Source organism: Thalassospira australica, assembly GCF_044790785.1.
Classification (GTDB): Bacteria; Pseudomonadota; Alphaproteobacteria; order Rhodospirillales; family Thalassospiraceae; genus Thalassospira; species Thalassospira australica_A.
Genome location: NZ_CP085258.1, coordinates 736022 through 793692 on the forward strand (window position 1 = coordinate 736022; position 57671 = coordinate 793692).

53 protein-coding genes and 1 riboswitch (2 of these 54 running past the window's edge) are annotated in these 57671 nt (G+C 55.2%); of the genes, 18 read left to right on the plus strand and 35 right to left on the minus strand.

What is annotated here, in order from left to right:
* On the plus strand, positions 1-162 hold the 3' portion of the coding sequence (locus tag LG297_RS03425) for a LysE family translocator (RefSeq protein ID WP_404425156.1). Its footprint begins 486 nt before the window's first position; only the last 162 of its 648 coding nucleotides appear in the window; the start codon falls outside the window, past its left edge; it ends in the stop codon at positions 160-162.
* A 105-nt stretch (positions 163-267) separates the two neighbouring features.
* On the opposite strand, the gene LG297_RS03430 is transcribed toward LG297_RS03425, so the two are convergent.
* The 8 genes from LG297_RS03430 to tldD form a co-directional block, all read right to left on the minus strand.
* The gene (locus tag LG297_RS03430) at positions 268-1263 is read right to left on the minus strand and encodes a peptide ABC transporter ATP-binding protein (protein ID WP_404425158.1); all 996 of its coding nucleotides are present in this window, start codon (positions 1261-1263) and stop codon (positions 268-270) included.
* The gene (dppD, locus tag LG297_RS03435) at positions 1263-2276 is read right to left on the minus strand and encodes a dipeptide ABC transporter ATP-binding protein (RefSeq protein WP_404425160.1); all 1014 of its coding nucleotides are present in this window, start codon (positions 2274-2276) and stop codon (positions 1263-1265) included. Before dppD ends, LG297_RS03430 begins: the two co-directional genes overlap by 1 nt.
* A gap of 3 nt (positions 2277-2279) precedes the next feature.
* Positions 2280-3221: an ABC transporter permease subunit gene (locus tag LG297_RS03440; protein WP_404425162.1), complete on the minus strand. Its 942-nt coding sequence runs from the start codon at positions 3219-3221 to the stop codon at positions 2280-2282.
* Positions 3222-3234: 13 nt separating this feature from the next.
* The gene (locus LG297_RS03445) at positions 3235-4245 is read right to left on the minus strand and encodes an ABC transporter permease subunit (protein ID WP_404425164.1); all 1011 of its coding nucleotides are present in this window, start codon (positions 4243-4245) and stop codon (positions 3235-3237) included.
* Positions 4246-4362: 117 nt separating this feature from the next.
* Positions 4363-5970 (minus strand): ABC transporter substrate-binding protein, encoded by a 1608-nt coding sequence (locus tag LG297_RS03450; RefSeq protein WP_404425166.1) that lies wholly within the window; start codon positions 5968-5970, stop codon positions 4363-4365.
* A 400-nt stretch (positions 5971-6370) separates the two neighbouring features.
* A complete protein-coding gene (locus LG297_RS03455) occupies positions 6371-7396 on the minus strand; it encodes a threonine aldolase family protein (protein ID WP_404425168.1) in 1026 nt (341 codons plus the stop codon).
* Positions 7397-7508: 112 nt separating this feature from the next.
* Positions 7509-8522: a threonine aldolase family protein gene (locus LG297_RS03460; protein WP_404425170.1), complete on the minus strand. Its 1014-nt coding sequence runs from the start codon at positions 8520-8522 to the stop codon at positions 7509-7511.
* Positions 8523-8616: 94 nt separating this feature from the next.
* A complete protein-coding gene (tldD, locus tag LG297_RS03465) occupies positions 8617-10050 on the minus strand; it encodes a metalloprotease TldD (RefSeq protein ID WP_114095566.1) in 1434 nt (477 codons plus the stop codon).
* Between the two features lie 215 nt (positions 10051-10265).
* Between tldD and LG297_RS03470 the strand changes: the two genes are divergently transcribed.
* Entirely contained in the window at positions 10266-11534 is a 1269-nt protein-coding gene (locus LG297_RS03470; RefSeq protein WP_404426927.1) for a DUF3422 family protein, read from the plus strand.
* Positions 11535-11748: 214 nt separating this feature from the next.
* On the opposite strand, the gene LG297_RS03475 is transcribed toward LG297_RS03470, so the two are convergent.
* From LG297_RS03475 to LG297_RS03485, 3 genes are all read right to left on the minus strand, one after another.
* Positions 11749-13641 (minus strand): ATP-dependent helicase, encoded by a 1893-nt coding sequence (locus tag LG297_RS03475; protein ID WP_404425172.1) that lies wholly within the window; start codon positions 13639-13641, stop codon positions 11749-11751.
* On the minus strand, positions 13638-15548 hold the full coding sequence (locus LG297_RS03480; RefSeq protein WP_404425174.1) for an ATP-dependent nuclease: 1911 nt from the start codon (positions 15546-15548) through the stop codon (positions 13638-13640). Before LG297_RS03480 ends, LG297_RS03475 begins: the two co-directional genes overlap by 4 nt.
* Before the next feature lie 201 nt (positions 15549-15749).
* Positions 15750-16835 (minus strand): COX15/CtaA family protein, encoded by a 1086-nt coding sequence (locus tag LG297_RS03485; RefSeq protein WP_404425176.1) that lies wholly within the window; start codon positions 16833-16835, stop codon positions 15750-15752.
* 246 nt (positions 16836-17081) lie between these two features.
* Here LG297_RS03485 and LG297_RS03490 point away from each other — a divergent pair, with 246 nt between their 5' ends.
* Together LG297_RS03490 and LG297_RS03495 are read left to right on the plus strand one after the other, a co-directional pair.
* Positions 17082-17639 carry a bifunctional precorrin-2 dehydrogenase/sirohydrochlorin ferrochelatase gene (locus tag LG297_RS03490; RefSeq protein WP_404425178.1) on the plus strand — a complete coding sequence of 186 codons (558 nt, stop codon included), beginning with the start codon at positions 17082-17084 and terminating at the stop codon, positions 17637-17639.
* Positions 17639-18382 carry a phosphoadenylyl-sulfate reductase gene (locus tag LG297_RS03495; RefSeq protein WP_404425180.1) on the plus strand — a complete coding sequence of 248 codons (744 nt, stop codon included), beginning with the start codon at positions 17639-17641 and terminating at the stop codon, positions 18380-18382. The genes LG297_RS03490 and LG297_RS03495 overlap by 1 nt, the downstream gene beginning before the upstream one ends.
* A gap of 894 nt (positions 18383-19276) precedes the next feature.
* On the opposite strand, the gene LG297_RS03500 is transcribed toward LG297_RS03495, so the two are convergent.
* Positions 19277-20716: a deoxyguanosinetriphosphate triphosphohydrolase gene (locus tag LG297_RS03500; protein ID WP_404425182.1), complete on the minus strand. Its 1440-nt coding sequence runs from the start codon at positions 20714-20716 to the stop codon at positions 19277-19279.
* Positions 20717-20826: 110 nt separating this feature from the next.
* Positions 20827-21246 carry a hypothetical protein gene (locus LG297_RS03505; protein ID WP_071239413.1) on the minus strand — a complete coding sequence of 140 codons (420 nt, stop codon included), beginning with the start codon at positions 21244-21246 and terminating at the stop codon, positions 20827-20829.
* A gap of 231 nt (positions 21247-21477) precedes the next feature.
* On the opposite strand from LG297_RS03505, the gene gor reads away from it, so the two are divergent.
* Together gor and LG297_RS03515 are read left to right on the plus strand one after the other, a co-directional pair.
* Positions 21478-22839 (plus strand): glutathione-disulfide reductase, encoded by a 1362-nt coding sequence (gene gor, locus LG297_RS03510; RefSeq protein WP_404425184.1) that lies wholly within the window; start codon positions 21478-21480, stop codon positions 22837-22839.
* Positions 22840-23002: 163 nt separating this feature from the next.
* Positions 23003-23821: a tetratricopeptide repeat protein gene (locus LG297_RS03515; RefSeq protein ID WP_404425186.1), complete on the plus strand. Its 819-nt coding sequence runs from the start codon at positions 23003-23005 to the stop codon at positions 23819-23821.
* A gap of 19 nt (positions 23822-23840) precedes the next feature.
* On the opposite strand, the gene LG297_RS03520 is transcribed toward LG297_RS03515, so the two are convergent.
* Positions 23841-24329, minus strand: a complete 489-nt coding sequence (locus LG297_RS03520; RefSeq protein ID WP_404425188.1) for an Lrp/AsnC family transcriptional regulator — start codon at positions 24327-24329, stop codon at positions 23841-23843.
* Positions 24330-24507: 178 nt separating this feature from the next.
* Between LG297_RS03520 and LG297_RS03525 the strand changes: the two genes are divergently transcribed.
* Positions 24508-25524, plus strand: coding sequence for a 1-aminocyclopropane-1-carboxylate deaminase (locus tag LG297_RS03525; RefSeq protein WP_404425190.1), 1017 nt, complete (start codon positions 24508-24510; stop codon positions 25522-25524).
* A gap of 51 nt (positions 25525-25575) precedes the next feature.
* Here the strand turns inward: LG297_RS03525 and LG297_RS03530 are convergent, their stop codons facing one another.
* The 4 genes from LG297_RS03530 to LG297_RS03545 form a co-directional block, all read right to left on the minus strand.
* A complete protein-coding gene (locus tag LG297_RS03530) occupies positions 25576-26883 on the minus strand; it encodes a TRAP transporter large permease subunit (RefSeq protein ID WP_404425192.1) in 1308 nt (435 codons plus the stop codon).
* Positions 26876-27493 carry a TRAP transporter small permease subunit gene (locus LG297_RS03535; protein ID WP_404425194.1) on the minus strand — a complete coding sequence of 206 codons (618 nt, stop codon included), beginning with the start codon at positions 27491-27493 and terminating at the stop codon, positions 26876-26878. The genes LG297_RS03530 and LG297_RS03535 overlap by 8 nt, the downstream gene beginning before the upstream one ends.
* Positions 27494-27685: 192 nt before the next feature.
* Positions 27686-28714, minus strand: coding sequence for a TRAP transporter substrate-binding protein (locus tag LG297_RS03540; RefSeq protein ID WP_404425196.1), 1029 nt, complete (start codon positions 28712-28714; stop codon positions 27686-27688).
* Positions 28711-29322, minus strand: a complete 612-nt coding sequence (locus tag LG297_RS03545) for a gluconokinase (protein WP_404425198.1) — start codon at positions 29320-29322, stop codon at positions 28711-28713. The genes LG297_RS03540 and LG297_RS03545 overlap by 4 nt, the downstream gene beginning before the upstream one ends.
* A 140-nt stretch (positions 29323-29462) precedes the next feature.
* Between LG297_RS03545 and LG297_RS03550 the strand changes: the two genes are divergently transcribed.
* Positions 29463-30488 (plus strand): LacI family DNA-binding transcriptional regulator, encoded by a 1026-nt coding sequence (locus LG297_RS03550; RefSeq protein ID WP_404425200.1) that lies wholly within the window; start codon positions 29463-29465, stop codon positions 30486-30488.
* A gap of 9 nt (positions 30489-30497) precedes the next feature.
* Here LG297_RS03550 and LG297_RS03555 read toward each other — a convergent pair whose 3' ends face one another.
* Positions 30498-31067, minus strand: coding sequence for an IMPACT family protein (locus LG297_RS03555; protein WP_404425202.1), 570 nt, complete (start codon positions 31065-31067; stop codon positions 30498-30500).
* Positions 31068-31115: 48 nt separating this feature from the next.
* Positions 31116-31865, minus strand: a complete 750-nt coding sequence (locus tag LG297_RS03560) for a sulfite exporter TauE/SafE family protein (RefSeq protein WP_404425204.1) — start codon at positions 31863-31865, stop codon at positions 31116-31118.
* A 445-nt stretch (positions 31866-32310) separates the two neighbouring features.
* Here LG297_RS03560 and LG297_RS03565 point away from each other — a divergent pair, with 445 nt between their 5' ends.
* From LG297_RS03565 to cysS, 5 genes are all read left to right on the plus strand, one after another.
* Entirely contained in the window at positions 32311-33696 is a 1386-nt protein-coding gene (locus LG297_RS03565; protein ID WP_404425206.1) for a class II 3-deoxy-7-phosphoheptulonate synthase, read from the plus strand.
* 261 nt (positions 33697-33957) lie between these two features.
* On the plus strand, positions 33958-34443 hold the full coding sequence (locus tag LG297_RS03570) for a hypothetical protein (protein ID WP_114122316.1): 486 nt from the start codon (positions 33958-33960) through the stop codon (positions 34441-34443).
* Between the two features lie 103 nt (positions 34444-34546).
* A complete protein-coding gene (locus tag LG297_RS03575) occupies positions 34547-36223 on the plus strand; it encodes an NAD+ synthase (RefSeq protein ID WP_404425208.1) in 1677 nt (558 codons plus the stop codon).
* A gap of 12 nt (positions 36224-36235) precedes the next feature.
* Entirely contained in the window at positions 36236-37588 is a 1353-nt protein-coding gene (locus LG297_RS03580) for a glutamate--tRNA ligase (protein WP_404425210.1), read from the plus strand.
* A gap of 67 nt (positions 37589-37655) precedes the next feature.
* Positions 37656-39035, plus strand: a complete 1380-nt coding sequence (gene cysS / locus LG297_RS03585) for a cysteine--tRNA ligase (RefSeq protein ID WP_404425212.1) — start codon at positions 37656-37658, stop codon at positions 39033-39035.
* A 57-nt stretch (positions 39036-39092) separates the two neighbouring features.
* On the opposite strand, the gene LG297_RS03590 is transcribed toward cysS, so the two are convergent.
* A complete protein-coding gene (locus LG297_RS03590) occupies positions 39093-39488 on the minus strand; it encodes a carboxymuconolactone decarboxylase family protein (RefSeq protein WP_404425214.1) in 396 nt (131 codons plus the stop codon).
* A 29-nt stretch (positions 39489-39517) separates the two neighbouring features.
* Positions 39518-39883, minus strand: coding sequence for a MerR family transcriptional regulator (locus LG297_RS03595; RefSeq protein ID WP_062952946.1), 366 nt, complete (start codon positions 39881-39883; stop codon positions 39518-39520).
* 172 nt (positions 39884-40055) lie between these two features.
* On the opposite strand from LG297_RS03595, the gene LG297_RS03600 reads away from it, so the two are divergent.
* Together LG297_RS03600 and LG297_RS03605 are read left to right on the plus strand one after the other, a co-directional pair.
* A complete protein-coding gene (locus tag LG297_RS03600) occupies positions 40056-40994 on the plus strand; it encodes an aldo/keto reductase (protein ID WP_404425216.1) in 939 nt (312 codons plus the stop codon).
* On the plus strand, positions 40994-41701 hold the full coding sequence (locus LG297_RS03605; RefSeq protein ID WP_404425218.1) for a DUF6064 family protein: 708 nt from the start codon (positions 40994-40996) through the stop codon (positions 41699-41701). Before LG297_RS03600 ends, LG297_RS03605 begins: the two co-directional genes overlap by 1 nt.
* Here the strand turns inward: LG297_RS03605 and LG297_RS03610 are convergent.
* From LG297_RS03610 to LG297_RS03620, 3 genes are all read right to left on the minus strand, one after another.
* On the minus strand, positions 41698-42351 hold the full coding sequence (locus tag LG297_RS03610) for a LysE family translocator (RefSeq protein ID WP_404425220.1): 654 nt from the start codon (positions 42349-42351) through the stop codon (positions 41698-41700). The genes LG297_RS03605 and LG297_RS03610 overlap by 4 nt on opposite strands.
* Before the next feature lie 146 nt (positions 42352-42497).
* Positions 42498-43184, minus strand: coding sequence for a DsbA family oxidoreductase (locus tag LG297_RS03615; RefSeq protein WP_404425222.1), 687 nt, complete (start codon positions 43182-43184; stop codon positions 42498-42500).
* Positions 43185-43410: 226 nt separating this feature from the next.
* Positions 43411-43671 (minus strand): hypothetical protein, encoded by a 261-nt coding sequence (locus LG297_RS03620; RefSeq protein WP_404425224.1) that lies wholly within the window; start codon positions 43669-43671, stop codon positions 43411-43413.
* A 280-nt stretch (positions 43672-43951) separates the two neighbouring features.
* Between LG297_RS03620 and cimA the strand changes: the two genes are divergently transcribed.
* On the plus strand, positions 43952-45565 hold the full coding sequence (gene cimA / locus LG297_RS03625; protein WP_404425226.1) for a citramalate synthase: 1614 nt from the start codon (positions 43952-43954) through the stop codon (positions 45563-45565).
* A 58-nt stretch (positions 45566-45623) separates the two neighbouring features.
* Here cimA and LG297_RS03630 read toward each other — a convergent pair whose 3' ends face one another.
* The 5 genes from LG297_RS03630 to LG297_RS03650 all read right to left on the minus strand — a co-directional run bounded on the left by LG297_RS03630 (position 45624) and on the right by LG297_RS03650 (position 50349).
* Positions 45624-46163 (minus strand): hypothetical protein, encoded by a 540-nt coding sequence (locus LG297_RS03630; protein ID WP_404425228.1) that lies wholly within the window; start codon positions 46161-46163, stop codon positions 45624-45626.
* A 4-nt stretch (positions 46164-46167) separates the two neighbouring features.
* Positions 46168-47406 (minus strand): agmatinase family protein, encoded by a 1239-nt coding sequence (locus LG297_RS03635; protein WP_404425230.1) that lies wholly within the window; start codon positions 47404-47406, stop codon positions 46168-46170.
* 55 nt (positions 47407-47461) lie between these two features.
* Positions 47462-48280, minus strand: a complete 819-nt coding sequence (locus tag LG297_RS03640) for an ABC transporter ATP-binding protein (protein WP_404425232.1) — start codon at positions 48278-48280, stop codon at positions 47462-47464.
* Complete coding sequence (locus LG297_RS03645; protein ID WP_404425234.1) at positions 48280-49101, minus strand: ABC transporter permease; 822 nt, start codon at positions 49099-49101, stop codon at positions 48280-48282. The genes LG297_RS03640 and LG297_RS03645 overlap by 1 nt, the downstream gene beginning before the upstream one ends.
* Before the next feature lie 177 nt (positions 49102-49278).
* Positions 49279-50349 (minus strand): putative urea ABC transporter substrate-binding protein, encoded by a 1071-nt coding sequence (locus LG297_RS03650; protein WP_404425236.1) that lies wholly within the window; start codon positions 50347-50349, stop codon positions 49279-49281.
* 106 nt (positions 50350-50455) lie between these two features.
* A riboswitch (guanidine-I (ykkC/yxkD leader) is annotated at positions 50456-50563 on the minus strand.
* 298 nt (positions 50564-50861) lie between these two features.
* Here LG297_RS03650 and LG297_RS03655 point away from each other — a divergent pair.
* Positions 50862-51653, plus strand: a complete 792-nt coding sequence (locus tag LG297_RS03655) for an RNA methyltransferase (RefSeq protein WP_404425238.1) — start codon at positions 50862-50864, stop codon at positions 51651-51653.
* Positions 51654-51848: 195 nt separating this feature from the next.
* Positions 51849-52466, plus strand: coding sequence for a 30S ribosomal protein S4 (gene rpsD, locus LG297_RS03660; RefSeq protein WP_062952936.1), 618 nt, complete (start codon positions 51849-51851; stop codon positions 52464-52466).
* A gap of 88 nt (positions 52467-52554) precedes the next feature.
* Here rpsD and LG297_RS03665 read toward each other — a convergent pair whose 3' ends face one another.
* From LG297_RS03665 to LG297_RS03685, 5 genes are all read right to left on the minus strand, one after another.
* Positions 52555-54759: a mechanosensitive ion channel family protein gene (locus tag LG297_RS03665; RefSeq protein ID WP_404425241.1), complete on the minus strand. Its 2205-nt coding sequence runs from the start codon at positions 54757-54759 to the stop codon at positions 52555-52557.
* A gap of 227 nt (positions 54760-54986) precedes the next feature.
* Positions 54987-55322 (minus strand): Grx4 family monothiol glutaredoxin, encoded by a 336-nt coding sequence (gene grxD / locus LG297_RS03670; protein ID WP_404425243.1) that lies wholly within the window; start codon positions 55320-55322, stop codon positions 54987-54989.
* Positions 55323-55419: 97 nt separating this feature from the next.
* On the minus strand, positions 55420-56328 hold the full coding sequence (gene rarD / locus LG297_RS03675) for an EamA family transporter RarD (RefSeq protein WP_404425245.1): 909 nt from the start codon (positions 56326-56328) through the stop codon (positions 55420-55422).
* Positions 56329-56530: 202 nt separating this feature from the next.
* On the minus strand, positions 56531-56764 hold the full coding sequence (locus tag LG297_RS03680; RefSeq protein WP_062952934.1) for a BolA family protein: 234 nt from the start codon (positions 56762-56764) through the stop codon (positions 56531-56533).
* 151 nt (positions 56765-56915) lie between these two features.
* On the minus strand, positions 56916-57671 hold the 3' portion of the coding sequence (locus tag LG297_RS03685; RefSeq protein WP_404425247.1) for an FAD-dependent monooxygenase. Its footprint extends 381 nt past the window's final position; the window shows 756 of its 1137 coding nt (coding positions 382-1137); its start codon lies beyond the right edge, outside the window; its stop codon occupies positions 56916-56918.

The window sequence follows — 57671 nt, forward strand, 5'->3', positions numbered from 1 at the left end:
GAGGCCTGTGTTCTGATGGGCTACGGGCTTGTTGGCGGGCAGGTAAAGGGGCTGATCCGTTCCGCACGTCACATGCGCTGGCTTAACCGCATCAGCAGCAGCCTTCTGATCGCCGCAGGGGTTCTGCTGGCGCTGACGGATCGCACACGCAGTACTGCCTGATCGAAAATCTCGAAAAAGTTATCTCCCGAATGCTCAGGGGCGCGCTGGTTAAAGCGCGCCCCCTTGCTCCCTTGTCTACCCGGATATCCGGGTGATCGCCTGTTGTCAGGCGATTTCTTCGACCCGATGGCACGCCACCTCGCGACCTTCATACAGGCGCAATTCAGGGCGAACCTGTGCGCAATGGTCGGTCGCGAACGGGCAGCGTTTGTGAAACGCGCAGCCCGACGGCGGATTGATCGGTGAAGGCAATTCCCCTTTAAGCGGTTCTGCCTTGATACGCTGTGCCGGGTCGATCTTTGGTGCCGATGCCAGAAGCGCCCTTGTATAGGGATGCAGCGGCTTGGCAAAGATTTCTTCGGTCGGTCCCTTTTCCGCGACGCGCCCCAAATACATCACCATGACGTCATCCGCAATATGGCGAACGACAGAAAGATCGTGCGAGATGAAAACATAGGCGACATTCATCTCTTCCTGAAGGTCCATCATCAGGTTCAGAACCTGTGCCTGGACCGACACGTCAAGGGCGGAAACCGGTTCGTCGGCGACGATGACTTTCGGTTCAAGGATCAGCGCACGCGCAATCGCGATACGCTGACGCTGCCCGCCGGAAAACATATGCGGATAACGCCCGTAAAATTCGGGACGCAGGCCAACCTTGGCCATGATTTCGCGCACACGTTCCTCGCGCTCCTTGCGGCCCAGATTATCCATGTTAAGCAACACCGGCTCGCCAAGGATCTGGCCGACTTTCTTGCGCGGGTTCAGCGACCCGTAAGGGTTCTGGAAGATCATCTGAACCGTGCGACGGAACAGTTTGGCTTCCTTGTCACTCAGATGGCCGACGGCTTCGCCGTTGATTTTAAGCCCGCCTGCGCTGGGCTTTTCAATCAGCGTCAACTGACGGCCAAGTGTGGATTTGCCGCAACCGGACTCACCAACAACCGCCAGCGTCTTTTTGGCTTCCAGCGTAAAGGAAACACCGTCAAGCGCCTTGACCATCGCACTGGGTTTGCCAAGGCCACGGCTGACTTCGTAGTGACGGACAAGATCATCGGATTCCAGCAACGGAACACCGGGTTTTGCATCAAGAAAACTCATTACACGGTCTCCCCGGTGGTTTGGCCGGTTAACTGGCCTGTCGGCTGGCCGTGGTCGTCAAGCGGATAGAAGCAGCGCACACCGCGTCCGTGATAGTCGTCAACATCGGGGCACTCGATTGCGCAACGATCATTGGCATAACGGCAACGCGGCGCCAGAAGACAGCCTTTCGGCCGGTCATACTGGCCGGGAACCACACCGGGGATGGTGCGCAGGCGCTCATGCCCCTCGGAGCGTTCCGGCAATGCCTCAAGCAACGCCTGGGTATAGGGATGGCGCGGGGCGGCAAAGATGCTGTCGGCCTGGCCGCTTTCAAAAAGCTGACCGGCATACATCACCTGAATGCGGTCGGCGGCTTCTGATACCAGTGCCAGATCGTGCGTGATCAGGATCAGGGCCATGTCGCTGTCGTCCTGCAATTTCAGCAGCAGGTCGATGATCTGGGCCTGAATGGTCACGTCAAGGGCGGTGGTCGGTTCATCGGCAATCAGCAGGCGCGGATTGCACGCAATCGCCATCGCAATCACGATACGCTGGCTCATCCCGCCCGAAAGCTGATGGGGGTAGGCCGTCATACGTGATTTCGGATCGGGAATGCCGACCTGGTTAAGAAGGTCAAGCGTGCGTTCACGCCTCTGCCTTTTCGAACCGCCCTGATGGACTTTCAGGGCTTCCATGATCTGGGCCTCGACCGTAAAGCACGGGTTAAGGGCCGACATCGGGTCCTGAAAGATCATGCCGATATCCTTGCCCGTAATCGCACGGCGTTTGCCCGGCGACATCGTCAGCAGGTCCTGGCCGTCAAAGGTCAGGCTGTCGGCAGTGACACGACCGGGGAAGTCGATCAGGCCCATCACGGCAAGCGAGGATACGGATTTGCCCGACCCCGACTCGCCGACGATGCCAAGGACTTCGCCGCGATCAACGGAATAGCTTACATTATCGACAGCACGGAACGGCGCATCTTCGGAGCCGAACTCGACTGTCAGGTTTTTAACTTCGAGAAGAGCCATGACTTACCGCTTCATCTTGGGATCAAGGGCATCGCGCAGACCATCACCCATCAGGTTGAAGGCAAGCACGGTGACGAGGATGCAAAGGCCGGGGAAGGTGATTACCCACCATGCCGATCCCACGAATTCGCGGGCTTCGGCCAGCATGGTTCCCCATTCCGGCAGCGGCGGCTGTGCGCCAAGGCCAAGGAAGCCAAGGGCGGCAGCATCAAGGATGGCACTGGAAATGCCCAATGTGCCCTGAACGATCAATGGTGCCATGCAGTTCGGCAGGATATTGACGAACATCTGGCGGATATGACCGGCACCGGCAATCTGCGATGCGATGACATATTCCTTGTTCAGTTCCGACACCACCGATGCACGCGACAGGCGCACATAATGCGGCAACTGGACAATCGCAATCGCCAGCATGGCGTTTTCAAGCCCCGGGCCGAGGATCGCGACAATCGCCATCGCCATGATCAGGCTGGGCAGGGCCAGCATGGTATCCATCATGCGCATGATGCCGACTTCGATCCAGCCGCGGAAATATCCGGCAACCAGTCCAAGAATGATACCGGAAATCATCGAAATGATCACGACGAACACGCCGATGGTCACCGAAAGCTGCGCACCGTGGATCAGGCGCGACAGGATGTCACGACCAACCGCATCCGTGCCAAGGATATAGCGCGGATCGGCACCTTCCATCCAGATCGGCGGTTTCAGGAACGCGGTGCGGTCCTGTGCAATCGGATCAAATGGTGCAATCCATTGGGCGAATGCCGCCAGGAACAGGATAAAGCAGATAACGATCAGCCCGACATAAGCACCCCGGTTCTTGCGGAAATAATTCCACGTTTCCATAAACGGGCTGGGCGGATTGATCTTCTGGTCTCCTGCGGCCACCACTTCGGCTGCTGCCGTTTCGGGGGTGGTCGATTGGGTATTCTGGTTTGTCATTTCCCGTGCCCCCTTAACGCTTGTGCCGGATGCGGGGATTGATCACCCCATACATCAGATCGACGAACAGATTGACCCCCATAACCACGAAGGCAATCATCAGGATGCCGCCCTGGATGGTCGGGTAATCGCGGCGGTTCAACGCCTCGACAATCCATTTGCCAATACCGGGCCACGAGAAAATGGTTTCGGTCAGGATTGCACCGGCAAACAGCACACCGACCTGAAGGCCGATCACCGTAATCACCGGGATCAGGGCATTGCGCAGCGCATGGACCATGATCACCCGCATCGGGGCAAGGCCCTTGGCGCGCGCCACCCGGATATATTCCTCGCCCAGAACTTCAAGCATCGAGGAACGCGTCATACGCGCAATCACGGCCATCGGAATGGTGCCAAGCGCAATTGTCGGCAGGATCAGATGACGGAGCGCACTGATAAACGCGCCTTTTTCATCGCTGAGCAAGGTATCGATCAGCATGAAACCGGTGGTCGGCTCGATGTAATACATGATCGACAGACGACCGGAAACCGGGGTCCAGCCCAGTGTCGTCGAAAAGAACATGATCAGTAACAGCGCCCACCAGAAAATCGGCATCGAATATCCGGTCAGCGATAAGCTCATGGTCAGGTGGTCAAGCCACTTTCCCCTGTTGATCGCGGCAATGACCCCCAATGGCAGACCGATAATGATCGCAAACAGAATCCCCGCGATGGAAAGCTCGATCGTTGCCGGGAACAGGGTTGCGAATTCTTCGAGCACCGGACGTTTGGTGACGAAGGATTCACCAAGATCACCCTGCAACACACCGCCCAGATAATCGAAATACTGAACGACAAGCGGTCTGTCGAAACCATATTCCTTTTGCAGTTCGGCGTATCGTTCGGGACTGATACTGCGCTCGCCTGCTCTCATCTGGATCGGGTCGCTCGGGATCAGGTGAATCATCAGAAACACCAGAATGGTAACGCCAAAGAAAGTCGGTATGACGTCACCCAAACGGCGTAAAAGGAAACCTAGCATGCCATTGGGCCTTTTTTGGCATCCGCGCGCAAGGCCTGCGGGCGGACGTCTCTCTCTATTTGCGGAATTGCAAAGAGGCCCGGAAAACCGGGCCTCTTCGGCAAGGTGTAGGGCGTTTTATTCTTTGATATCGACGCCGTAGAAGATGTGACCGCCAAACGGATCGATCTTGTAGTCGACAACTTCGTTACGGATCGGTTCGAAAACGATCGAGTGCGCGATGGTTGCCCACGGTGCTTCACGTTTGAAGACGGTCTGGGCTTCTTCGTACAGACGGGTACGCTCAAGAACATCAGCAGTGGTTTTTGCCTGCTGGATCAGGTTGTCGAATTCCTCGTTGCACCACTGTGCACGGTTCGCACTGCCAACGGCATCGCAACCCAGCAGAACAGCAAGGAAGTTGTCGGGGTCGCCATTGTCGCCGGTCCAGCCGAGCATGAAGCTGCCCTGTTCACCGTTTTTGGTGCGCTCAAGGTATTCGCCCCACTCGTAGGAAACGATTTCGGCATTCACGCCAATCGCGGCCCAGTCAGCCTGAACGAGTTCAGCCATACGGCGTGCGTTCGGGTTGTAGGGACGCTGTACCGGCATCGCCCAGATATCGGTGGTGAAACCATCCGGATAACCGGCTTCGGCCAGCAATTTCTTGGCTGCTTCCGGATCATACGGATCGTCAACGGTATCGTTGTTGTACGACCAGATGGTCGGCGGAAGCGGGTTTTTGGCGGCAACGCCTGCACCCTGATAAACACCCGCGATGATGGCTTCCTTGTTGATCGCCATGTTCAGTGCCTTGCGGACACGTGCATCGGTGAACGGCTCTTTCTGGGTGTTGTAACCAAGATAACCGACGTTCAGACCTTCCTGGCTCATCAGGTTGATGTCACCATCGGCTTCCATCGCTTCCAGATCAGCCGGGTTCGGGTACGGCATGACATGGCATTCGCCGGCTTTCAGCTTCTGGTAACGAACCGTGCTGTCCGGGGTGATGGCAAAGATCAGGTTATCAATCGCTGCCTTGCCTTCCCAGTATTCCGGGAACGCTTTGTAACGGATGACCGCATCTTTCTGATACTGGACAACCTGGAACGGACCGGTACCGACCGGGTTCAGGTCGATCTGTTCGGGCGTACCGGCAGCCATCAGCTGATCGGCATATTCACCCGACAGGATGGATGCGAAATCCATCGCCATGTTGGCGATGAACGGTGCTTCCGGACGGTTCAGAACGAATTTGACGGTGTAATCGTCAACCTTGACGATGTCCTTGATCAGTTCGCCCATGGACATCGAGTTGAAATACTCGTAACCGCCACCCGAAACCGGATGGTACGGATGTTCTTTGTCCCACTGGCGACGGAACGAGAAGATCACGTCGTCTGCGTTGAAATCGCGGGTCGGGGTGAAGGCATCGGTGGTCTGGAATTTAACGCCTTTACGCAGGTTAAAGGTGTATTCCGTGCCATCGGCCGATACGTCCCAGCTGGTGGCCAGGCCCGGAACGATGGTGGTCGTGCCGCGCTTGAACTGTACCAGACGGTTGAAGACCTGACGCGAGGTGGCGTCAAAGGTGGTACCCGCGGTGTAAAGCTGCGGGTTGAAGCCTTCCGGGCTTCCTTCCGAGCAATAAACCAGGGTTTTTGCCGAAGCGGCAGTCGGAGCAGCAAGCGCAGTCGCTGCAAGCAGACCTGCACCGATCGCCGCTTTGACGAAATTCGCTTTCATATAAGATGCCTCCCTCAAGGCTGGCCCGAACAATCTGCACAGGTGGCTGCTGGCCTTGAACGGCTCATGCATTACAATTTGCGCAAACAGGCGGGCGGGTTTACCCGATCCAACAGTTATGTTGGCAATCGACGAGGGAAAATAATCAGGGTTTCTGCGTATCGTCAACGTTTCCTGCGGGGTTCTACGTAGGATGACCTGATCGGATGAATGATGAATTTATGTCAAGTGTCTGTTATTTTTATGAAATTGTGCCCCACAATCGGGTATGGGAGGGGTGCATTTTTTTCGGGGCTACTGATGACCGAATGTAAAAGCACATAAAGATAGCGTGCTTTTACATCCGATCTATCTTCTTGAAATTTCTAGATTCGTTTGTTCAATGAACCACCTGTACCGATCAATTGCGCGCAATGCGATCATTAAGTTCGCTGATTTGCGCGATATCGGTGTTCCACGCCGTCACAAATCGATAAACATCCGCCCCCAATGACGGCCACGGATAGAATAACGCCCCGGCATCGCGCATCTGTTGCACCAGTTCCGGGGCAAGCTTCGCAAAAAGCTCGTTGCCATCGGCGGGATGGGCCAATGTCGCCCCATGCGAAACCAGCATGTCACAAAGGGTTTGCGCCGCCCCGTTGGCATGGCGCGCATTGCGCAGCCAAAGATCATCCTTCACATAGGCCAGAAGCTGCGAGGCCAGATAGCGATGCTTGGAATACAGATGCCCGCTGCGTTTGCGGGCCTGTTCGACCTTGCCGCGCAGCGACGTGTCAAACAGGACAATCGCATCGACCGCCTGCGCGCCGTTTTTGGTTGCCCCAAAGCTGATCGCATCGACACCGGCCTTCCATGTGATATCGGCCGGGTGGCAGCCCAGATGCGCAACCGCATTGGCAAACCGCGCCCCATCCATGAAAAACCGAAGGTCACGCTTTTTGCAAATCGCGCCAATGGCGGCAACTTCATCGGCGGTGTAAACCGTGCCCAGTTCGGTCGCCTGCGTGATGGCAACGCATTCCGGGGCCACCGAATGCACCCCGCGATCCACCCGGCTTGCCAGAAAGGCATCAAGTTTGTCGGCTTCAAGCTTTGCCGCCGGGCCATCAACCGGCATCAGCTTCGCCCCGCCGGTAAAGAACGCAACACCCGTGCTTTCATCTTCGTTGATATGGGCCTCGTGATGGCAAACGATGCCGCCAAACGGCGATACCAGTGCCGACAGGCTGATGCAGTTTGCCGCGGTCCCGGTGGCAACCGGAACAACGGCAACCTCACGGTCAAACAATTCGGAAAAGGCGGCATCAAGCTGGCGGCTGGTGTCGTCCGCCCCATAGGCAGGCGCGTTGCCGCTGGCTTCATGTTCCAGCGCGGCAAGGATTTCCGGGCACAGGGGCGATACGTTATCAGAGGCAAAATTCATCGAACGGGTCCGTGTCTTGGGTGGCGTCCATAGGGATCAGGAAATGTGCGGGGACTGCCCCGCAACCTGACCAACCCTTATCACATGCGACCCGTTCGAATGGCAATGATGCCTATATGGTCTCGGGCAAGGTGCGGATCGCCTCGATCGGGCTGTTCCAGCCGCTAACAAATCGAAACGCATCCGGCCCGACCGCAGGCCACGGTCGAAACACCAGCCCGGCCTTGCGCAGCCGTTCGGCCAGATCGTCATTCATATGCACAAACAGCTCGTTACCCTGCGGGGCAAAGGCCGCCCGCGCGCCAAGGGTTTCAAGCGACTGGCAAAGGGCGCTTGCGGCCTGATTGGCATGGCGCGCATTACGCAGCCAAAGATCATCCTTCACATAGGCCAGAAGCTGTGCCGCCAGATAACGGTGCTTGGAAAACAGATGCCCGCCCCGTTTGCGTGCCTTTTCGACCCTTGCGCGCAGCGACGGATCAAACAGGATGATCGCATCAACCGCCATCGCCCCGTTCTTGGTCGCGCCAAAACTTAAAACATCAAGCCCCGCCTTCCAGGTGATGTCGGCCGGATGGCAGCCAAGGGCGGCAATCGCATTGGCAAACCGCGCCCCGTCCATGAAAAACTTCATGCCGTGTGTTTTTGTTACCCTGCCAATCGCCTGAACTTCATCAACGTCATAGATCGTGCCGAATTCGGTCGCCTGCGTGATGGCAACACATTCCGGATCAACCGAATGCATGCCATGGGTGTTTTCGCGGGTTAAAAACGCATCAAGCGTTTCGGGCAACAGCTTCGCCGATGGCCCGTCCATGGTCAGAAGCTTCGCCCCGTTGCCATAAAATGCCACCCCGGTCGATTCCGTGCGGTTGATATGTGCCTGATGATGGCAGGCCACCCCGCCAAACGGGGATACCAGTGCCGACAATCCGACCAGATTGGCCGCCGTCCCGGTGGCAACCGGCACCACGGCCACCTCCTTGCCAAACAGATCGGAAAACACGCCATCAAGTTGCTGGCTTGCCGCGTCCGCGCCATAGGGCAGGGCGGGATCGCTGGCCTCGGCAATCGCGGCAAGGATTTCCGGGCAGATCGGCGACACGTTATCAGACGAAAAATTCATCGGGGCCTCGTTATCAATGGTGGCGATGGGCAAATAAAAAGCCTGCTTACGGTTTAACGCAAGCAGGCTTTGAAATTAACATGATATCCGGTCTTTAAACGGCCGTGCCGCCAACAGTCAGGCCATCAATGCGAAGTGTTGGCTGACCAACACCAACCGGAACACCCTGGCCATCCTTGCCGCACGTGCCGATCCCGTCATCAAGCTTCATGTCATTGCCGATCATCGAAACCTTGGTCAGGCTGTCGGGGCCATTACCAATCAGGGTCGCCCCCTTGACCGGCGCGCCAAGCTTACCGTTTTCGATCAGATAGGCCTCGGATGCCGAAAACACGAACTTGCCCGATGTGATATCGACCTGCCCACCACCGAAATTGACCGCATAAATGCCTTTCTTGACCGACGCCAGGATTTCACCCGGGTCCTTGTCACCGCCCAGCATATAGGTATTGGTCATGCGCGGCATCGGCGCATGGGCATAGGATTGCCGCCGCCCGTTACCGGTGGATTTCACCCCGGTCAGGCGTGCATTCAGGCGATCCTGCATGAAACCCTTCAGGATACCATCCTCGATCAGAACCGTGCGCTGGGTCGGGGTGCCTTCATCATCAATCGAAAGCGACCCGCGGCGATCATGGATCGTGCCGTCATCAACAACCGTCACCCCCGGCGATGCAATCCGCTGCCCAAGCAAACCGGCAAAGGCCGATGTGCCCTTGCGGTTGAAATCGCCCTCAAGCCCGTGACCGATGGCTTCATGCAGCAAAATCCCCGGCCAGCCCGGACCAAGCACCACGGTCATCTCGCCCGCAGGCGCCGCAACCGATTCAAGGTTCAGCGTCGCCTGACGCAGGGCTTCGTCAACTGCCGATTTCCAGCTTTTTTCTTCAAAGAACCCGTCATAGCCAATGCGTCCGCCCTGACCATGCGATCCGGTTTCCATGCGGTCGCCCTGTTTGACGACGACCGAAACGTTAAACCGCACCAGCGGGCGAATATCGCCGATCCGCTGCCCGCCGCTGCGCCAGATCTGCACTGCCTGCCAGTTGCCCGAAATCGATGCGGAAACCTGCACCACACGCGGGTCCTTGCCGCGCGCATAGGCATCGATCTTGCCCAGCAGATCAACCTTCGCCTCAAACGTTGCCTCGCCCAGCGGATTGACATCGGAATAAAGCGACACATTGGTGCCGATTGATCCCAGATCGACCTTGCCCGAACGCCCATTGCCAACCGCCTTGACGGTCTCGGCCGCACGGCCGACCGCATCATTGGAAAGCTCGTTTGAATGCGAAAAGGCGGTGGCCTCATCGGCAACCGCACGCAGGCCAAAACCCTGTGCGGTATCGAAATTGGCACTGCGCAGGCGGCCATCATCCCATGTCAGGCTTTCGGACTGCCGGTATTCAAGGAAAAGCTCCCCGTCTTCCGCCGCGCCCAGCGCATCATTGACCTGCTTTTCAAGCCGGTCGCGATCAAGGTCGCCATTGGCGAAAAACAGGCTGTCGGTTTTGCTCAGATCGGTCATGAAACCTCCTTGCGGGCGTGCCGGATGGCAACAGATGGGCGACTTTGGCCAAGTGGGCGATTTTCGCCTGTGGGTTAAATCACCTGTGACAGTATTTTCCCTTACGTTTTCAGGGCTATCTGCCACCTTGGACTTTCGTCTATACAGAACGTGTCAGGGCGTTAGGGTTCTGACCCTATATAGACCGCAATGGCCAATTATGAAAGCCCGTGGCAATGTTTGTTGAACATCCCCAGCGTGTCGCCCTTCATAACGAAATCCATGCCCGCCCGTTTGGCGGGGTGCAAAGCCCGGCGCGCTGCACCTGCATCGCCTTTCACGCAGGCGAGGAACTCGATACCGATGTCCGCACCCATTTTCAGGGCTTCTGCCAGCGATACAGCCTGACACCCCCGGCACCCGATCAGAAATATTACGAAGCCCAGTGCGACGGTTTTTCCATCATCTGGGAACGCCACGCGGAATTCACCGTCTATGTCTTCAAACGCCAGGCCGCCTTTGACCATCCGTTTGACGATCCGGTCATCAACCTGATCCCGCAGGACTGGCTTGAAGCCACGCCGGGGCAGCTTCTGGTGGGCTTGCACATTGCCATGGACCGCGACGAACGCTCGTCTGACGAAGTATCGCGCCTGTTTGATCACAACGGCCTGACCGGCAGCCGCGTTCTGGGCGGTACGGCGATGGTCTGGACCGATTTTCGCCTGCATGGCGATGGCTTTGGCCGCATCCTGATCCGTGATCAGGGCCTTGAGGTCCTGCAAGCCGGGCGTCTGATCCAGCGGCTCAAGGAAATCGAGGTTTATCGCATGATGGCCTTGCTGGCCTTTCCGCTGGCCCATTGCGCAACGCCCAAGGTCTCGGAAATCGATACCCGCCTGTCATCGATCACCGCCGAAATGGCCAGCAAATCGCACACCGACGACGAAGGCACCCTGCAAAAACTGACCGACCTTGCCGCCCAGACCGAAGAAATGGCCGCCTCGCTCAATTACCGGTTCAGTGCGGCGCGCGCCTATTACCGCATTTTGCAGGCGCGCCTCGTCGAACTGCGCGAGGAACGCGTCGAAGGCCTGCAAACCATGACCGAGTTTATGGAACGCCGTCTGGCCCCGGCGATGCGCACCTGCCAGAATATCGGTGATCGCCTCGAAGTCCTCTCGAAACGGGTGGCGCGTGCCAACAACCTGCTGCGCACAAGGGTCGATATCCTGCTCGAAGCCCAAAACCGCGACCTGCTGGCCAGCATGGATCGACGCGTCAAACTGCAACTGCGCCTGCAACAAACCGTCGAAGGCCTGTCGGTGGCGGCGATCACCTATTACGCCGTCGGGCTTCTGGGATATCTGTTCAAGGCGCTAAAGGATGCCGGTCTTCCGATCAACGACCGCCTCGCCACCGGCCTCGCCGTGCCGGTCGTCCTCGCCGCGATCTGGATATCCATGCGCCGGATTAGGAAGGTGCTGCATCGGGATGACGGGTGAGGGTGCTTGGAAGCCCCTTTTTATTGATGCTTGTCAGGCTCGTTACCTGAAGGTCGCAGGTTTAAATAATGCAGAATAATCTAACAATATCAAACAATTAGGTGATTAATTGGCTGGGGCATTTTTGTGTTCCGAGGCTATTTAGTTCGGCGATATATTCAGCGAAATTAATACCTTGGTATGCCCAAATACTGCGGTGCGGTGAGCTACCTTCTTATTCAGGTAAAATCCCCATTTCATATAAGAAGCGAGATGGTTGCTTCGGCCAGCCATTGTACCTGTCTGCAAACGATAAATATAAAAGCTCCTTAGCTCTTGTTATCGCGACAAAGCAGTTTCTCCGTTCTTCTTCCATTTGCGGACTTTTCTCGCCAGCACGCACGCTTTGGAAACTAGGAAGAACTTCTTCAGCGAGGCCTGCGACAAATACGATATCGAATTCTTTTCCTTTTGCCCCATGAATTGTCATCAGCGTTACCGTATTTGCTTTAATTGGTGGCTCCTTTGAGCGCATCGCCAATTCTTGCAAAAATTTCTCAAGTGGAAGTGGTTCGGGCAAAGCTCTTTTGATTGATTTAGTCAGGTCCTTCCACGCGGCCGTGTCTTCCTGAATGTCGTTCTCATCGGAAGCGTCTGCGGGAAGTGAGTCCATGAATTCGGAAATTATGTTTTGGTATGAAGCTGGGTTTTGACTCAGCCTTTCAGCTAAGCCAGAAAAGAGACTTACTTCTGGGTTCGCTGCTGCCGTAATCCGTGCCCATTCAAGTAGAAAAGTATTAGAGGAAAGTTGAGAAGCAGCTTGAATCTCTTCCGCGTTTTGAGACGTGTTAAAAGTGCGATTGAAGGCCCCAACAAGTGTTTCAAGAGAGCGTCGGTCAAGCGGATGTGAGGCTAATCGTAAGGCAGCGTTCAACCAAATAAAGTAAGGCGATCTGAAATCATCCTGTCGTTGTGCAAATACGGCATTTATATTGTGTGCAACCAATTGATTTTTTATGTTTTGAACTAAAGCGCGTGTTCGAGCGAGAACAACGATATTTCCCCATTGTGAGCGTGGGTAAGCAGCAATAGCTTGTGCAATTCCGGCTGCTTCATTCTGGTCGCTGTTATAGCGATGTAGGGAAATTGAGCTGTCCACTTTCGAAGTTTGACTTGTCTTTGCGGATAGCAGCGGCATCTTGCCAGTTGTTCGCTCTTTATTATGAGTAACTAGGCGGTTGGCTACAGCGACGATACTAGGTGGGCATCTGTAGTTTGTTGGTAGTTGAATTTCGGTGGGGTTGAAATCCTTGCGAAAGCGCTGAATTTGCTTATAGCTCGCACCATTCCACTGATAGATGATTTGGTCGTCATCAGCTACGACAAAGAGATTTTTGAAGTCATCTCCTGCTAGGGAGCGAATTAGTCGATATTGCCCCTCAGTAGTGTCTTGGAACTCATCAAACAACCAGTAACGATAGGTTTTCCTATACCGGGCTGCTATCCCCGGAAAGGTTGTAATGAGTTTATATGACTGAGCGATAAGTGATCCAAAGTCGAGGGCGTTAACGCGATTCAAGGCATTTTCGTAGGCCGCATAGGCTAATTCAACTTTCTCGCCAGTTTCTTGGTCCCGAAATAACGCTGAGCAACCCTCAGGGAGTACTAGTGCAGCTTTTAGCTTATCTATTATCGGCAGCACTTTGACGTCATCGACGTCAATAGAGTTATCTCTAAGGGCCTCTTTTAGTAAATCCTGACGATCTGCTTGCAAAGAGTAGATAGAGAAGTCCGGGTTAATACCAATATGAGAACCATGTTGCTGAAGAAGCTGCATGCAAAAAGAATGAAATGTCCCGATCAGAGCTCTTCGTGCTTGATCTGGAACCATGCCGAAGACTCGAGCGCTCATTTCGTCTGCTGCCTTATTGGTAAAGGTGAGCGCCAGGATACGGAACGTGCCGGTGGGGCTTTGCTCTAATAGCCTTGCAATCCTTGTGGTTAAAACTCGTGTTTTCCCTGAGCCCGGTCCGGCTAGGACAAGCAGAGCGCCACTATCCCAGTTGACGCAATCTGTTTGCGCTTTTGTCAGTGCCAAGAGATCGTCTGTTAGTTGCGGAGTGTTCATTCTAGACCTCTCAAGGATCGAATTGCAGTTCGCATTGGTCCGGGCATTCTTTCGGCCAGTTCGGGGGAACTTACACATCTTTTGGCTAGTATCTGAGTGTAGTTGTTTTTTTCTTTTTTCAGCTGGCTTAAAAGCGCTTCATCATCCAGCGTGTTTGCGTTTTCAATCCCAAGGCTTATTAGGATATCTTTTAGTTCGTCTTGAAGGCCATCTGCAATCAGCTGTTGCTCCAGATAGCCATCAGGTAAGTGGAAACTTCGCCTATCTACTTCATCACCAGAGAAGCCGCGTTGCTTTATCTCTTCTATGTATCCTAAGCCTGCTGGATCACCATCAACCACGATCAACCACGGGTACTCGAGCGCTCGAGCTAGAACAGCAAAGATTGATGGATTTCCACAGTTCTTGAAGTCTATTACGGCTACTCCGTGTTCATCTAAGTCATAGCCAAGGCCTTTGGCCGTTCCATGTACCAGATTATAATCGGATTGACCTTCTACAAGTAACCACCGACGCGCGAAAAAAATCTCTCCACGTATTCGTCGGGCAAATGTCTCTAGCTGCTCGAGCTCTGCGTCACTGATGAAGGTCTTCGAGGTTTCGTAAAGTCGCCGTAATGGTTCATGATACGCCTTGTGTTCAGGCGCAGTGCAGGCACGGAGTAAATCTCTGTATAGATTTTGAGAAATCTCTCCTTTGGAAATCAGCGCTCCAAACGTTTGATCGTATTCAAGAAGTCCATTGGAAGCTTGAATAGGTTGGGCGAAGCCCGCAACGTAAGGCACCTCGACTTTAAATTGCCGCGGTAATGACAGCACTTTTGAGCCATTTTCACCGTTTCTGACTACGCGAATATCGCGGAATGGAACATGCTGTAGGAAATATGGTGAATGTGTAGTGATGATTTTCTGGCCGTCTAGCTCATTGGTGTGTCTCCACAGTGCCCGTGCTGCTTGTGGATGTAAATGCGTCTCCGGCTCTTCGAGCGCTAGCACTGCTGTACTGTCTGGCTTGTATAGCTCATGAAGTAAAATCTCTACGAAGGACTTAAATAGAAAAAGTACTGAAAGGCTTTGAATCCCTTGTCCATGACGTTCGAGGGGCAGCCAAGGCTTGATTTCTTCAGATTGATAAATCACCTCTGCTTTGGAGAGGATGTCCCACGTGTTTAATGGCAGGATTCGAAGATTCGCTTGTCCAGGGGTATCTGTTGACGATACGGCACTTATTGACGAGAGGGAATTGGTTAAGTCTTGCAATTTTGGGTCGGAGTTGAGTATCCGAGTGTTCAGCTCGTCAAATATAGTCTTGGCTTCTTGTTCAAGCTCTTCCGGAATGTTTATCGTTCTGAGCAACTTACCCCAAAACTGGCTCTTGGCACTGAATTCGTCATTTGCATCACGTAATGCGCCGAGATAGAAAACGGGCAGGTATTGGAAGAAATCTTGGAAGTTTAAAGAACGAGCGCCACGTCCGGTGAGCGGTGCCTTTTGAACATTGAGGAATTCCCATCGCGGGACATATGAGTCCTCCAACTCATCCCACGCACACGTTACCCGCAAAAAGATTGAGGACTTTCCGCTCATCGGATCAAATTGAATAATGTCCTCAAGCTCGTTCTGAAGGTCGTCAGGCCAGTCTTCGGGCTCTTTTTCTTCGAGCTCAACTTCAATTGTTAAGGGGGGGCCCACTTTAGGATCAGTTCGCTCCTGAGATAAATGCATATCATATTCGGTAAACCCAGTTCCGCGTTGCCCCCAGCGACGGGTCAGAGCTATCCGTAAAGCCTCAAGAATAGCAGTCTTCCCAGAGTTGTTCGGTCCAATGAGGACTGTCGTTTCCCCAAGTTCAATCTCTGTTTCTTGTATTGACCGGAAGTTGGAAATCCTTATCCGCTTTAATTGCATCTGGCACCTTTAGGTATCTGTAATGTGCCATGTTAAATCTTTGGGGGTGTTTGTTCTAGTTAAGACAACTTAAATTTTATCGAAGAAACACAAACGACAGCTTGCTCGTTGAAATGTTCTGAATCAAAGGGGGAAAATTTATTTTTCAGATACCAGATACCAGATACCAGATACCAGATGCCGGGGGCAGGTGTTTTGCCATCAAACCCCGCCAGCACCCCGATCTCCCGATAACCTGTAAATCGCATAGGTCGCTGCCCCGACCAGCACCACCGCCCCCGCCTGATGCGCCACACCCAGCGGCAACCAGACGACACTCAGCAACGTTGAAATCCCAAGCACGACCTGAAGGCAAACCGCCGCCAGCACCAGATGCGTGGCAAGGCGTTGCTGCGGTGTCAGGTTCCATTTCCCGGCCCGCCACCAGAACAGGATCACCGCGATAAAGGTCAGTTTCGCCAGCCACCGGTGATCCCACTGCACCGTCATATGGTCCTCAAACGGCGCCAGCCATGCGGGGCTGTAAACAAACAGCCCGTCGGGGATCAGTTGCCCGTCCATCAGCGGGAAGGTGTTATAGGTATGTCCCGCATTGATCCCGGCCACAAAGCCGCCCGAAAGGGCGGTAAACACGATCAGCGCCAGAAGCTGCCAGCCGCGTTTTGAGGCATGGGTTGAAATGCCGCGCGGGGCATACTGGTTAAGCCCGACCCACATCAACGCGATGAAAATCACCAGCGCCAGACCGAAATGCGCGGTCAGGCGGTACTGGCTGACATCGGGGCGGTCGACAAGGCCGCTCATGACCATGTACCAGCCCATTGCCCCCTGCAAACCGCCAAGGATGAACAGGCCCCAAAGCTTCCATTTGGTCGCGCCATCAATGGATTTTTTGGCAAGGAACCAGACAAACGGCACAAAGAACACAACGCCAATCAACCGGCCCCAAAGCCGGTGAATGAATTCCAGCCAGAAGATCGATTTGAAATCCTCGACCGACATCCAGGCATTGATCTTCTGAAACTCCGGATACTGGCTGTATTGCTGATAAAGCGCCATCCAGTCCGCCTCGTTCATCGGCGGGATGATCCCGGTAAAGGGCCGCCATTCCACGATGGAAAGCCCGGACTCCGTCAATCGTGTCAGGCCACCGATCACCACCATGATGAACACCATGGCCGCCACAAAAAACAGCCACATCGCAACATTCCTGTGCGGGGTGGGGGCTGTGGCTGCGGTATGGGGCAGGGCGGATGAAACGCTGCTGGTCTGGTCAATCGGGGACATCGGGCGGGATCTCTTTGTCGTGCGGGCGCATGATTTCGCGCCCAATATAGGATGAAATTTCAAAAAGTGCAGGAAAAGCTTCACCGTAGTGCTTTTACGGCCGTCATCGGGGCCGGATCACGAATGCTATTTACTCAATAAATAGTGTTCTATAAATATAAAACACATAAAAAATGTATTGAATTGTTCGATATACACACTCATAGTCTTAATCAACCAACAGAAACTTTCTTTTGAGGATCGACGATGTTTCCCATCAATCTGGACCTGAAGCGGCTTTCGGTCGCTCTGGTGGGCAACGGGCAGGCAACCCTGAACCGTTTGCGCCAGCTTGACGGTGATGGGGCGAGATACGTCACCGTTTATGCCGAAGACCCGATTGCCGAACTGGTAGACCAGGCTGGCGACCGGTTGCACCGCTATCTCCCGAATTCGGCCGATGTCAACGCGGCCGCAATCCTGTTTATTGTTGATTTGCCGCACGAAAAGGCTGCCGAACTGGCTGCCATCGCCAAGGCCGTCGGCACGATCGCCAATGTCGAGGACGTCAAGGAATACTGCGATTTTTTCTCGCCGGCGCGGGTAACGCGCGGTGACCTGATGATCACGGTTTCGACCAACGGGCACAGCCCGCGTCTGGCCGGGCGTATTCGCCGTGCGATTGAAAACTGGCTGGTGCCCAAATGGGATCAGCGCCTGCGCGAGCTTTCCGGTCAGCGTGAAAAATGGAAGGCCGAAGGGGCTGACATGAAACAGCTTCTTAAAATGACGGACGATTATATCGACCGTCGGGGATGGTTGTGATGACAGTCATGCGCGAAGAAGACATTGTCACCGGCGGCTCTATGTCGGTCGAGGAAGCCGAAGTCCGCGCGGCTGATCTGCTGTCGCGATACGGCCATTTGCAGGGCATTTCCCTGATCGAACCGATGGTGCACGAGGAATTCCAGGGCAAAATCACCATGACCTCGTCCTTCGGGACAGAGGCCGCGGCTCTGCTCGCCCTCGTGTCCGAGGTCGATCCGAACCTGCCGGTGATCTTCCTTGATACCCGCAAGCTGTTTGGCGAAACCCATCGCTATCGTGAACAGCTCGTTGATCAGCTTGGCCTGACCAATATCCAGATCATGCGCCCGGATGAAAAGCTTCTGGCAGCGGATGATCCCAACGGCATGCTGTTTGCCACGGATACCGCCAAATGCTGCTATCTGCGCAAGGTCGAACCACTGCAACGTGCGCTCAAGGGCTATGACGCGTGGCTGACCGGGCGCAAACGCTTCCACGGTGGCGAACGCGGGCAATTACCCGTGATCGAAACCGCCGGAACCCGGATCAAGATCAATCCGCTGGCCGGTTACCGGCGCGAGGATATCGAAGATATCTTTGAAAACCGCGCCTTGCCACGCCATCCGCTCGAAGCCGAAGGCTTCCTGTCCATCGGCTGCATGCCATGCACCGATCGGGTTGATCCCAATTCAACCGATGTCCGTGCCGGTCGCTGGGCCGGTCAGGACAAGACCGAATGCGGCATCCACTACATCATCTGAAAAACAAAAGCCCGGTCCTTGTGCCGGGCTTTTCCGACTGCGGGCAAAGCCTTCCCGACCTGATCGTCATTCCCGCGACGGCGGGAATCCAGTCTCTTTCAATGGGATATGGATTCCGGGTCTGCGCTGCACTTCGACCGGAATGACGGTTTGATCAATCACAAGCCAAACCCGCCAAGCCAACCAACCCCGGACCGCTGACAAAGCACTCCCAACCTGATCGTCATTCCCGCGACGGCGGGAATCCAGTCTCTTTCGATGGGATATGGATTCCGGGTCTGCGCTCCGCTTCGCCCGGAATGACGATTGTGATCAACCGCCAAGCCAATCCAGCCACCCCGGCAACCCGGCCAGCCGATCCCGTGCCGATCCAATCCGGGCGCAATTCGGGCCCGATGATTCTCGACATTTTCACGCTTCACCGACCGGGCTGAACGGACCGAACCAACTTCGCCCCGGCTATCCCTGCCCCGAACAAACGCCCTTACCCAAAGGGCACATTTCTCCCGTCATGATAAACCACAGTTTTCGTAAATCTCGCGTGGCCTCACGGCCCGGACGCATGACCGCCGTAATGGCTTTTCCATGCGCCAGTGATGGCCCTTTGGCGATACCGCCCCCGCCATGTCATCAAGTCAGATCGCTGCCCTGTCATCGTCTCATTCCTGTTTTTGCCGCCCGAAACGCAAAAAACCCGCAAAAGCGAATCACGCTTTGCGGGTTTTGTCTCCGGGCCCATTTGTCCCGTTGATTTTGCTCTTATGCCACAAACCAAAGAACAAATCAAGAACTTTTTCACGAAAAAACGGAAAAAGTTCCCATCAGAAGCCTGCTGTGACAAATTTTATATATGTATCAATATCTTAGGTGGGCGAGCCTGCCGGGCTTCTTGTCTTAAATCGTAATGCCCTGAAGCTTGCGAAACAGCGTCACCGCATAGCGGTCCGTCATGCCGGATATGTAATCCATCACCCGCATGATCCGGGCATAAAGCCCGTCGGCTTCCGACAGCTTGCCCGACAGAAGCTTGTCGATCCGGTCGGCCTGCGGCGGCAGGCGTTTGCCGTGTTTCTGATGTTCTTCGATATCAATCGCGGCCCGGACAAAGCTGTCAAGCAGGCCGTTGATCACCTCGAACCCGGCCATTTCAATCGGCAGGACATGCGGCGCGTTATAAATCCGCTCGACCGCCAGCATCTTGCATTGTCTGGCATCCTTACCAAGCGGCGTATTGGCCAGCAGATCACCCTCCAGTGTGCCCGAAAGCAGCGCGTCTTCATGCTCGATAAAGGCATCAACCGCCGCCTTCACCAGATTGCCAATCGCCTTGCCACGCAAAAAGCCGATCCGGTCATCTTCGGATTTCTCGGCATACCATGGCTCGGCCCGCAAATCGGCCCAGCGTTTTTCGGCATCACCCGGATATTTTTCCGGGTGGCGCGCAATCGGGGCAAGGGCGCGTTCGACCTGCTCGAAACTCACACAGTTAAGCTCCCAGCCATCTTCAAGATCGACCACCGAATAGCAGATATCATCGGCCGCCTCGACCAGATACACCAGCGGATGGCGTCGCCACGCCCCGTCAAACCCGTCAAGCGGCGACAGCCCGCAAACATTGGCAATCGCATGGGCAATGTCGCGTTCCGCCTGATAATATCCGGGTTTCTTAAGGCCGGTATATTCGCGACGGCGCGCATCGGGCACCGACGTGCTGCGCGGATATTTGATGAAGCTGCCAAGCGTGCCGTAAGTCAGGTTCAGCCCGCCGTCAAACCGCTTCATTTCAAGCTGGCTGATGATGCGGAGCCCTTGCGCATTCCCTTCGAAATGCCGCAGATCCTCAAGCTCCGGCCCGGTCAGCCACCCGGTCAGTTCTTCCTTGGCAAGGCGCGATGTGGTGAACCATTCATTGATCGCATCCTCGCCGGAATGGCCGAATGGCGGGTTGCCGATATCATGCGCCAGGCAGGCGGCCTGCACCATATAGCCGATATCGGCAATGGTGATCGGGCTGTCTTTTGGCAGGTGTTTGACGATATGCGCACCGGCCATCAGGCCCAGCGACTGCCCGACCGATCCGACCTCGATCGTGTGGGTCAGGCGGGTATGCACATGGTCGTTTTCCGAAAGCGGATGAACCTGTGTCTTGTTCTGAAGGCGGCGGAACGAGGATGAAAAAATGATTCGGTCGACATCGATCTGGAACGGGCTTCTGCCATCCGGGCTTGGATGCGGATCGCCATCGGGCAGGCGAATCTTGCCATCCCGAAAATCAAGCCGGTGTGGTGAAAGCAGATTTTCCCAGCGCATTTTGGCCGGTTGCATCGAACCCATGGCGATGCGACTCCCTGTCCGTGTCGTATGTGCGTCCGCAAACCCGACTTTAACGGGGTGGGGAGTCGGGCGCAATCGGGCAAAACCGATTGCGCCAAATCAGTGTGATCTTATCCGAAGAACCAGCTTTTCGGATTATCAATCGGGCTGCCGTTAAGGGCGCGCAAAACGCCGATCACGTTGCGCCCGATAAACCACGCGGTAGTATAAAGCGCCATCAGGCCGACAATCGCCCAGCCCAGAAGCGGCACCCATCCGATCACCAGCGTGAAAAAGCCCAGAATGATCGCATAAAGGATGCTGATCCAGAATGTGCGGATGATGAATGTGTAATGGCTGTTGGTCCAGTGATCATCATCCTCGCGCGCGACATAGGCAACAATCAGCGCGATCAGACCGGTGGCAAAGGCGGTAAACAGGGTCGCGATCATCAGGCCGTAGCAGACGACAGCCGTATTGCCGCCGCGCGTATCTGCATATTGCGGGGCATTGTCAAACGATGCGTCCTGACCTGTCATCCGGTCACTCATGGGCGTTGTTCCTGTGTTGTGGGGCCGTTCATCAAATCACCGGCTCTTTCCAGCATATAGCGAGAAAATTACCAAATGCTATCTTCGGTTGGGTGAACCGGCATTCCGGGGCATTTTTTAACGCGATAACACGAAATTCATCGCAACGGGGCGGCTTTTGCCTCGACTCTTGTGATTTCCGCCCTACATTTGGCCCCATATCACGCAATGATCAAGAATAAGGATTTCCGCATGTCGGACTATGATTTTGACCTGTTTGTCATCGGTGCCGGATCGGGCGGGGTGCGGGCCGCGCGCGTTGCATCTGGCTATGGGGCGAAGGTCGCGATTGCCGAGGAAAGCCGCGTTGGCGGTACCTGTGTCATTCGCGGCTGTGTGCCCAAAAAGCTTCTGGTTTACGGCGCACATTTTGCCGAGGATTTCGAAGACGCGGCGGCCTATGGCTGGACCCTTCCGGGCGAACCGAGCTTTAGCTGGAAAAAGCTGATCGCCAACAAGGATGCGGAAATCGACCGCCTGAATGGCATCTATCACAAGCTTCTGGCCGGTTCGAACGTCAAGCTGTTCGAACATCGCGCAACCTTCAAGGACGCCCATACCGTTGTTGTGGGGGGCGAGGAAGTTACCGCCGAACGCATCCTGATCGCGGTTGGCGGTCATCCGACCCTGCCCGACATTCCGGGCATCGAACATGCGATTTCCTCGAACGAGGCCTTTCACCTCGAAGACCTGCCAAAACGCATCGTGGTTGTTGGCGGTGGCTATATCGCGGTTGAATTTGCCGGGATTTTTGCAGGCCTTGGTGCACACGTCACACAGCTTTATCGCGGCGATCAGATCCTGCGCGGCTTCGATCACGATATCCGCAACCATCTGGCCGAGGAAATCGTCAAAAAGGGTGTCGATCTGCGCTTCAACACCAATGTCACCGCGATTGAAAAACAGTCCGACGGCAGCCTGAAACTGACCCTGACGGGCGGGGGTGACATGGAAGTCGACGCCGTGATGTTTGCCACCGGTCGCGCGCCCAATACCAAGGGTCTCGGGCTTGAGGCCGTCGGGATCGAAACGAACGATAACGGTGCGGTCAAAATCAACAAGGGCCTGCAAACCAGCGTTCCGAACATCTATGCGGTTGGTGACGTCACCGACCATGTGCAACTGACCCCGGTTGCGATCAAGGAAGGCATGGCCTTTGCCGATACCGTCTTTGGCGGCAAACCGTGGTCGATGTCCTATCAGGCGATCCCGACCGCCGTCTTCAGCCAGCCACCGGTCGGCACGGTCGGGCTTAGCGAGGAAGAGGCACGCGCCAAAGGCGGACCGGTTGAAATCTATAAATCCACCTTTAAACCGATGCGCCACACCCTTTCGGGTCGCGATGAAAAAACCATGATGAAGCTTGTCGTCGACAAAACCACCGACGTTGTCCTTGGTGCGCACATGGTCGGCCCCGACGCCGCCGAAATCATCCAGGGCATCGGCATTGCAGTCCGCCTTGGCGCAACCAAGGCCCAGTTCGACCAGACCGTCGCGGTGCATCCGTCGGCAGCGGAAGAATTCGTCACCATGCGCTTCCCGGTCGCGGATTAAGGCACCGACCACGCGCGACCATCACTCACCGTCATTCCCGCGAAGGCGGGAATCCAGACTTCGGTGCCAAGTGCACCAGCAATCGGTGAATGGCAGATACAATCAAGGCGGCATCCCTGTGGTGCCGCCTTTTTCATACTTCAATCGAGGAAAAATAAGTATCGTGTCCTTACGTTTTGGGGAAATTGGCGTTCACGTTTTTTGCGGGTCAAGCTCCCACTCAATTTCTTTTTCTGCTAATGTTTTCCTGATTGTGAATGAGAGTTTGAGGCATGAAGATGAGAGAGATGTTGTGAAATTCTGCTTTGGTGCAGTTGGCTTTCTAATCTTGTTTCTTGCTTTGTTTAATTCGCCATTGGCGACAGCAAATCAGCTTGTCTTATGTGATGAGATAGGGGCTTTGAAATTTGATGATGCTCGTGCGGGGCGTCCTGTTCCAATTGAAGATTACGACCCATTTGACGTTTCTACCGCTTGCGCTGAGGCCTTGATTGCTGATCCGGGAAATCCAAGGTTCCATTTCCAGTTAGGAATCGCGATGGCGATGTTGCTTGAAGCTGACAAGGCGCTGGAGCATTTGGAAATCGCGGCGTCAAAAAATTATGATGCGGCTCAAAAGTTTTTGAAAAGATTTGATAAAAAGAAGGCTGAGACGATGGTCGGCCCTTTATCGCAACCTGACGAAAACTTCAGTGCAGCGCTTGATGAATGCGATCTTATCGGCGCGATGCCCACCGATGTAAGAAGAGTTGGGCAACCGGTTCCTTACGAAGAATATAACGCCAAAGCGGTTGAGGTTGCGTGCAGAAACGCGCTTGAGACTAATTCAGACAATCCCAGATTCCACTTTCAGCTAGGTATGGCCCTTTTAGGAGCCGGTAACGTGAACGAGGCTTTGAGGCATTTAAGTTTTGCAGCGGATGAAAACTATGTTGCAGCCAGATTGGCTTTGGCAAAATTCTATGAAAAACTGGGAAAATAAGGCCTAATACTATATCTTTTCAAAACGCCAACGGCGCATTATCCACGACCTCTTTCATCACAAAAAACGTCCGCGTTTGCCGGACACCGGGAAGCGCGATCAGTTGGTCACCATGCAGGTGATTGAAGTCCGCCATGTCGCGGACCCGGATTTTCAGGAAGTAATCGAAATCTCCTGCCACCAGATGGCAATCAAGGATGAAGGGCAGCTTGCGGCACGCGGTTTCGAACGCAGCGAAACTGTCAGGGGTTGAGCGGTCCAGCACCACGCCAACCATCACCAGTGCCGCGCGATCCACCTTGTCCGGGGCGATCTGGGCGCGGATGGAGGTGATATATCCTTCCTCGAACAGGCGTTGCATCCGGCGATGGCAGGTGGCCGGGCTGACATTGACCCGTTTGGCGATATCGGCATTGCCCATCCGTCCGTCAGTTTGCAGCAGTCGCAGAATCTTTTGATCGATGCGGTCTATCGGGTTGGCATTCGCGGGACTGGCAGGCTGGGTCATGAAAGAACCTTCCGGAATTCTGTAAATTTTCGAAATTCTAGGCACATTTTGATGCATGATGAAAGCTTCGTGTGAAAAATTGGCGCGAAGTTCGAGAACACCTTTCACGCGCTTGGCGGTAGCATTTCCCTTCATGAGGTTCGTTTCCCATGTCGTTCTGCAAATCAGGGAGTGCGCGATGCGCCTGGATAAATTTGAAAAATACAAACTGACCTTTGGCCCGACCCCGATCGAGGCCCTGCCGCGTCTTTCCGCCCATCTTGGCGGTGATGTCGAACTTTATGCCAAGCGCGAGGATTGCAATTCCGGGCTGGCGTTCGGCGGCAACAAGGTTCGCAAGATGGAATATATCATCCCCGACGCGATCAAATCCGGGGCTGATACCCTTGTCACCATCGGTGGTGTGCAATCCAACCACACAAGGCAGGTCGCGGCCATCGCGGCCAAGATCGGCATGAAATGCCGTCTGGTGCAGGAAAGCTGGGTGCCGTTTAACGATGCGGTTTATGACCGGGTCGGCAACATCCTGATGAGCCGCGTCATGGGGGCCGAGATCGAGCTGGTCGACGAGGGCTTTGACATAGGCATCCGCGAAAGCTGGGAAGCCGCCCTTGAGGATGTGAAGGCCAAGGGCGGGGTGCCTTATCCGATCCCGGCCGGGGCATCGGTGCATAAATATGGCGGTCTTGGCTTTGTTGGTTTTGCCGAGGAAGTCCGCGCCCAGGAAGCCGAGCTTGGCTTTAAATTCGATTATATCGTGGTCTGCACCGTCACCGGTTCCACCCATGCCGGGATGGCCGTCGGATTTGCCGCCGATGGCCGCGCGGACAAGGTGGTCGGCATTGATGCGTCGGGCACGCCCGAACAGACCCGCGCACAGGTTCTGGCGATTGCGCAGAAAACTGCCGATCTGGTCGAACTTGAAGGCGGCATTTCGGATCGTGACCTTACCCTGATCGAAGATTACGCCTATCCGGCTTATGGCGTGCCATCCGATGAAACCAACGAGGCGATCCGCCTGTGTGGTCGTCTTGAAGGCATGATGACCGACCCGGTTTACGAAGGCAAATCGATGCAGGGCATGATTGATCTGGTCAAAAAGGGCTACTTCCCCAAGGGGTCCAAGGTTCTGTATGCCCATCTTGGCGGTGTGCCGGCGATCAATGCCTATAGCTATCTGTATCGCAACGGCTGATCGGGCGGAAAGGCAAAAAAGGGGGAAGCCGGTGGCTTCCCCCTTTTGTCGTTAGCGCCCGGTGATCCCCGGGAAGATGATCAGAAGGGCAACTGCAAGCACCTGCAAACAGATAAACGGCAGGAGCGAGCGGAAGATAAGCCCGAGTGATATATCCGGTGGTGCCACGGATTTAAGGTAAAATGCTGCCGGGCCAAAGGGCGGGGTCAGGAAGGAAACCTGCATATTCATGGCAAACAGCACCCCGAACCACACAGGGTCATAGCCCAGTTCCCGAATGATCGGGACAAAGATCGGCATGGTCAGAAGCGCAATCCCGACCCAGTCAAGGAACATGCCGAGAACGAACAGGATCAGCATCATGAACAGGATGATGATGGTCGGGTCATCGGAAATGCCGGTAATCAGCGCCGAGACAAACTTGATCCCACCCATCAGATTGAACACCCCGACAAGGGCCGATGCGCCGATCCCGATCCAGACGATCATGCCGCAGGTCGATAGGGTTTGGAGTGATGCGGCCTTCATCATCGACCAGGTGAATTCGCGTCGTAAAATGGTCGAGGCAATCACACCGGCAACGCCAACGGCGGAGGCTTCGGTAACGGATGCAATCCCGCCATAGATCGAGCCCAGAACACAAACCACCACCATGATCGGCAGGAACAGTCCCTTGAGCAGGCGAAGTTTTTCCGCGTTCGGGATTTTTTCGGTTTGCGGTGGCGGGGCGATATTGTCGCTGGTGTAACTGCGGAACAGGACATAGGCGACGTAAAACCCGGCCAGCATAAAGCCGGGGATGAAGGCCGCAGTAAACAGATCACCAATGGATACATTCGCCGTCAGGCCATAGATGATCAGAACGATGGAAGGCGGGACCATGGTGCCCAGCGAGCCACCGGCACACACCACGCCAATGGCCAGCTTTTTGTCATAGCCCTGACGGAGCATCTGCGGCAGGGCCAAAAGGCCGAGCAGAACGATTTCGCCGCCGATGATGCCGCTCATGGCGGCGAGGATGACGGCGACAAAAATCGTCTGGACCGCAACCCCGCCCTTAAGCCGCCCGCCAAACAGGCGCATGGCATCAAACAGGTCTCGCGCAATGCCGGACCGGTCCAGAATGGCCGCCATCATGACGAACATCGGCACCGAGACAAACACAAAGGATGTGACAAAAGAATAGACCCGGCTGGTGATCAGCGGGACGGCCATCGGCCCGAACCAGCCAAGCGTAAACAGCAGTGCGATCAGAAGGGTGACAAATGCTAGCGGCATCCCGGTGATCAGGAAGCCGAGCAGCATCACGAACATCAAAAGCGTGCCGTATTCGATGCCAAGCGATTGCAGATCAAACATCGGTGGATATCCTGTTCACCGCGCCCGAAGGGCCGCGCAGGTAATTGATCGAGAGAATGATGAACTGGATCGTCAGTGCGATCAGGACAATCAGCATGAAAATTTTCAAAAGCCCCGGATAGGGGGCGTTAAACGCGCTGCCGGTGGTTTCAAGATGAATGTCGCCCGCAGGCGTAAAGGCCGCGCGTTTGACCATCAGCCATGCCGCCCAGGCAAAAAAGCCTGACGAGATGGCGCAAATCAGTGAAATGACAATATCAAGCGATTTGCGCAGTTTCGGCCCGGCAATGTCATAGATGATCACCACACGGATATGGCGGTTGCGCGATGCGCAATACAGTCCGCCGAATATGAAGCCCGCTGCGGCCAGTGCCGTTGTGGTTTCATGGCCCCACAGGGTCGGGCTGTTGAAGACATGGCGCATGAAAATTTCAAAGATCAGGATCGCCATTGCCAGCAAAAAACCTATGGCAAACAGCGGTGCGATCTTTGTCACCGCCTGCCCGAACAGGCCGCTTTGTTCGAAAACCTCGTCAGGATTTTCGACGATTTCGTCTATTTTTTCCTCGATCTCATGCTGCGAGAGGGGCGAGGGCGGTTGGGAAACCATTTTTCCATTCCTTGCGCCGTAACAGAAGGCCAATGGGCTGTGTGAGCTGTATTGTGATCAGGTATCAGCCCGGCAGCGGGGAGGCCGCCTGCATCCCGCCGTCTCGATACGGGGGCAGTGCCGGGCTGAATCCTTTGCCATGTCTTTCCGGGCCGTGCAAAACGACCCGGAAAACATGGCGTTATATGAGGATCAGATCATGCCCTGTGCGGTCAGATACTCAAGCAGGGTGTCATAAACCTTGCGGGCATTGTCCGAACGTTCAGCGACCTTTTCCCACTGGCCCGTGGCGATTTTGCGGAACTTGTTGCGTTCCTCCGCCGACCAGTTGTGGATGGTTATACCGCCCTCGGCGCGGGCCTTGGCAACGGCTTCCATGTCTTTCATCGCAAGCTGCGCATCCATGTCACGCGCCAGGTCGCGTACCGATACCGTCAGGATTTCCTGAAGATCGGCGGGCATGGAATCCCATTTTGCCTTGTTAACCGAAACTTCGAGCATCGGCATGGAATGGAAACCCGGATAGACCGGATGTTTGGCCACGTCATGCAGGCCCATCGCCTGGTTGGTCGAGAACACGGTCGCATCCGCAGCATCAATCACCTTTTTATCAAGGGAAGTGAATACTTCGGATTGCGGGATATTGACCGGTGCGGCTCCGGCAGCGGCAAAGACTTCCTGCACCATGCCTTCGGGCGCGCGCATTTTAAGGCCCTTGAGGTCGTCAACACCGTCAAGTGGCTCGGATGACACAAATGCCTCCAGCCCCGGTGTGACGGCCCCGATGAACTGCAACCCGTAAGGGTTGAGCAATTCGTTCATCAGTTCCTTGCCGCCGCCATATTCGACGAAACGCAGCATTTCAGACGGGGCCGACCATGCGCCGACCGGGTTGGCGATCAGGCCGAATGCCGGGTCCTTGCCGGTAAAGTAGCTGGTGTCGGTGATGTGGCCGTCAATAATGCCAGCACCAATGGCATCCTGGGTTTCGGCATGTTCGACAACCGATCCGACCGGCAGCATTTCAATGGCAATGCGTCCGCCCGACATTTTGCCGACACGTTCGGCCCATTCCTGTTCGATGACGAAGTTCGGCACGCCAGCCGCGTCGCTTGACTGGACTTTAAGGGTGAATTCCTGTGCATTTGCGGCCAGCGGCGATGCCATGATCAGGCTGGCGGCAAGAGCAGTTCCGGCGAGTGTCTTGAACGATAGGGTCATTTGTCTTCTCCCTGGGTTACCGGTTTTCCGGCGGTGTTATGCGTTTTGGTGGATGGACTGTCGATTTCGCCTGCTGCAAGACGCGCAGTAATGGTCGAAACCACGGCTTCAATCGGGGCATCGATGGAAACAGTCACGCTTGTCTCCTCCGGCCCCAGCGGTTCGAGATCGGCCAACTGACTGTCAAGCAATCCGGACGGCATGAAATGACCGACCCGACGTTCCAGCCGGGAAAGGATCACGTCGCGCGAACCGTCCAGAAAAACAAACATTGTAGGCTCCATATGGCGACGCAGAAAATCGCGATAGCGTCGCTTTAACGCCGAACAGGCAATAAATATTTTTGGCGTAATCTGCCCGGCATCAATCTTCTGCGCGGTATCGGTCGCCGCTGCACCAAGAGACGCCAGCCAAGGCCAGCGCATCTCGTCATTAAGCGGCATGCCGTTGCGCATGTTTTCAACATTTTGCGGGGGGTGATAATCGTCCGCGTCAAGCCACACACCGTTACAGGCGGTGGCAAGGCGCTGTGCGACCTCGGTCTTGCCCGATCCGCTGACACCCATCACGATGACAAATTCGGCTTTGATGGCTGTTCCTCCCGCCACTTTATTTTGTCTTTTCTTGAGCGGGGCTTGCCCGCCTTGGTTTGTTAGCGCTAACATAATGATAGCGCTAACATCGAGTCAACAGATATTGTGAAACCTGTGGATCGCGGATATGAGGAAGAAGGCATGAGAAGGGAAACATGAGAAAACGCAGAGGGGCCGGACGGCCGACCATTGCAGATGTGGCCGACAGGGCCGGCGTCAGCACGATCACCGTTTCACGGGCATTGCGTGATCCGGCCAAGGTTTCCAAAGCATTGCGTGAACGCATCGATGCTGTCGTCCGCAAACTTGATTACGTTCCTCATTCCCATGCCAGTGCGCTGGCATCGTCGCGGTCTCACATTGTGGGCGTGATCGTACCGTCGCTGACCAACAACGTGTTCGCCGATACGCTGCGCGCGATCTATGACGAACTGGAGCAAGGCCCGCTTCAGGTGCAGCTTGGCAATTCGCGCTATGTCGCAGCCGAGGAAGAACGCCTGATCCGTATTTTCCTTGGGCAACGCCCGGCGGCCCTGATTGTTGCCGGCGGGGACCAGACCCCTGCGGCCCGTTTGTTGCTTGAAAATGCCGATTGCCCGGTGGTCCAGATCATGGAAGTCGATCCGGACCCCATTGATATGATGGTCGGCTTTTCGCATTTCGAAGGCGGTCGCGCGGCCGGATATCACCTTTTGCAGCGCGGATATCGCAGGATTGGTTTCATCGGGGCACGGATGGACCCGCGGTCACGCCGCCGTATGGAAGGTTTCGCCGAAGCATTGCGTTCATCGGGCCGGTATGACCCGGATCTGTTCATGACCACAACCCGATCATCAAGCACATCGCTGGGCGCGGAACTTATCGGGGCGTTACGTGCAAAACGTCCCGATATAGAGGGGGTTTTTTGCAATAACGATGATATGGCGCTGGGCGTTCTGTTTGGCTGTCAGCATGCCGGGCTGCACGTGCCAGAAGACCTTGGCATCATTGGTTTCAACGATCTTGAAATGATGGCGGCCGCCTGTCCGTCACTTACCAGCATCCGGACAAACCGATACGGGATCGGCAAAACGGCGGTTGATATGATCCGGGCAAGGCTGGACGGGGAAGAACCGGAAAACCGTGTTGTCGATCTTGGTTTCCAGTTACAGGAACGCCAAAGCACTGCGCGGCGGGCCTGATATCCTGTTTTAATCCCGGTTGAGAGGGAAACGCCCGGCCAGCTCGGCCACAACTTCCTTTGGTCCCGAAATCCGGATATGCGTGCCGTTGCTATCAAACTGCCGGTCCAGAACCGTAATCCCATCCTGTGCGCAGGCCTGTTCCAGCGTTCCGGCATCTGAAAAAGCGGCAAACAGTTCGGCCTCTCCCTCTGGGACATAATCGATGACATCGGCAACGCTGCAAACCGCATTGGCAGCACCACTATAAGCGCGCACCAAACCGCCAGTGCCAAGCTTCACGCCGCCGAAATAGCGCGTGACGATCACCGCAACATTAACCAGGTCGCGCCCCTGAAGCACCTTGAGGCACGGCACGCCTGATGTGCCCGATGGTTCGCCATCATCCTTGCCATGTTCGATCAACTGGTCTTCGTCATTCAGGTAACGATAGGCGGTAACATGATGATTGGCCTTGGGATGGGCCGCGCGCAATTCCGCCAGTCGCGTCGCGAGATGGTCATAAGGGACCAGTTCGGCCAGAAAGCGCGATTTCTTTTCTTCGGTTTCGGCAAATGCAGGGCGAGTGATGGTTTTCATCACGACTGGATAGCAAAGGCAGGCGCATTGCACCAGCGCGCTCAAGCATTAAGGGCGAAACAGCGCGAATTTGCCGATCAGGATCACCCCGAAGATCACCAGCATGATCAGGACCAGCTTGCGGAAACTTTCCGCATCCATGCGTGATCTGACAATGCCGCCAAGCTTGGTGCCCAGATAAACCGGAATGAGCCCGGCAAGCGATATCCAGACGCTTTCAAGCGTCATCAGGCCAAGTTTCGAAAGCCCAATCGCCATGACGATGCTTGATAGACTGAACGAAATATTGATTGCCTGAATGAAGCGTTTTGGGTCGAGACGAAGGGCCAGAAGGAAGGGCAGAACCGGCATGACCTGTGATCCGGTAATGCCATTGACAAGCCCCGTTGCGAACCCCGTCACCGGGGCCAATGGTTTTTGCAGTTTTTCCGGTACGGGCCGTCCGGGCCGCCACAGCGTCAGCGCGCCATAAACCATCAGGACGATACCCAGAACCGCCCCCGCCATCAGACTATCGACCAGATCAAGCACCGCAAGTCCGACGACAAGTCCCGGAACCGTGGCAACAAACATCGGCCAGAATCGTTTGACGGTTTCGCGAAAATGCCCGGCCTGCACCATAACGATGGTATTGCTGACCAGTGATGGAATGATCACCAGCGGCATCGCGGCTTTTAACCCGATACCAAGCGCGAGAACCGGCAGGGCGGATGTCGAAAAGCCAAGCCCGGTTGCCCCTTTGACAAAGGCGGCAATGAAATAGGCGCTCGCAATGATCACTGCCGTTTCGATTGTCATGGATATTCCGTCAGATCAGCGAAGTTGAAATGCGAGGGGTGGCAAATTTGCGCGCAGTGTGCCGCGATATGGGGGATCGCGCAATTGAATGCTGATGACTATGTATTCTGACGGGCCATGATGCATGCGATATGGTTTCTGGCCTGCGCCCTGATCTGATTGCCGGATTCGTAAGGTTTCCGTTGCCCGAACGGGAACGGCGATCATCCCAAATCCATCTGGAATGGTGGTTTGGGGTGGAACTTTGCGTGTTATTTGTTGGGATTGGCAAAAATTTGCGGTTTTTTCTTTGCGAATTGCACGGAAGGGGTGGAAATGCGGTTGCAAAACCCGTATCAAGTTTGGCCCGGTTGACAGCACCGGTTGAATGGGCGGAAATCCGCCGTGACGCTGATTATATGGTATAGTAACGGCATGATGAACATGCCGGATTGAGAGGAAGCAAATGAGCAAGAGCTGGAGCATTGATAGCTGGCGCAACCTGCCTGTAAAGCAGATGCCGACTTATCCGGATGCACAGGCCCTCAAGGCCGTAGAGCAAGAGCTCGGCAGCTATCCTCCTTTGGTATTTGCTGGCGAAGCGCGCGCGTTGAAAGAAAAGCTTGGCGAAGTTGCGGAAGGCAACGCCTTCCTGCTCCAAGGCGGGGACTGCGCCGAAAGCTTTAAGGAATTTCACCCGAACAACATCCGCGACACCTTTAAGGTCATGTTGCAGATGGCGGTTGTTCTGACCTATGGCGCGGCGTGTCCTGTGGTCAAGGTCGGTCGTATGGCCGGGCAGTTTGCCAAACCGCGTTCGGCGGATACGGAAACCATCGATGGTGTCGAACTGCCAAGCTATCGCGGGGACAATATCAACGGCATCGAGTTTACCCCCGAAGCCCGTATTCCGGACCCGCAGCGCCAGATTCGTGCCTATAACCAGTCGGCATCGACGCTGAACCTGCTGCGTGCCTTTGCGCAAGGCGGTTTTGCCGATCTGAGCAAAATACATCGCTGGAACCTGTCATTTGTTGATAACAGCCCCGCGGGCGAACGATATAGCAAGATGACGACCCAGATTGATGAAGCCGTTGCCTTCATGCAGGCCTGTGGCATCACGGCCGAAACCGCACCGCAGATGCGCGAGACGGATTTCTATACCTCGCACGAGGCGCTGTTGCTGGGGTACGAGCAGGCCCTGACCCGTCAGGACAGCCTGACCGGCGACTGGTATGACTGTTCGGCGCATATGCTTTGGATTGGTGATCGTACCCGTCAGCTTGACGGGGCGCATGTTGAATTCATGCGCGGGGTCCACAACCCGATCGGCATGAAATGCGGTCCGACCACCGACGAAGACGATCTGATCCGTCTGATCGATGCGTTGAACCCGAAAAACGAAGCCGGTCGTCTGACCCTGATCGCACGTATGGGGGCGGGCAAGGTTGAAGATCACCTGCCGCGTCTGGTGCAGCGGGTCAAGGCCGAAGGCCGCAAGGTTGTCTGGTCCTGCGATCCGATGCATGGCAACACGATCAAGGCGGCGAACGGTTATAAAACCCGTACGTTCGATGCGATCCTGTCGGAAGTCAAATCGTTCTTTGATGTGCACAAGGCCGAGGGCACCCATGCCGGTGGCGTTCATTTTGAAATGACCGGTACTGATGTGACCGAATGCATTGGCGGTGCGCGCGAAGTGACCGAGGATAGTCTTTCGGATCGTTACCACACTCATTGCGACCCGCGCCTGAATGGCGGGCAGGCGCTTGAACTTGCGTTCCTGGTGGCCGAAATGATCAAAAAAGAACGTGACAGCGTTCGTGCAGAACAGTTTGCAGCGTCGGCATAATTGACCATCTAAATGCGGGAACTGATAAAGGCGTCCGGGTAACCGGGCGCCTTTAATTATAGGGAATGCGCTCTCTGAGGGTTGAATATAAGGGTTCTTCTATTTAAAGGGCGCGCATTCGGGGGCTGTTTTGTTAATTCTGTCCCGGTGCATGCATTTTGCCCCTACACTGATGCGGGTAACATCCTTAAGTATAGAGAATCGCGCGGCATTACTGTGCGCTGACAAGACATGATGTGAAACAATGAGGTCGCACGGAACATGGTGGATGAGGCGGATTTCGCCGAATGGCAGAAAAAAGTAGAGGGAACCAATATTTCCTCGACGACGCTGCTTGCGACCGATTACCTGAACCATTTCAATGAAATCGTGATGCTTCTGGAAATGGTTCCGGATATGCCCGACATGCTTGAGGATTGCAAGGAATGGGCGCCCAAAAGCTATCAGGACCATTTCCGCGACAGTGCATTTTCGGACAAGGAACTGGCAATCGAGGCTTATGACCATGTGCCCGAACGATTTCGCCGCCCGTTCGAGGAAACCATCGAACATATGAATGCCATCGTGTTTCGCGCCAATGAACAACTTGAAGTGCTGATTGCCGAGGGTAATGAAGGTCTTTTGCGTGAAACCGCCAGCACGGTGACATTGTCCTTGCAGCGTTTCATGGATGTGGCGAGCGGTATTATCCATGGATCGGCCAAAACCATGAGCCAGGACGAAATCGACGCAGCCCTTGCCCTTTAGGAAAGGGATGAAATGATATTCCGGTCTGGTATATCGATCTCGTTTGCCCTGCTTTGCGCATTCGGCAATTGACACCAAACCGGACGCCTCCTATTCCAACATCATGACAAATATGCTTGCCATCGCGATTGCCCAGCTTAACCCGATTGTCGGCGATGTTGCCGGGAATGCTGAGAAAGTTGTGGCTGCCTGGGAAACTGCGGCCGATCAGGGCGCGGATATTGTCCTTTACTCCGAACTGGTTCTGTCGGGCTATCCGCCCGAGGATCTGGTGATGAAGCCTGCCTTCATGCGCCATCTGCGCCATGCGGTCGATGATATCTGCGAGCGCACCAGATCGCGCAAAAACGGCCCGGCCCTGTTGCTGACGACACCATGGGATATTGACGGGGAGCGCTTTAACGCGGTTCTTCTGATCGATCAGGGCAAGATCGAAACGGTGCGGGCGAAAAACGATCTGCCGAATTATGGTGTGTTTGATGAAAAGCGCGTGTTTCGCGCTGGCCCAATGCCCGATGTGGTGTCCTTCCGGGGCGTTACGCTTGGTGTGCCGATCTGCGAGGATGTCTGGACGCCAAAGGTTGTCGCCCATCTGAAAGATCGCGGGGCGGAAATTTTCCTGGTGCCGAACGGATCACCGTTCGAGGCCGACAAGGGCGATCTGCGCCGTAATCTGATTGCGGATCGGGTGCGTGAAACCGGCGTTCCGATGATTTACTGCAACGAGGTCGGTGGTCAGGACGAACTGGTGTTTGATGGCGGCTCGTTCGGTCTTAACGGTGATGGATCACTGGCGGTCGCCCTTCCGGGCTTTGCCGAGGATGTCGTGACCAATACATGGTCGCGTGGTGACGATGGCACCTGGCGGTGTGATAAGGCCGCGCCAAAGGCCGATTATCCAAGCGGGCTTGATGCGATCTACCAGACACTGGTTCTGGGGCTCCGGGATTATGTGAACAAAAACCGGTTCCCCGGTGTCGTGATCGGCATGTCGGGCGGGATTGATAGCGCGCTTTCAGCCGCCATTGCTGTTGATGCGCTGGGATCAGATCGGGTGCGGTTGGTGATGATGCCCTCACCCTACACGTCGCGCGAAAGCCTTGAAGATGCCGAACAATGCGCCGGGATGCTGAAAACCGGGATTGAAAGCATCAATATCGGGCCTGCCATGGGTGCATTTGAACAGATGCTTGCCCCGGCATTCGAAGGCCGCGACCCCGACATTACCGAAGAAAACATTCAGGCCCGTTCCCGCGGGATCATCCTGATGGGGCTTTCAAACAAGTTTGGCCATATGGTTCTGACGACCGGAAACAAGTCGGAAATGTCGGTCGGCTATGCCACGCTGTATGGTGACATGTGCGGTGGCTATTCGGTTTTGAAGGACCTTTACAAAACGACTGTGTTTGCGCTTTGCCATTGGCGTAACGCCCATCATCCGGCGGGTGCATTTGGCCCGGACGGCATGGTGATCCCGGAACGGATCATTACCAAGCCACCATCGGCCGAATTGCGCCCGGATCAGAAAGACGAAGATAGCCTGCCGCCCTATGACGTTCTTGATGATATCCTGCATCAGATGATCGAAGGCGAACGGTCTGTTTCCGAGATTGTGCAAAGCGGCCATGACGAGGCTACGGTACGCCGGGTCTGGCGATTGCTTGACCGGGCGGAATATAAACGCCGACAGGCGCCGCCCGGGGTCAAGATCACGCCGCGTGCCTTTGGCCGCGACCGCCGCTATCCGATTACCAACGGTTTCACGAATTTAGTGACCTGAAAAAAGTTTGAAATGACAAAACCTGTCCTGCGATTTGCGCCCAGCCCGACCGGGCTTCTTCACGTCGGTAACGCCCGCATTGCCATGATGAACTGGCTTTATGCCCGGAAGCATGGGGGCGAGTTCATCCTGCGCTTTGACGATACCGATCCGGTCCGTTCCAAAGACGAATATGTTGATGCAATCCGCGAAGACCTGAAATGGCTTGGCATCGACTGGGACCGCGAAGAACGTCAAAGCCTGCGTCAGGATAAATATGACGCGGCGATTGATGACCTGAAATCGCGCAACATGCTTTATCCGTGCTACGAGACCGAAGGCGAACTTAACTGGAAACGCAAGGCCGCCCGCCAGCGTCACCAGCCGTTCATCTATGACCGCAAGGCATTGACCCTTTCGGATGATGAAATTGCCCATCTTGAGGCAGAAGGCCGCAAGCCGCACTGGCGCTTCCTTCTGACCGATGGGGTGGTTGAATGGGATGACCTGACGCGCGGGATTTGCACGTTTGATACCGAACATGTGTCCGACCCGGTTCTGATCCGCGAAGACGGATCGCTGCTTTATATGCTGGGGTCGGTCGTCGATGATCTTGAAATGGGTGTTACCCATATCATTCGCGGCGAAGACCATGTGACCAACACGGTGTCGCAGATCCTGCTTTATATGGCGATGGGCGGCAAGCCCGGCGCGCTTGAATTTGCCCATATGCCGCTTCTGGCGGGGCCGGGTGGATCGCAGCTGTCGAAACGTCTGGGCAGTCTTTCGCTTCGCGAATTGCGCAATGACGGGTTCGAGGTCGCATCACTTGTCGGTCTTCTGACCGGACTTGGCGCATCGGACAAGATCGAACCGGCAACACTTACCGAAGTGCTTGGGAAGTTCGATCTTTCGCATTATGGCCGTTCGACCCCGAAATTCGATCCGGCGGAACTTGCCAGCCTGAACGAAAAAGTCGTTCATGACATGTCATTTGAAACGGCAAAGCCGAAGCTTGAGGCCCTTGGTCTGGGCGATGTGCCGGAAGAATTCTGGAATGCGGTGCGCGGCAATTGCTGGCGCGTGGCAGAAGCAGTTGAATGGTGGGATGTGATCACCAAACAAGTCATCCCGCAGATCGATGATGCCGATGCGGAATTTTTAAAGCAGGCGGCCGATATGCTGCCCGAAGGCGTGCTTGATGCAACCAGTTGGAAAGCATGGACAGGTGCGATCAAGGATGCGACCGGCCGCAAGGGCAAGGAACTTTTCATGCCGCTTCGCAAGGCACTGACGGGGCGTGAACATGGCCCGGAAATGTCGGCAATGCTGGTTCTGATCGGACGTGAAAAGGCGTGTGAGCGGCTTTGTGGAAAGGCGGTCTAAAGCAAACAGCTTTGACCGCCGGAAATATCCCGCAAATGCGAAAACACAAGCCATATGGACCGAAAACATGACCAAGACCACATTGCGTATCTATGACACCCTAAGCCGTGAAAAGCAGGTGTTCGAGCCGATCGATGCCAACCATGTCCGGCTTTATGTCTGCGGACCGACCGTTTATGACTATGCCCATGTCGGCAATGCGCGGCCTGTGGTGGTGTTTGATACGCTGGTGCGTGTGTTGCGCCATATCTATCCCAAAGTAACCTATGTGCGCAACGTCACCGACGTTGACGACAAGATCAACGAACGTGCCCGCCAAAGTGGCGAGCCGATTTCGGAAATCACCAAACGCACCCATCAGGCCTATCTGGAGGATATGGGCGCGCTTAATGCCGCCAAGCCCGATATCGAACCGCGCGCGACCGAACATATCGCCGAAATGATCGCGATGTGCGAAAGCCTGATCGAACAGGGCTTTGCCTATGCTGCCGAGGGGCATGTGCTGTTTTCGGTCGGCCAGTATGAAGAATATGGCAGGCTGTCGCGTCGTGACCGCAAGGAAATGATCGCTGGTGCGCGGGTTGAAGTCGCCCCCTATAAAAAGGATCCGGCGGACTTCGTTCTGTGGAAACCGTCCGATGACGAGACGCCGGGCTGGGAAAGCCCGTGGGGGCGCGGACGCCCTGGCTGGCATATTGAATGCTCTGCCATGTCGACGCGCTATCTGGGCGAGAATTTCGATATTCATGGCGGCGGATCGGATCTGGTCTTCCCCCATCATGAAAACGAAATCGCGCAAAGCTGCTGCGCGAACAAGGGTTCAAGCTACGCCAAATACTGGATGCATAACGGTCATCTGATGGTCGAAGGTGAAAAGATGTCCAAGTCGCTTGGTAACTTTGTCACCGTGCACGAGTTGCTCGAAAGCTGGCCGGGCGAGGCGATCCGGCTTGCGATGCTGGGAACCCACTATCACCAGCCGATCAACTGGACCGAAGAAAACCTGCGTCAGGCCAAAGAGGCCTTGGACCGGTTCTATACCGCCCTTCGTCAGACCACCGATATCGAACCGGAAAACACTCCGGTGCCGGGATCGGTTCTGAGCGCGCTGTGTGATGATCTTAATACGCCGCTGGCGATTTCGGAATTCCATGAACTGGTGACCGACCTGAACAAGGCGACGAAGAAGTATGACAAGGCCGAAGCCAAGGGCCGTGTTCTGGCGGCGGCAACGTTGCTGGGTATTCTTGAAAATGACCCGGAAGCCTGGTTCACCGGTTCTGCCGATGAAGACGAGGCCGCCGAGATTGACAGCCTGATCCAGCAGCGTGCCGAAGCGAAGAAAAACCGCGATTTCGCAACGGCCGATCAGATCAGAAATGATCTTTTGGCGCGCGGTATCCTGCTTGAAGACTTCAAGGAAGGTACAAGCTGGAAACGCGTTTGATCCGTCGGATTTGAATTGGAAAAGGCACCGCCGGGAGACCTGCGGTGCCTTTTTACTTTAAGCGGCCATGGCGTCCAGTTCGTCAAACAGTTTCAGTGCGGCGTTAAGGCCGTTGATCGCGGCTGGAAGACCGCCATAAACCGCCATCTGCCAGATCGCTTCGATGATTTCCTCGCGCGTTGCCCCGGCGGCAAGAGAGTGTTTGATATTGACCTTAAGCTGCGGTGCGGTTTGCCCGCCCAGAACCGTCAGGGCGGAAATCGTGCAAAGCTGACGGGTTTTCAGATCAAGGTTGGACCGCGCGTAATGACGGCCATAAGCCCATTCAACGAGGCTTTCGGCAAATCCGGGCACCAGGGCATCGTATTTTTCGGCCAGGGTACCTTCAAGCGGCGGGTTCAGACGTGCGACAACATCGCGCCCGGCGTCGAGCGCGCTTTTCTGTTCAGCCATAAGGGGCTCCTGTAAGGTCTTTTTCGGGATCAGGCCGTTTTCTTGCGGCCGATTTCGTCGTAATTGGCGATCTTGTAATCAAGCACTTCAAGCGTCTCGGTCAGTTCGGCGATTTTTTGGGCCAATCCGGTCCGATAGATTTCGAGAAGTTCCCGTCGTTCGCCAACCGTTTGTTCGCCCTCGCTGCGCAGACGGGCAAACCGCACCCGATCACGGATCGGCATGCCAAGGTCCTTGAGGCGTGAAATGAAAGTCAGCCAGTCAAGGATTTCCGGGTCATAATACCGTCGGCCACCCGCATCGCGTGACGGTTTGGGTACCAGACCGATTTTTTCGTAATAGCGCAGCGTGTGAATGGGTAAACCGCTTTTGGCCGAGACTTCACCAATCATCATTGTCGGTCACCTTTCAGCTTGGGGAACTTTCAAAAGGCTAGATGCTCTAGTGTACTCTAGGTCAAGCGCAAATTTTTTGCCAGTTTGTGCAACAGCTTGCGGTTGCGTCCGCAGGGTAATCTGACCACCTTCTATCCTGTGACCGGTTCGAAACGACAATGTTGGGATTACGATGTTTTTTCTGGGTCGACGGAATTTCCTGCGCGGTGTGACGGCGATTGGCGCAACAGCAGGGCTTGGCGCGATCAAGCCGCTTTGGGCGCAAACGCTTGATAATCGCAATATCCCCGATGTGATCAAAAAGCAGATCCCGTCAACGGGTGAAATGATTCCGGCGGTCGGTCTGGGCAGTTGGATCACGTTCAATGTCGGCAACGATCCGGTTCTGCGCGATCAATGCGCCAATGTCATGCAGGCGTTTTTTGATACCGGCGGGCGCATGATCGACAGTTCGCCGATGTATGGATCATCTCAGGATGTGATCGGTTACGGACTTGATAAACTGGGCGCGCGCGACCGGGTGTTTTCGACCGACAAGGTCTGGACATCGGATGACGGTGCCGAACAGATCGCGCAGACTGCCGATTACTGGAACATCGAAAAATTTGATCTGTTGCAGGTCCATAATCTGGTCGGGATCAACGACAATCTGCCGCTTCTATTCGATATGAAGGATGCCGGACGGCTTCGCTATGTCGGGGTGACGACATCGCATGGCAGGCGGACAGATGATTTGATGGCGGTGATGAAAAACACGCCGCTTGATTTCGTGCAGGTGACCTATAACCCGGTCGATCGCAAGGTCGAGGATTACCTGCTGCCGCTGGCCGAGGAACGCGGCATTGCCGTGATCGTCAACCGGCCGTTCCAGGGCGGCCATCTGATTGACCGTCTGGAAGGTGAAAAGCTGCCGGACTTTGCCGCCGAGATTGAGGTAAAAAGCTGGGCGCAGCTGATCCTGAAATATCTGATATCTCACCCGGCGGTAACCTGCCCGATCCCGGCCACGACCCAGCCGATGCATGCCATTGAAAACATGCAGGCGGCCACCGGGCCGATGCCCGATGCCGACATGCGCGAGCGTATTGCGGCCGTGATCGGGGTTTTGTGATGAGCGAATGGTTGAGCTACAGCCTGGCAGATTTTCTGCTGTTTTCGCCGCGCGTTTATTACCGGCTGTTTGAAACGCTAAATACCACATGGTGGCTTGCGGTTGCCGCCGCACTGGTCGCGGGAATGATCACATTTGGTCTTTCCATCCGGCATGGCAATCGCGGCAACCGGGTGGCGCTGGTTTTACTTGGCCTGATCTGGGGCTGGGTGACGGTTGGGTTCCTTTGGTATTATTACCAGCCGATCAACTGGATAATCCCTTATTTCATTCCGGCTTTCATTGTCGAAGCGCTGCTGCTGGTAATGTTTGCCGTGCGCAGGATGCCTTTGCGATTTGGCTGGCGCGGTGATTTTTCCAGCATTGCCGGGGTGGTGATGATCGCGATTGCGATTTTCGTCTATCCCTTTGTCGGCCTGATCGAAGGGCGCGACCTGATACAGGCGGAGCTGTTTGGCAGTGCCGCCGATCCGACAGCAATCGGCACACTTGGTTTTATCCTGCTGGCGCGCGGGTCGTGGCGCTGGGTTCTGTTACCGGTGCCGTTGGCGTGGTGCGTTCTGGCCAGTGGAACATTATGGGTGATGGATCAGGATATCGCGTTGCTGCCCCTTATTGCCGTCTGGCTGACGGTGATGGGTGGCTGGATGGATCAGAAGAACGGTGTCACCCGCCGGTCATTGCCTGATACTGGCGCGGATGACTAGCGCCCGGCAAGCAGGCGAATGCCAACCGCGGCAAAGAACACGCCAAGAAAACCATTGATCCAGCGTGCAGCCCGGCGATAAAGCGAAATGGCCGGTGCGGTCGAAAAGGCGGTGGCATAGGCGAAATGCACAAATGTTGAAATCGTGCCGCAGCCAATCACGATCACCCATCCCACCCAAAGCGGCGTGCCATCGGCAAAACCGATGGAGATGATGGCAATCCATGTCAGGATTGCCTTGGGATTGCTCAGGTGAAGCCCCAGTCCCCGGCTGAAATACCCAACCGGCGAGATGGCTTTATCGTCGCGCACAATGGCATCATCGACCGGTTTCGCAGGGCGGAATGCAGAACGAAAGGCTTTAAAAGCCATCCACAAAAGATAAATCCCGCCGGCAATGCGAATGACGGTCATGGCATCGGCCCAGCTTGCCAAAAGGGCAGAAAGGCCGGTCAAGGTGAGAATGCCGATGCAAAGCGATCCGGCTCCGATCCCGATGGCAAAGCAATGACCGGCACGACGCCCCCGTTCAAGCGAGACACCCATCAGACCCAGCAAAGCAGGGCCGGGACTGATCAGGCCCATCAGAAGGGCAGCATAGGCAAGGAATATCCCCGGCAAATAGGGGGCGATATCGGCAAAGTCGATCATGGGGCGATCCTTTGTCAAACAAGGTGGCAAACATGCCGTGGTGGCGGCATGGAAACTGTACGCCCCGGTTGTGCAACTGTCGAGAATGCAAAAGCCCCGGCGCGAGACGCAACCGGGGCTTTGATGATCATATCCGATGATCTTTATCAGTCGTCTAAAATGACCTCATCGTCGGCAACTTCAACCTGACGGGCGATTTCAGACAATGCCTGTTCGAAAACTTCGGGTGGGTGGCCGCCGGAAATGGCGTATTTGCCGTTCACGACATAGGTCGGAACCGACGAAATACCGGCATTGCGGAATTCTTCTTCTTCGGCGCGGACTTCCTTGGCGAACATGTCGCTGCCAAGAATTTCGGCCGCCTTTTCCGGTGACAGACCAACTTCCTCGGCAGCGCGTTTGATCACGCCGTGATCGCCGGGATTTTCACCTTCCTGGAAATAGGCGCGGAACAGGGCCAGTTTCAGTTCGGTCTGTTTGCCTTCCTTGCCCGCCCAGTACAGCATGCGATGCGCATCAAAGGTATTGTAGATGCGGCTGTCCGAACTAAAGCGGATGTCAAAGCCGACATTCTCGCCCATCATCGAAATACGGTCGCGGTTTTCCGCACTTTGATCCGGGGTCAGGCCGTATTTTTCCTTGATATGTTCCGACAGGTTCTGGCCTTCGGGCCCCATATCCGGGTTCAGTTCAAACGGGTGCCAGCGCAGCTTGATGTCGACCTGACCGTCCAGACGTTCCATCGCCTGTTCAAGGTTTTTATAGCCGATGATGCACCAGGGGCAGACAACGTCGGAGACGATATCGATCTGCATCGGGATGCCGTTGCTCATGAATTGTGCCTTGTCTTATGAATATCTGGATGGCCCAGACATAAGCGCTATGAGGCCAAACGCAAGGACAGAAATGTCGGGCGGCAAAAGAAACGGCCTGTCTGGGGGAGACAGGCCGTCATATGTGCAACAACTCGGCGGGGGAGGTAGATTGATGATCTAATCCGAGTTTCGGGGTGTGCACGTGGGACGCTTCTGATGGCAGCGCGCCAACAGGGTGCGAATTTCAATCCATGCCGTCGATATTCTGGCGACGGGCGTTGTCGACCATATATTCGGCAAAGGTTTCAAGAGTAGGGCAGGACCAGTCGGCCGCTATTTTTTCGCCGTCACGTTCCCATTGACCGTACCAGCGATCATCAGGTTCGAGAAAGATTGTATAGGCGGCGAAACGGTCGGACGCCGTCCAACTGTTTTTGCCGGCACGGTGCCATGTCAGACCCGCAAGCAGCATAACGTCAAAATCGTCGGCGGCTTTTAGTGCCATCTTGGTGTCCCCATCCATGCGAAGCCCGAAGAAATGGGGGTGTATTCCCGGTCGCCTCACAATGTATGGTAGAGTTAATCATTACTACCATGCCTTTACAACCATTCAGGGGGACAGGTTTGCTATCCTAAAGGTGGGTAATTAGGCGATTTTGGGCAAAAAGCAGCGCATAATTGGCATGTCTTGTAATGCGGTTGCGTAAATGATGGTTTTACGGCAATTTGCCAGACCGCCCGGCACATGCCGGAACAAGAGAAGATCGATCAGTTTTGGAATGAATATGTCAGACAAGCGCGTCTATCTATACGACAGTACCTTGCGCGACGGGCAGCAGACCCAGGGCGTGGATTTTTCGGCAGCGGACAAAACCGCAATTGCCAAGGCGCTGGACGAGCTGTCGATTGACTATATTGAAGGCGGCTGGCCCGGGGCAAACCCCACCGATGACGCATTTTTTGCCAATCCGCCGAAGCTTAAAAATTCAAAACTGACAGCATTTGGCATGACGCGGCGCGCAGGGCGTTCTGCATCCAATGATCCGGGGCTGGCAACATTGGCCCAAAGCGCGCCGATTGTCTGCATGGTCGGCAAAAGCTGGGATTTTCAGGTGACCGAGGCGCTCGGGATTGAGCTTTCGGAGAACCTTTCGATGATTTCGGAATCCATCGCACATCTGAAAAGCCAGGTTTCCGAGGTGATGTTCGATGCCGAGCATTTCTTTGACGGCTACAAGGCCAACCGCGACTATGCCCTTGCCGCGATCAAGGCGGCTTATGAAGCAGGCGCGCGCTGGGTCGTTTTATGCGACACCAATGGCGGCACCCTGCCCGACGAGATTTTTGATATCGTCACCGATGTCTGCACCCATGTGCCGGGCGGAAATGTCGGCATTCACTGCCATAACGATACCGAAAATGCGGTGGCTAACTCGTTGGCGGCGGTTCGCGCCGGGGCGCGCCAGGTGCAGGGCACGTTGAATGGTTTGGGCGAGCGGTGCGGCAATGCCAACCTGATTTCGATCATTCCGACATTAATGCTGAAGATGGGATATGACGTTGGCATCTCGCACGAACAACTGACCCATCTGCGCCGGATTTCGCACATTCTTGATGAACGGCTTAACCGCGAACCGACCCGTCAGGCGGCCTATGTCGGCGACAGCGCCTTTGCGCATAAGGGCGGATTGCATGTTTCGGCCGTGGAAAAGAACCCGGCCTGTTACGAACATATCGAGCCGGAGCTTGTCGGAAACCAGCGCCATATCCTTGTGTCGGATCAGGCGGGGCGTTCAAATATTCTGGCCCGGTTCCGAGAAATCGGGGTCGAGGTTGATCCGAAATCCGATGCGGTTGGCAAGCTTGTCGATGCGGTCAAACAGCGCGAATTTGACGGTTATGCCTATGACGGGGCTGAAGCCAGTTTTGAGCTTCTGGCGCGTAAGGCACTGGGCGAGCTTGACCGTTATTTCCGCGTGACATCCTTCCGCGTGATTGATGAGCGGCGCTGGGTGGACGAGCAGGACGAACAGGTCATCACCATGTCCGAAGCCACCGTCAAGGTTGTGGTCGGCGATGGACAGTTCATGTCGGTCGCCGAGGGCAATGGTCCGGTCAATGCCCTTGATGCCGCATTGCGCAAGGTGCTTCTGACCGTGCCGGAATATGTCGAAGCCGTGCAGCAGATCGAACTGATCGACTATAAGGTTCGCATCATAACGCGGGGGGACGGTACGCGTGCCGTGACCCGCGTCATGATCGAAAGCCGCGATGCCGAGGGCAACAGCTGGTCAACAGTTGGTGTTTCAACCAACATTATCGAGGCGTCCTATAACGCGCTTCGGGATTCGATCACCTATAAACTGTTCAAGTCCGGCGTTCGAAGCCAGCATGCGTGACTGTTGGTTCAGGCGATAAAATGGCAAAGGGCGCGGTTTGATCCGCGCCCTTTGACGTTTAGCTGTGATGGTGATGCGGGTGGTCATGACTGTGATCGTGATGATTGTGTCCGTGTTTGTGTCCGTGCCCAAAGCGTTCGGCCATGAAGCTTAGTAGATCAATATCGGCGCGTTCGGTCATCGACACATAGGTGAATGTCATGGTTTCGCGTTCTTCGATCATGCTGCCGGGAAACGGCAGATAGGCCAGTTCGCGGGTAGCAAAGGCCGGACAGGCGGTGCCGATTTGCCAGTTGGTTGTGATTTTGGCATCGACCAGATGCATGGTCAGGCCATCCTTGCCGATCTTTTGAAACGGGATATCGGCAAGGCGAAGGTAGCTTGCCTTGTCATCGGCCTTGCGGAAGCCTTCGACGAAGCTTGAGGACAGGACCTGTAATTCCTCGGCATGATCGGCGTCGCTTTGGCCGTGGACATGGGAATGCAGGTGATCGTAGTCCGGGGCGTGATTATGCCCCGGTCCGTGGGAATGGTTGTGGCCGTGATCGTGATGATCATGTTGATGATGCGTATTGGCCTGAGGATGATCATGGGGCATCTGGTTACTCCACATCCGGGCCGGCAGGGATGGTGACCGGTTTGTCGATGATGCCGCGATGCGATCCCATTTTGCCATGTGACACCAGTGTACCCAGCACATCGACAATCACGCGCGTTGCCAGCAGGGCGGTAATATCCGAGCAATCATAGGGCGGCGAAACTTCAACGACTTCAAGGCCGCAAATGCCTTCTGCGGCGACAAGCGATACAAGCTCCAATGCCTCGCGCGGCAGGAAACCGCCAGGTTCGGGCCAGCCGGTACCCGGAACGAACCCGCAATCGACACTGTCGATATCAAACGAGATATAGACCGCATCTGCATCCTTCCATGCCAGTTCAAGCGCGCGCGCGGCGGTTTCGGCCAGTCCAAGTTCCTCGACATCGCGCATGGTGAAGATGTTGGTGTTGCGGTTACGCGCAACTTCGACCCCTTCACGCGGGACCTGCCAGCCGCCAATGCCGACCTGCACAAGGTTCACCGCCGGAACATTGACCAGATCAGTGGCATGGAACCACGGCGTGGTGTGCATGCGTTCATCAAGGTCTTTTTCCTGAATATCGATGTGGCGGTCGAAATGCACGATGCCGATGCGTTTGGATGTGCATTGCGCAATGCCACGCACGCACGGGAAGCCGATGGAATGATCGCCGCCGATCATGATCGGAAGTGCGCCGCTGGATGCGACGTGGCTTACCGCGCGCGTGATCTGATCAAAGGTTTTTTCGATATTGGCCGGGATGGTGAAAACATCACCCACATCGCAAAGCGTCATCTGTTCGCGAAGATCAACGCCCATTTCATAATTATAGGGCGTGTAAAGTGCCGAGATTTTGCGAACTCCCTGCGGACCGAAACGCGTGCCGGGGCGGTATGTGGTGCCGCCATCAAACGGGATGCCAATCACCGCCGCATCATAGGCACCAACCTTGGTGACGTCTTCGATATAAGGGGCCTTCAGAAACGTATTGATCCCGGCATAATGGGGCAGTTCGCCCCGGGCAAAGGTCGGGATCGATTTATCAGTCAGACAATCCGAGCCGGTCAAACCCATGCGAAGTGCCCACTGCTTTTCCTTTTCCCAGGCGGCTGATGGCAGCAGGGCTTCTTTTTCCGCCGATTTCCAGCCGCGCAATTGCAGCTTGTCGAAATTCGGGTGGTGTTGTCGGGTTTCGTTCGGGGCGGGCAATGTTCCGGCCACGCGATGTCGGCGGACATTTTGGGGGGCAAAGAAATCGCGCATGGTTGTTTCCTTCGGGTTGCGTCAGTCTTCGTTGGGTTGGCTTTCGGGTTCGGGATCAGGGGACGGATGCGGTTGCCATCAGGGCGGTCGAAAAATTCATACCGTCGGTTTCATCGGTTTCGCCATTGGCAGCGGGAAGCGGTGCCGCAGACAGGTCAATCGGCAGGTCGTATGTGATGGTCGCGCCATAGGCTTCGGGCGTGACCGGATCATCGCGCAGCTTGTCAAACACCAGCATCCTTGTGCCGAGTTTGAAGGCCTCGTGGATGTCGTGCGTGACCATGAAGATCGTCATGTCATGCGCCTTCCACAGGCCCAGCAGCAATTCATGCATGTCATTGCGAATACCCGGATCAAGCGCGCCAAATGGCTCGTCCAGCAACAGCACGCCGGGTTTCATCGTCAGGGCCTGAGCAATGGCAAGGCGTTGCTGCATGCCGCCCGAAAGCTGACTTGGATATTTGTTGGCCGCTGGTGACAGGCCGATTGTTTCAAGCAGTTCGGCAACATCATCGCGGGCCTTTTTGCGTGCACGACCAAACAGGCGGCCGGTCAATTTGCGTGCGGCAAATTCGGCCCCGATCATCAGGTTTTCGGCAACGGTCAGATGTGGAAAAACCGAATAGCGCTGAAAGACGATGCCGCGATCAGGGGTGGGTTGTTGCGGCAATGGGACGCCATCCATCAGGATATTGCCGCTGCTTGGCAGTTCTTGCGACAGCAGCATGCGCAAAAAGGTCGATTTGCCACAGCCCGATGCCCCGACCAGCGTGCAAAACGCCCCGGCTTCGACATCCAGATTGATGCGTTCAAGCACCGGATATTCGCCGTAAGACTTGGTCAGGTTGCGGATCATGAATTTCGGCTCGCGCATCACAGACTATCCCCCGAAAGGTGGTTCCACGGGAAAGTCTTGCGCGAGGTCATCAGCAGCAGGCGATCAAGGATGAAGGCCAGAAGCGTGATCCATGCGACATAGGGCAGGATCACATCCATCGCGAGGTAACGACGCACCAGAAAGATGCGATAACCAAGGCCGCTGGTTGATGCGATGGCTTCGGCCGAAATCAGGAAAATCCATGCCGGGACAAGGCCAAGCCGGATGGCAGTGATCAGCTTTGGCATGACTTGCGGCAGTACCACACGCGTGATCATTTGCCATGTCGACGCGCCGAGCGTTTCGGCCTTGATGATCAGTTCACGCGGGATATCCATCGCGGCCTGTGCGATGGATCGGATCATGACCGGGGCGGTGCCAATCGCAATCAGCATCACCTTGGATGTTTCACCCAATCCGAAAATAATAAACAGGATCGGCAGGATGGTAATCGGCGGGATCAGCGACAGGGTGGCGATAAAGGGTGCCAGACCGCGCCTGATATGCGGGATGAAGCCGATAGCAATGCCAAGTCCGATGGCAAGCAGGGTGGAAATGAAAATACCAACCGCAAGGCGTGACAGGCTGTCGACCGTATCAAGCCACAGCAGATAATCGCCCGACCGTTTGTCGGCCTCAAATCCCATGCGCCAGATCGCATCCCCCATGCTGCTTAGTGACGGCAGCAGTTTGTCCGCCGGATTATCGATCCGGCGCAGATGGCTTGCGATGGCATAGGCCCCGATCAAAAGCACAAAAGGGATCGAGCCAAGCAATATGGCTGCGCGCCTTGAAAGAGTGCGATTGATGATACGCATGGCCGTCACCTTGCAATTGCAAAAACGGTGTAGGTGTCAAAACGGGGCAAAGTTCACAAAGGTCGGCCATCCGAACCCGAGGCAACCGGTGCAATGAATGTTACCGGGCCGGATGGCCGACAGAGTTAAACAGCATTAGTCAGCAAAGCGCGTAGTGGTGACACGAACACGCTCCGCTCAAAGTTCGCCCTTGGCGGCCATTTCCATATAAGTCGTGTCGAATTTCAGCTTCACATTGGCGCTGTCGCCATAGATGCTGCCGTCCGGGAAGCTGACGCCGACAAATTCCGGACTTGGTGCGCCTTCGCCAAGGATGCCCTTGTCGAACAGGAATTCGGCGACGAATTTCATGGTTTCGGGAAGCTCGGCCGATTTGGTGAATTCAACAGCCTTGTCCGGGGTAAAGAACATCGCCGTGCTGGCAAGCTGCGCGTCATATCCGGCAAGATCGGTTCCCGATGCTTCGGCCATGGCGGTGCGTGCGGCAATGCCTTCGTCCGTGTCGGACGCCATGATGCCCATCAGTTCATACCACGCACCGACCAGAGCCTTGCCAAATGCCGGATTGTCGGCAAGGGTTTCGGTGTTGACCATCATGATATCGATGATTTCGCCAGGAATGCCCGCACTGTCAAAGACAAGCGTCGCATTATCGTTGGCGGCAATTTCCGACAGAAGCGGGTTCCACGTCACGACCGATGTCACATCATCGGTGGCATAGGTCGCGATCATGTCGGCATCGGATGTATTGACGACGGTGACGTCTTGTTCTGACAGCCCGACTTTTTCAAGGGCGCGTGCCAGCAGATAATGGGAAACGGAAAGTTCTACCAGATTGACATTCTGCCCCTTGATTGCGGCAAGGTCGGTTGCGTCTTTCAGGATGATGCCGTCATTGCCGTTGGAATAGTCGCCGACAATCAGGGCAGTGGTATCAACCCCGCCACCAGCCGGGATCGAAAGCGCATCCATATTGGTCATGGAGCAGCCATCATATTCGCCAGCGGTATATTGGTTGATCGATTCAACGTAATCGTTGATCTGCACGATATCGACCGAGATGTCGTATTTATCGGCCCATTTTTTCATGATGCCGCTGTCTTGCAGATAACCCCACGGCATCCAGCCGACATAGATCGACCAGCAGACTTTGAAATCGGATTTTTCTTCGGCATGGGCGGGCAGAGAAGACAAAGAGGCAGAGAAAAGGGCGGCAATCGAAAGTGTTTTGAAAAACGTCTTTAACATGTGTGCGCTCCTGCTTGTTTTGCGGATCACTTCGGATCAGTCAATTCAAGAAAGGCTCTTGCACACAAACCGGGAGAAGGCTTGTGCGCGACAAACCTGTGCAGTTGTCTCCCGGGATTTTGGCCCGCCGTGTCACCGGCCTATGAAACGTTGACCGGCTTGCGCCTCTTGGACCAGCATTCCTTTCGGAACCGGAACCCTAGGCGCGCTGCACAATCAATCAGTAGCAATGCATATGCCAGTCACCTGAAATGGACCTTTGGATAATGTTACAGTTTTGAAAATAAATAATAATGTTGGCATTTTGGGTGTCGCCTGTAGCGTAAAATGCATATATGCGGCGCACAACTTTTGATTAAAAAGTCACCATAAAAATAAATATGATCAAAAAAAATGCATCTTCCGTGCGTGTAATGTGTGCTGGCATCGTGCATTGGCTTTTGGTAAAGAAACGCCAATATTGACGGGCATGCCCGCACTTCACCCCATGCAAAGACCGGAGAATTCAAGCGATGAGCGACGTCGCAGACGAGGCGATGCCGGATGGCGCAAGACCTGAAACCGGCGGTATCGCCAATCCGCCTGTCATCGTCCTGATTGAACCGCAGCTTGGCGATAACATCGGCAAGGCGGCACGCGCCATGCTTAATTGCGGGCTGGTTGACCTGCGGCTTGTGCGGCCGCGTGATGGCTGGCCCAATGAACGGGCAACCGCGAATGCTTCGGGTGCCGATATTGTCATCGACAATACCAAGGTGTTCGAGCGCGAAGAAGATGCGCTTGCGGATCTGAACCGGGTTTATGTGACGACCGCGCGGACGCGCGACGCGATCAAGCCGGTCTTTACCCCAAAGGGGTTGGCACCGGAAATGCGCGCCAATGTCTCGCGCGGGGAAAAGGTCGGGGTGCTGTTCGGTCCGGAACGCACTGGCGTGCGCAATGAACATATTTCGATGGCCGATGCGGTCGTGACAGTGCCGCTGAACCCCGGTTTCACATCGCTTAACCTTGCACAGGCGGTGTTGCTGATCGGGTATGAATGGTGGCAGGCCGGTGTAGATGTGCCCGATTACCAGATGATGATGAACGATACCTTCCCGGCAACCCGGGACGAGCTTGACCGTCTGTTTGAACATCTTGAGATGGAACTGGATAATTCCGGCTTCTTCCGGGTGGAGGCAAAACGCCCGAATATGGCACGCAATATCCGCAATATTTTCAACCGCGCCAATCTAACCCATCAGGAAGTTCAAACACTTCGCGGCATGATTGTTGCTATGCGGGGCGGCAAATACAAGGCGTGACGGTCGCGGACATGGCGGCAAGGCTGGTGTTTGGGTGATTCTTTTCGTTTGACTCTGCGGTCTTGATCTCTATATTGCGCCTCACTTCCGAGAAAGTGGGGCGAAACGGGTGTTTTCGTCCCCGTTCCTGTTTGGGTTAACCGAAACAGGAAACTATCGGGACAATAAAGTGATCTTAAAAAAGAGAGTTACAAAATGTCGAAACGTATTGCTGCAAAGCATAAGATTGACCGCCGCCTTGGCGTGAACCTTTGGGGCCGTGCAAAATCGCCGCTGAACAAGCGCGAATATGCACCGGGCATGCACGGCGCGACCCGCCGTAAAAAGCCGACCGATTACGGCACCCAGCTGTTCGCCAAACAGCAGCTTAAAGGCTATTACGGCTCCATCTCCGAGAAACAGTTCCTGCGTTATTACAAAGAAGCATCGCGTCGTCCGGGTGATACTTCCGAAACGCTGGTCGGTATTCTCGAGACTCGTCTTGATGCCGTTATCTACCGCATGAAATTCGTTCCGACCGTGTTCGCAGCGCGTCAGTTCGTTAACCACGGCCACATTCTTGTCAATGGCAAGAAAGTCACCATTCCTTCTTACCTTGTTAAAGAAGGCGACGTTGTTGAAGTCAAACAGGCTTCGCGCGAAATCCCGATGGTTATGGAAGCTGCCAACCTGAACGAACGCGACGTTCCGGAATATCTCGACGTTGACGCGAAGGCCTTCAAAGGCACCTTCGTTCGCGTTCCGAAATTCGCAGAAATTCCGTACCCGGTTCAGATGCAGCCGAACCTGGTCGTCGAATTCTACTCGCGTTAATCCTTTCGGATTTCGCGAAGACGAACACAAAACGCCCGCTGGAAACAGCGGGCGTTTTGCTTTGCCGGTCGATATGAAAAAGAAACGTTCAGCCCTTTGGCGGGGCGACCTGTTCGGATGCCTGCTGGGCAGCGGCGGCAATCGCTTCTTTCTTCTGTTCCGGTGTGGCGTCGTCAGGCACATCGACCTTCACACTGCGCGATGCCATGTGGATGCCGTTTTCCTTGAACATCGCCAGAACGCTTTGATAGACGGTTTTGCGGATGGTGAATTGTTCGCCGGGCTTGGAGGTATATTTAAGCCCGATCACCATATTGAATTCTTCCATCCGGCGCACACCCTGCGATTTCAGCGGCTCGATAAAGCTGTCACCGATCAGCGGATCTTCAAGCAGTTCGGCAGAAAGCTTTTTGACCAGTTTCTTGATCTTGTTAACGTCGGTTTCAAAAGGCACACGGAATTCCAGTTTGACGATCACCCAGTCTCGGCTGTGATTCACAATCGATTTGATTTCGCCAAACGGCACGGTTTGCAGGGGGCCGCGATGATGGCGCAACTGCATCGACCGGATCGAGATATTTTCAACCCGCCCGCGCAGATTATCGACTTCGATATACTCGCCAAGCCGGAAGGCATCATCGAGCAGGAAGAAAACCCCGGCGACCACGTCACGCACCAGCGCCTGACTGCCAAAGCCGATGGCAAGGCCGACGACACCTGCACCGGCAATCAGCGGGCCGATATCGACCCCAAGGGCGGACAATGTCACCATCACCACCATGATGACGATGACGGTAAGCGCGAAGTTTTTCAAAAGCGGTAACAGGGTTTCAATTCGCGATAACCCGGTGCTGCCCCCTTCACCGTCACCGTGACCTGCGTCGGCATTGCTTTGGCTGATGCGTTCGTCAAGAAACGCCTTGATCAACGACCAGACCAGATCGGCAATCAGCAGGATCATGATGATCTCGGTCGAGGCATCAAGCGCACGCGCAATGATCCCGGCATCTTCGGCGAGCGCAAGTCGATCAAATCCCCAGATACGCCAGAAACTGGCAAGGACAAGGACAATGGCCAGAAGCCGTACACCGCGTTTCAGGACCGGTGTAAAGACCGGAAGGTCCGGCTGAACCGGTTTGAATTCTTCCTCGGCTTCAATTGCGGCGGCTTCGGCGCGGGCATTGATCGCATCTGCTTCGGCCTCTGCCAGTTTGGATTTCTTGCGGTGCTGGCTTTCGATGATGTTGCGGAAAATCACGTCAAACAGGCAGGCAATGCCAATCGCCAGCAGGCACTTCATGAAACGGTCGGCCGCCAGAATGGTCGCCGCGCCGAGTGCCGCCAGATAGGCGCAGACAATGACCGGCCATAACTGCGCAATTGATACGGGCAGGGCGATCTTTTCAACGTCGTCCGTGACCCGGTGGCTTGCGAAATAGCGCGCCAGTGAAACCGTCGCGAGGCAAAAGGCCATGACACTGATCACCACCGCGATATCAAACAGGATGATGTCGCCATGTACCATTGCCGGTGATTGCCGGAATACTCCGGCCAGCGCAAAGGCAAATAGCGATATGCCGCTGGCGATGGTGATGGTTCGTGTCAGCGTCGATGCGGTTTGCGGATCGACATTGATCATTCGAAGGCCTTCGGCCTGTGGTGCAAACAGGAATTGCAGCACGATCATGACTAGGCGCAGGATGAAGAACGCTGACAGCAAGGACAGCAGCGCGCCTTTCATGATCTGCGGCCAGTCAAAGATCATGAATGTACCGATTGATCCGATGGCAAAGATCGTCAACGACAACAACGACAGGACACAAAGAAGCACCATCTGGCGCAGCCGGTCAACGAAGCGGGTGGGGTGCTGGGATTCAAGATAGCTGCAAAGCGGGGCGGCCGCCCGGCGATACAGGAATTCGACAATCAGTCCGACACCGACAAAAACCACGGTGAACAGCGCAAGGCGCATCAAGCCGCTGCGTCCCATATCGGATGCCAGAAAATCAGCGGTTCGTGCCACTTCGTCGGGAAAGGCTTCGAGCCCGTCAAGCGTATCGGCAATCTGTTCACGGGTGCGGGCAACACCAGCATCCAGGAATTCATAATAGCTGAAAGTTGCTTCTGCGGTTTGGGTTGCATCATTTGCCGGTCCGGTCGTGTCACCTTGCTGTGCTGCCATAGTGGCAAGGGCTGCGGCCTGGGCGTGGGCATCGTTACCCGTGCCGGGCCCAGCGCCGAATGCCCAAAGCAGGGAACCAAGACAGAACAGAATTTTTGTTGTGATGTTCATTTTGCCCCGCCCAACGTCCTGTTCGTAAAAACGAATTCACTTTTGGAAGATGGTACAGCCAAGCAGGGGCATCAAGGAAAAGTTTTACAATGACCATAGGAATGCACGCACAGCTTGAACGAGCAGACAGGCCAAAGCAGGCTATAAAAAAAACGCGCCGGGCATATGCGCGGCGCGTTTCAATCATGGTCTTTGGACAGGATGGAGGCCGTTGCAAACGGACGGTCTCAGGCAGCGACAGCAACGCCCTTGTCTTTCAGATGCTGAGCCAGTTCGCCCGAGGCATACATTTCGCGAACGATATCGCAACCGCCCACAAATTCGCCTTTGACATAAAGCTGCGGAATGGTCGGCCAGTTCGAGAAGTCCTTGATGCCCTGGCGGATTGCCGGGTCGACCAGAACGTTGATGTCCTTGAATGGCGCGCCGAGTTCGGCCAGAACCTGAACGACAGCGGCCGAGAAACCGCATTGCGGGAACATCGACGTGCCCTTCATGAACAGAACGACGTCGTTATCATTGATGTCTTTCTGGATGCGCTCGAAAACCGGGTTGTCGGTCATGTTGGTTGTCCTTGGCTGCATAGGCGGCGATCTCTCTGCCGCGATATTTCGGGTTATGGTTTTATGGCCGAAGATATGGCTGGAAGGGGCGGTTCTGTCAACTCTTGCGGCGTAATTGCCTTGCGGTACGCAGATTGTCCCATGTGAAAATGCCAAGCCCGATCCAGACCAGTGCATAGGTTATCATATGTGCGTCGGTAAAGGTTTCGCCAAGCAGCAAGACTGCAACAAAGAACTGGATGGTCGGGTTCAGATACTGCATCAGGCCAAGGGCGGAAAATTTCATGTTCCGCGCGGCAAAGGCAAACAGCACCAGCGGGATGGTGGTGACAGCACCCAGTGACACCAGCAGGATATCATTGCCGATCCCAAGATTTGTGAAGGCCATATTGCCCGACGCATTCAGCCAGACCAGATAACCAAATGCCATTGGCGACAGCAGCAGACATTCGACAAACAACCCGGCAATCGGATCGGCCGGAACAAATTTGCGGATCACCCCGTAAAAGCCGAACAGCAAGGACAGGCTAAGCGCGATCCAGGGCAGGGAACCAAAAAACACCAGAAGGTTCAGAACACCGGCAAAGCAGATCAGGACCGAGACGATCTGGATGCGATTAAGCTTCTCGCCAAAAAAGATGCGGCCAAGGATCAGCATGATCAGTGGCATGATGTAATAGCCAAGGCTGGCTTCAAGCGCATGCCCGATATGGACCGACCAGATATAGATCACCCAGTTCCCGGCGATCAGCAGGCTGCTGAGGAATAGCAGTCCCATGGTGCGTTTCGACGACAGCAACTCCCACAACCGCGCACGACGTTTCAGGACAAAAACCAGCGTCAATGTCAGGATCGCGGACCACAGAATACGATGGGCGAGAATTTCAAACGGGCTCGCGAAATCGATGATTTTGAAATAGAAGCCCAGAAAGCCCCAGATGACAAAGGCACCAAGCCCGGCCAGCGGTCCGGCACCGATCAGGGCCGGTTTTTGGGATGAAGACATCGTTGTTGAACCATGGTCATTTTGTGGGGCCAAACGGCAGGTGCCCATAGGGGCAGAACGATACTCAATCCGGAAACCGGACCGGGATTCTGATGGTGGTCTGAAACATCAAGAGCGCCGAAAGTCATCCGGCGCCCGCATTACTTTTCTGACGGATTGCGATCATGGTGGCGGTCGCAAACAAGCCTGTTGGCGGCCGATATTATTCCGGCGCAGACGTCTGCAGGGCAAGGGCATGCAGTTCGCCGCCCATTTTTCCCTTGAGTGCGGAATAGATCATCTGGTGCTGCATCACGCGGGTTTTGCCGCGGAAGGACTCGGACACAACGATTGCCGCATAATGATCGCCATCACCGCGCAGGTCCTCGATGCGGACCTGTGCATCGGGAAGGGCTTCCTTGATCATTGTTTCGATTTCGTGGGCTTCCATGGCCATGGCGGGAATTCCTTATAATTGGTCGACCGCATTTTTGCGCATCATTGTGCGCGTTCGGCGATATTTGTTAATTCTGGTATATGTTGTCCCTGTGGGGGCTGTCAATTTCTGCAAGTCGCCTCACAAATACCATTTTGGTCAGCTTTGCTGTCTAGCTTGTCTGCTGGCCCAGCGTGTTGTTAATCAGCGGACGGAAGCCCGATGCAACAATCTTTGGGCCGATTTTGCGCATAAGGGTATTGCGCAACCATACACCGGCCCTGCCGCGGATTTTGGCGAAACCCATGCGTTGCAGGGATTGCTGCTGGACCCAGTGTGCTTCGGGCAGGCGGGCTTTCTGCCAATCGGCGAGGGCTGTTTTGATATCGGATTGCGCGCGAAGGGCATCGGTCAGTGCCAAGCCGTCCTTGATCGACTGGGTTGCGCCCTGCGCCATGGTCGGAAGTGTTCCATGTGCCGCATCCCCGATCAAGATAACGCGCCCCGTAATCCATTTGGGCATGACCATTTGTTGCAGGCGGCTTTCGTGGATGACGGTGTCCGTTCCGATTGTGCCGAGCATATCGCGCACCGGTCCATCAAACCGGGCGAAATGTGCGGCAAGTTCGCCTGCCGGCAAATCGCGTATTCTTTCGCCCGGATCATAGGTGCTGGCATAGATATAAAACCGGTTGCCACCCAACGGCATTACCAGAATAACTTGCCCGTGGCCGATGATGAATTTGGGCGCACTCAGGCCAAACGGATAATCTGTGATCCAGCGCCAGCAGATATAGCCGGTCGGCTGCGGGACATGTTCCGCACCAAAAGCCAGGCGTCGAACGGCTGAATTGATCCCATCCGCACCGATCACAAGGTCAAAGCTGTGGTTTGTACCGTCGGTAAAACTTACCCGTGCCTGATCGGG

Bases quoted from the DNA above. Each gene is read 5' to 3' on its own strand.
- LG297_RS03445 (WP_404425164.1), bottom strand. From the start codon at position 4,245: ATGCTAGGTTTCCTTTTACGCCGTTTGGGTGACGTCATACCGACTTTC.
- rarD (WP_404425245.1), bottom strand. From the start codon at position 56,328: ATGTCTTCATCCCAAAAACCGGCCCTGATCGGTGCCGGACCGCTGGCC.
- grxD (WP_404425243.1), bottom strand. From the start codon at position 55,322: ATGACCGACAACCCGGTTTTCGAGCGCATCCAGAAAGACATCAATGAT.
- LG297_RS03530 (WP_404425192.1), bottom strand. From the start codon at position 26,883: ATGTTTGATCTGCAATCGCTTGGCATCGAATACGGCACGCTTTTGATG.
- LG297_RS03630 (WP_404425228.1), bottom strand. From the start codon at position 46,163: ATGCCCCATGATCATCCTCAGGCCAATACGCATCATCAACATGATCAT.
- LG297_RS03490 (WP_404425178.1), top strand. From the start codon at position 17,082: ATGTTTCCCATCAATCTGGACCTGAAGCGGCTTTCGGTCGCTCTGGTG.
- LG297_RS03475 (WP_404425172.1), bottom strand. From the start codon at position 13,641: ATGAACACTCCGCAACTAACAGACGATCTCTTGGCACTGACAAAAGCG.
- cimA (WP_404425226.1), top strand. From the start codon at position 43,952: ATGTCAGACAAGCGCGTCTATCTATACGACAGTACCTTGCGCGACGGG.
- LG297_RS03575 (WP_404425208.1), top strand. From the start codon at position 34,547: ATGACAAATATGCTTGCCATCGCGATTGCCCAGCTTAACCCGATTGTC.
- LG297_RS03505 (WP_071239413.1), bottom strand. From the start codon at position 21,246: ATGAGTGACCGGATGACAGGTCAGGACGCATCGTTTGACAATGCCCCG.
- LG297_RS03600 (WP_404425216.1), top strand. From the start codon at position 40,056: ATGTTTTTTCTGGGTCGACGGAATTTCCTGCGCGGTGTGACGGCGATT.
- gor (WP_404425184.1), top strand. From the start codon at position 21,478: ATGTCGGACTATGATTTTGACCTGTTTGTCATCGGTGCCGGATCGGGC.
- LG297_RS03615 (WP_404425222.1), bottom strand. From the start codon at position 43,184: ATGAGCAACGGCATCCCGATGCAGATCGATATCGTCTCCGACGTTGTC.
- LG297_RS03655 (WP_404425238.1), top strand. From the start codon at position 50,862: ATGAGCGACGTCGCAGACGAGGCGATGCCGGATGGCGCAAGACCTGAA.
- LG297_RS03565 (WP_404425206.1), top strand. From the start codon at position 32,311: ATGAGCAAGAGCTGGAGCATTGATAGCTGGCGCAACCTGCCTGTAAAG.
- LG297_RS03535 (WP_404425194.1), bottom strand. From the start codon at position 27,493: ATGGTTTCCCAACCGCCCTCGCCCCTCTCGCAGCATGAGATCGAGGAA.
- LG297_RS03665 (WP_404425241.1), bottom strand. From the start codon at position 54,759: ATGAACATCACAACAAAAATTCTGTTCTGTCTTGGTTCCCTGCTTTGG.
- LG297_RS03590 (WP_404425214.1), bottom strand. From the start codon at position 39,488: ATGGCTGAACAGAAAAGCGCGCTCGACGCCGGGCGCGATGTTGTCGCA.
- LG297_RS03620 (WP_404425224.1), bottom strand. From the start codon at position 43,671: ATGGCACTAAAAGCCGCCGACGATTTTGACGTTATGCTGCTTGCGGGT.
- LG297_RS03640 (WP_404425232.1), bottom strand. From the start codon at position 48,280: ATGCGCGAGCCGAAATTCATGATCCGCAACCTGACCAAGTCTTACGGC.
- LG297_RS03500 (WP_404425182.1), bottom strand. From the start codon at position 20,716: ATGGGTTCGATGCAACCGGCCAAAATGCGCTGGGAAAATCTGCTTTCA.
- rpsD (WP_062952936.1), top strand. From the start codon at position 51,849: ATGTCGAAACGTATTGCTGCAAAGCATAAGATTGACCGCCGCCTTGGC.
- LG297_RS03635 (WP_404425230.1), bottom strand. From the start codon at position 47,406: ATGCGCGATTTCTTTGCCCCCCAAAATGTCCGCCGACATCGCGTGGCC.
- LG297_RS03680 (WP_062952934.1), bottom strand. From the start codon at position 56,764: ATGGCCATGGAAGCCCACGAAATCGAAACAATGATCAAGGAAGCCCTT.
- LG297_RS03520 (WP_404425188.1), bottom strand. From the start codon at position 24,329: ATGACCCAGCCTGCCAGTCCCGCGAATGCCAACCCGATAGACCGCATC.
- LG297_RS03450 (WP_404425166.1), bottom strand. From the start codon at position 5,970: ATGAAAGCGAATTTCGTCAAAGCGGCGATCGGTGCAGGTCTGCTTGCA.
- LG297_RS03525 (WP_404425190.1), top strand. From the start codon at position 24,508: ATGCGCCTGGATAAATTTGAAAAATACAAACTGACCTTTGGCCCGACC.
- LG297_RS03610 (WP_404425220.1), bottom strand. From the start codon at position 42,351: ATGATCGACTTTGCCGATATCGCCCCCTATTTGCCGGGGATATTCCTT.
- LG297_RS03460 (WP_404425170.1), bottom strand. From the start codon at position 8,522: ATGAATTTTTCGTCTGATAACGTGTCGCCGATCTGCCCGGAAATCCTT.
- LG297_RS03540 (WP_404425196.1), bottom strand. From the start codon at position 28,714: ATGACCCTATCGTTCAAGACACTCGCCGGAACTGCTCTTGCCGCCAGC.
- LG297_RS03570 (WP_114122316.1), top strand. From the start codon at position 33,958: ATGGTGGATGAGGCGGATTTCGCCGAATGGCAGAAAAAAGTAGAGGGA.
- LG297_RS03550 (WP_404425200.1), top strand. From the start codon at position 29,463: ATGAGAAAACGCAGAGGGGCCGGACGGCCGACCATTGCAGATGTGGCC.
- dppD (WP_404425160.1), bottom strand. From the start codon at position 2,276: ATGGCTCTTCTCGAAGTTAAAAACCTGACAGTCGAGTTCGGCTCCGAA.
- LG297_RS03430 (WP_404425158.1), bottom strand. From the start codon at position 1,263: ATGAGTTTTCTTGATGCAAAACCCGGTGTTCCGTTGCTGGAATCCGAT.
- LG297_RS03440 (WP_404425162.1), bottom strand. From the start codon at position 3,221: ATGACAAACCAGAATACCCAATCGACCACCCCCGAAACGGCAGCAGCC.
- LG297_RS03555 (WP_404425202.1), bottom strand. From the start codon at position 31,067: ATGAAAACCATCACTCGCCCTGCATTTGCCGAAACCGAAGAAAAGAAA.
- cysS (WP_404425212.1), top strand. From the start codon at position 37,656: ATGACCAAGACCACATTGCGTATCTATGACACCCTAAGCCGTGAAAAG.
- LG297_RS03580 (WP_404425210.1), top strand. From the start codon at position 36,236: ATGACAAAACCTGTCCTGCGATTTGCGCCCAGCCCGACCGGGCTTCTT.
- LG297_RS03595 (WP_062952946.1), bottom strand. From the start codon at position 39,883: ATGATGATTGGTGAAGTCTCGGCCAAAAGCGGTTTACCCATTCACACG.
- LG297_RS03485 (WP_404425176.1), bottom strand. From the start codon at position 16,835: ATGTCCCCGATTGACCAGACCAGCAGCGTTTCATCCGCCCTGCCCCAT.
- LG297_RS03495 (WP_404425180.1), top strand. From the start codon at position 17,639: ATGACAGTCATGCGCGAAGAAGACATTGTCACCGGCGGCTCTATGTCG.
- LG297_RS03480 (WP_404425174.1), bottom strand. From the start codon at position 15,548: ATGCAATTAAAGCGGATAAGGATTTCCAACTTCCGGTCAATACAAGAA.
- LG297_RS03455 (WP_404425168.1), bottom strand. From the start codon at position 7,396: ATGAATTTTGCCTCTGATAACGTATCGCCCCTGTGCCCGGAAATCCTT.
- LG297_RS03645 (WP_404425234.1), bottom strand. From the start codon at position 49,101: ATGCGTATCATCAATCGCACTCTTTCAAGGCGCGCAGCCATATTGCTT.
- LG297_RS03560 (WP_404425204.1), bottom strand. From the start codon at position 31,865: ATGACAATCGAAACGGCAGTGATCATTGCGAGCGCCTATTTCATTGCC.
- LG297_RS03650 (WP_404425236.1), bottom strand. From the start codon at position 50,349: ATGTTAAAGACGTTTTTCAAAACACTTTCGATTGCCGCCCTTTTCTCT.
- LG297_RS03470 (WP_404426927.1), top strand. From the start codon at position 10,266: ATGTTTGTTGAACATCCCCAGCGTGTCGCCCTTCATAACGAAATCCAT.
- LG297_RS03605 (WP_404425218.1), top strand. From the start codon at position 40,994: ATGAGCGAATGGTTGAGCTACAGCCTGGCAGATTTTCTGCTGTTTTCG.
- tldD (WP_114095566.1), bottom strand. From the start codon at position 10,050: ATGACCGATCTGAGCAAAACCGACAGCCTGTTTTTCGCCAATGGCGAC.